This window comes from Roseovarius gahaiensis, assembly GCF_011601345.1.
Taxonomy (GTDB): domain Bacteria; phylum Pseudomonadota; class Alphaproteobacteria; order Rhodobacterales; family Rhodobacteraceae; genus Roseovarius; species Roseovarius gahaiensis.
In genome coordinates this window covers 55,836-113,506 of record NZ_JAAORB010000007.1, presented here as the reverse complement: position 1 = coordinate 113,506, position 57,671 = coordinate 55,836, and the positions used below count along the sequence as shown (strand labels likewise).

The window sequence follows — 57,671 nt, the reverse complement described above, 5'->3', positions numbered from 1 at the left end:
TCCATGGGTCGATCTTCAGACGCCGGGCATTTTTATACGGATCGTCTTTGCCGGTGCCAAACTCATAGTAGTTGTTATAGCTGGTGATCTCTTCCCATGAATTCGCCTCGCGCCCATCAAGCTCTTGCGCGGCGGCTTGCCCACCGAATCCGGCCAGACCAAGCCCGGCGGCGGCCCCGGTGATCCATTGGCGCCGGTTCAGATAGACGTGTTCTGGCGTCACGTCATGTTCGGTCAGTGTGTTTTTCCAACGATGGGCCATCGGGTCGCTCCTGTGGTTTTCACGGCTTTATATAGAGGCCTGCGCACCACAGTCACCCGGCTGCCGCTACACGCCCGATCACAAAGGCGCGTCTGCGTTGTAACTTGGCCGCATCTTGTTGAACGGGACCGAGCTTCCGTCGGCCTGCACAATGCGCACATGCCGCCGCCGCATCAGGCGCGGTTCGGCCACACCAACGGAATGGGCGATGGTTTCAACTTCGCTGATCACCGACTTGGCATAGTTGGCAACCTTCAGATACTTGTCCTCGACCACCAGACCGCCCTGCAAGCGCGGGTCATGCGTGGTGATCCCTGTCGGGCATGTGTTGCGATTGCATTTCAGCGCCTGAATACAGCCAAGCGAAAACATGAACCCCCGCGCCGACACCACGAAATCGGCGCCGGCGCAAAGCGCCCATGCCACATCCGATGGATTGACCAGCTTGCCACTGGCCACCACGCGAATGCGGTCTTTCAAACCGTACCGATCGCGCAGATCAACCACGCGTGGCAAAGCTTCGCGAATGGGCATGCCGACAAGGTCAATCAGCGGCATCGGCGCGGCCCCGGTCCCGCCCTCGCCGCCATCCACGCAAATGAAATCGGGGGCGCAGTCATCCTCGCGCTGATTGATACGTTCGAAAAACTCAGTCCATGCTTCTGAAGACCCGATCACGGTCTTGAACCCGACCGGCTTGCCGGTGACCTGACGGATATGCACACACATATCCAAAAGGTCGTCAAACCCATCAATCTCGCGGTGGCGATTGGGCGATACGCTGTCCTTGCCCTCGGGAATGCCCCGGATTTCGGCAATCTCGGCGTTGACCTTTTCGCCGGGCAAAATACCGCCCTTGCCGGGTTTGGCACCTTGGGCCAACTTCAACTCGAACATCTTTACATATGGGTTCGCCCCCACCTCGCGCAATTTGTCATCATCGAGATTACCCATGGCATCGCGCACGCCATATTTGGCCGTGCCAATCTGAAAAACGATGTCGCAGCCCCCTGTCTGATGAAAAGGGCAAAGCCCGCCCTCGCCCGTATTCAGCCAGATACCCGCCTTGGCCGCGCCCCGGCTTAACGCCTCGGCCGCAGGGCGGGAAATCGCGCCGTAGCTCATGCCGGAAATATTGAAGATCGACTTGGCCCGATACGGCACCGCGGCTGTCGGCCCGATCACCATTGGCGCAGTGGTAGCAAACTGATCATCCAGCGGCGGGAAACAGGCGTTCACGAAAATCGGGGTGCCCGGAATCGACAGGTTCCGCGTTGACCCAAAGGCCACGGTGTTCCCCTCACCTTTGCCCGCATGATAGACCCAATCGCGCTGTGCGCGGTTGAACGGCATTTCTTCACGGTCCATGGCAAAGAAGTATTGGCGAAAGAATTCTCCCAATTTACTGAACAGGCCACGGAATCGCCCGATCACCGGATAGTTCCTGCGGACCGCGTCGCCCGCCTGCGTCTTGTCCAGAACATAAAAGACCACCACTGCGGCCACAGCGGCCCCCAGCACCAGAACGAACACCAACGCCAAAATCTCAAGGGCGTTCATCGCGTAACTCATTTAACCGTCTCTTTCCGCATTGATTTGGGTCATATCACCCTGCACTCTTGGCTAATACACTGCGCCTTTAGAAAAACCGTCACAACCTGAAACCTGCCAACGGAAGGATGCCAACATGAAACTCTCGACCCTGACGGCTGTTATTGCTTTGACCGCCACCGCCGCAACCGCCCAAGAGATGGTGACCTACACCACCGATCAACCGTTCGAGGACGTGGCGTTTGGCCTTGAAACCGCGATCCTGAACGAGGGTCTGGTGATCGACCATGTCAGCCATGTGGGCGACATGCTGGAACGCACACGGGGCGATGTCGGCTCGGATGTGGTTTTATATGAACAGGCCGACACCTACAGCTTTTGTTCGGCCACCGTGTCCCGCGAAGTGATGGAGGCTGACCCAATGAACATTGCTTTTTGTCCCTATGACATCTTTGTCGCCGAAAGCGCCGACACCCCCGGAGAAGTGACCATCGGCTACCGGACATTCCCCGAAGGCGCGATGCAGAAGGTGCAAGTGCTGCTGGATGATATCGTTCGCGCCGCAATCGAAGCGGAATAAGTCACAAGCGGTTCACACTGCATAACAAGAATTTGAGTGGAAATCGCAAGGGCGCGTGGCTTAGGCCGCGCGCCTTTTTCGTCAAACAGCATCGGCGGAATCCCCCGGTGAACCAAGCCTGCACCTCAGGCGTAATCGTTTTGAATGTCGATTACGGCATTTGCAACGAAGTGAATTCAACAGGAGACATACTCATGTTCCGCAGAACTTATCTTGCCCTGACCGCAGCCGCATTGATGGCAGGCCCGGCCCTCGCCGATGGCCACGGCAAAAAAGACATTGTCGACACCGCAGTGGGCGCAGGCAATTTTGAAACACTGGTCGCAGCCGTTCAGGCGGCCGGCCTTGTCGACACGCTGAAAGGCGAAGGCCCATTCACCGTGTTCGCACCAACAGACGATGCTTTTGCCGCGCTGCCCGATGGCACCGTCGAAGATTTGCTGAAGCCCGAAAACAAAGATCAACTCACGGCGATTCTGACCTACCACGTGGTGCCCGGCAAAGTGATGTCGGGTGATTTGTCGAACAACATGATGGCCGCCACGGTCGAAGGCAGCGAAGTGACGATCATGACCGAAGGCGCGGTAACGGTTGATGGCGCAAACGTCGTGACCGCCGACATTGAAGCGTCGAACGGCGTGATTCACGTCATCGACGGGGTGATCATGCCCAAGTAATCGGGGTTAAAGCAAATCATCGGGGCGGCTCATGCCGCCCCCATTTAAGAATCGTCGACCTGCTTTATCCTAATCGTATAACGCAACCGTAATTGTAAACGCCCTCAAGACACGCCCTTTTTCTTGGCATCTTTGTGTCTTTGCTTCAGTTCACGAATATAGGGTAGCTTGTCCAACTTGGGCGTTGTGTTCGCAATGATCTTGGCAACCAGCTTTTTTCGCCGCCGCGCTAGCGGATGAAACCACGCTGTTTGCAATAGTATCTGCCGGTCATTGTAGGGATTGATGTAGAAATTCCTGGTAAACGCGTAGTATACGTTGTTCGGTCCTGTCGGCATAAAAAGCTCAATATGCGCCAAGTCTGGCAGACGGTCGCGCGCTCCTTCAGGCACCGTTTCCCTCCAAGCGGCATACCCCAGAAGCAATTTTTCCAAACGACTTGGCGCAACTACGTCTTCAAGTTGGTTCTCACGCACGTTCAGAAGCGCTGCCACACCATCCCTATCAGAAACCGGTTTACGGACTGTTTGAGGCGTCCATTTGTTGGCACGGCTCATCTCAGCGGCATTGCCACGCAAAACCAGTTCGCAGGACGGTGTCAAACAAGCTGCCCTCACTGCCAGATCGTCGATGCCATTAAAGCTCAGGCTAGTGCCAATGGCCATGCGTTCACGAATACTGCCTATTTCAGCATCATTCAAAAACTCTGAAAAAATCGGTTTCCGGCGGTCAATAACCTGCAACTCCAACCCCAACTCATCGGCGAGCATCTGCGCACCCTCTCTATCGAATTGCGTAACAGTATAGATGTCATGAACGAAAAAGCTGTCGATCCGGTCCAAGTGTGGTCTGGCCGCAGCCAACAGTATTCGCGAATCCGTACCTGCCGAGATCGGCAAAGCCACAGAATATGAATTGGATAGCCCACCCAGGATCTGCGTCAATCGTTGACTGATCATGTGAGCAGCGCCATTGCGATCAAAAGACTCAGCCTGAAAGGAGAAATCGGCTTTTGGCCAGTGCCGCACTAATTGAAAAGTCTCAAGGTCCAGATAATGGTTAGCCGAAACGCGTTTGCAATCAGCATCGCAAGTTTCACCGAATATGAACTGGCTCTTTCGCTGCATTACGTCTTCTGATCGCACCGCGGGTTCGGGCTTGAGTTCACGGTTTATCGCAAGGTGCACACATGACGCGACAGCTTGATCCCTCGCGGAATACACTGCGCTCAACCCTGCAGTTGGGTCGAAATACATCCGAACCGCTCCATCAAGCGCGATCAATGCGATGAAACGACCGGCCAAGCCCTCAAGATAGCTGGCGACCTCCGCAAGCGTATCACATGAAGGCAGGTGTACCGCGCCCTCAAGCACCATACCGTCCGCGTCAACAGCTACGCCCAAAACCACTCCGCAATACCTGCCATCGCCCAAATAAACCTCGTGCCTTAGCAGGTCGGGACAATGGTGCAAAAACCACTCCCCAATACGTGCCTCTTGCCATTCTGTGCAGGGCTTAGTTTCCGTTCCGGAAAGACGAAAATGAAATCGGAATGTATCTTTAAAGGACCAGCCTTTTACAACGCACGTACGCTCCGCCAAACTTGCTGAGAGGTCCATCTTGGTATCCTTAACCATTGTCACCGCATAAACAAATCCCTCATACATTCAGAGATTATTTTTTGTGTACCACCAGCACCTGATCTCGCCGCCGCTTCAGGAAATTAACAGGTTCGATAATGCATCCTGATATGTCCTCGGACAAAGCGTTGAATTCGGCCTCTAGCAACGGGTCGCAATGACTAAAACGTTTATGTGCCATCCAACTACGAAACAGCGCCGCGGTCTTGGTAAATTGCGGCTTCTCCAGTTCATCGGGCTGGCGCCGTAGATTCTCGATAATGTACAATCCCCCCGATTCCATGCGCGGAAACAGTTCGAGAAAGGCATTTTGTTGGTGCTGGCTGGCGTGGGTGGCATCGTCGATCACGATGGTAGGCGCGGGATGAATTTCATCCGCCGCATCAGAAATTTGATCACGGTCGTCAACATCACATTGATAGGCCGTAAACCTGTCGTTGTTAAGCCAAGACACATCCACCAAATCTAGACCATGCAGATGCGCCTTTGGGAAATACTCCTGCCACATCTTCACTGACGGTGCCGAACCGGAACGTTTTTCCACGTTTTCGTCGCCCTTGGAAGGCGCATCCAGCACGCCGAGTTCGACCATACTGATCTTGCGCTGCCGCAGCGGATGGAACAGCATGTGATAGATTTCCGAATATCGGTGCTTGGCCGACCCTCTGACCGATCCGTGGCGATCCGCAATATCCGTCAGATTCTCTCCGCCTTTGCCAATGGGCCTGCGCGGGGCGGTCTTAACGTTGGCAACCTGTTCGGCAATCTTCCGCTCTTCTTTCTCCTTGCGCGACAGGACCGGCACGGCATCACAATCAATGCTGTGCTTCTTCAAGGCTTGGTCCATCCAGCTGTCCGGCTCGGGCATACCGCCGATATCAGAAAGGAACTCTCGCACACGGCGACCATAAAAATGGACCGAGTATGTGTTTTTGGTAACAAGGTGGTTAACCTTATCAATTCCGTGCGCCCGCATTAGCAATCGCCGATCTCGAAATTTAACCGGATATAGCCCTTCAATGGGAAGGGCGTATTTGTCCTCACCGGTTTTGTGCAGGTAATGGGTCACGGCCTGCGGGCCCCATATGCCCCATTTCATTTCACTTACGTGAACAGGCTGACCCTCATCTTTCAGTTTTTGAAGACGGGTCTTCTCACGCTCCGCGTACCATTCGGGAATGCCGTATTCATCTTCGGTCATCTCCAACAATTGACCCAAAGCGTCGCTGTCTGATGGCAGGCCCAGAACGCCGCCGTTGATATGATTATCCGATTCCCATCCAAAGAAATGACCGGTCTCGGTTTCAAAGGGTTTGACGCAATAGGCATCCAGATCAGCCCAGATCATCCGGTCATTCTGTTGCAGAAGGTGATATCGGAACACGTCAGAGAACAGCGCGAAGCTACCGGTGCGTCCATGCTGAATGAAACGGTCAATTTTCAGAACGTTATCCCCATGCACCAGTTCAACACCCTTGGGAACGTTCTGCACATCTTTATAATGGTAAAGTTTCACATGATGGCCGACGTCCAAAAACGACTGAGCGCAGAGCACCTCGACATAGCTCAGCGGGCCTTCGACCCACAGCATCCCGATTTCATAATCCCGTTGCATCCCACTCACCTCGTGTCACTTTCAATTGTCATTCACGCAGCCCGCCCGGCCGATTATGCTGACATTGACTTTACGCAACCGGCAGCACAAGACGCTCACGCACGCAGTCAGTCCTGACCAGGCACATGTGGCCAAGTGATCACATCTATCATGTGCGCGCGAACAGTAGTTCATAAGACGTATGATTGTCCGGATCTTTCTTGAATGCATTCGTGCGCGGAATATCATTCAAGGCAGGGCAAGTCAGATCAACGATACGCCGATTGATCCGATTGCGGCGACGTATGGGTGCAGGCATAGAGAGTGCCGCAGCGATCATACCCCGATCTGAGAACGGATTGATGTAAAACTGCGGCACGGGCCCCCACAGTGTTCCGCCCATGGTGTTGGGCAGGAGTTGCTCGACAAACGCGAAATCGTATATTTTGAATTTCGCGTTCTCTGGCAATGTGTCCACCCACATCATGTAATCGGGGCCCCAAACGGCCTCGGCCGTGCTGTCAATCTCTGGCGCAACGCGCAGCTTCGAAAGCCCATGCTTAAGGTTAAAACCTGCAGCATCGCCGCGCGGATATTGATTTGCCCGCATCAGCTCCATGACGTTCCAACGTAAAAGGCACTGTCCGGCCGGTGCAAGTTGCACCGCCATCGCAACGCCATTTCCCGGCTCCAATGTTTGATACCCGGTCGCGTATCCAACGTCCCACCGCAACCGTCTGACCGCGTCGGGCTGAAACTGGTCTTGATGCACAGGGTCAGTGACATCAATCACCTGCACATCTTGGCCCAGAACGCTGGCGATCTGTTGACCAATCATGCAGTCAAACCCGCTCATCTTATTAATATGATGGGTAAACAGCACGGTTTGCGTCTGCCCCAGCACACCCGCCGCGCATGCCAACAAATTGCGCGAGTCGTTGCCGCCGGTGACAGGCAGCACACAGTCGAAATTGGTCAACAACGTCGTGGTCACCTGTTTCAGACGTTCGGCAATCCTTTCGCAGATGATGTCCAACTGTGCTTCGTCCGCCTCAAAAACCTCGTCCGCGCGCGGAAAATGCCGCACCGGGGCAAAGGTGCGCAGCGACAGATAATGATTGGGCAGCGCCCGTTTCACATATCGGTCGGCCGTTTGCTGCAGGGCGTAATTATGTTTGCCTTTCAGCGGCCCGCGATGCGGCATCCGGCGGTTGCGCACCAAGGGGCGATGCAAGCACAGCAAAAGCGTCGACGCCACGATCCGGCTTGTGGGATCGAACACACAGGACAAATCGCAAACGGGATCATGATAAATCCGCTCTTCGCGGCCATCGCTTAGGATTGCGGCATAGCGCCCGGCCACGCCTTCGATCATAGACTCGGCCACAGACCAGAACGTGGTATCGTCAGCTGCCACCGGCAAGCGCGCGCCAGACGGAAAGAGACTGCCATCTTGCGCCACGCCAATTCCCAAAAACCATCCGACCCGACGCCCATTGGTCGCGAGTATTTCGGCAACGCGCAATTCGGGACAGTGGTACAGGTGCCACCCCTTGAGACGCCGCGTCACCCATCCCTCAGGGCATAGCCCGCCATCTTCGCTCATGAAGTATTGCGCACGGAAGACCCGTTGAAACGAGCGATCGGTCCTTTTGCAAATCTCAAGCGCCTGCATTTACTAGCCCACCTTTGTCAGTTGCGCAGCATCGAGCAACTTTATATCCGGATTGACGCGAATCTCTTCGATGTCGCGCTCATACATGCGGGTCAGATGCGCCCGCTCTTGCGCGGTCCATGGATCGTAGCTGCCGTACTCCGGGCCACGCGGATACGTTTCTTGCAGGGCGACGCGTTGCTCCAATGCGTAATCGACCCCTTCCCGGTGGATCAATTGCAGCAATTCATGCACCGCGCGGCCACTGGCCGTGGGGCGTTTATTGCGGTCCTTGGGTTCTTTCATCTGATCCACGTCGATCGCGGGGCCACAAAGATTGGCCAGAATCTTACGGTCAATTTTCCGAAAGTCTTCGTATTTCCAAACGACCACACGCGCGCCGGGGAAAAAGGTGACAACGGATTTCAGGATGTTGTGCCAGCTTGGCATGTTCTCCATCACCTGTCGGCGCATCATCCGTTCGTCCACGAACCACTGCCCGGTGACCGAGCGAAGGTATTCCACATAGGCCAACGCAAAGAAATCAGCATAATTGCGCACGCCCAGATGCACCTCGTCCACACCATCGGGAAATTGCTGCGCAAACACCTCGATCAGCTTGCGACGCCAACGATACAAAACACCCCGTTTGACGCAGTGCCCGCAATGCCCGGCCATGTTTTCATCCGACAGGATCAGGCGTTTGGGCCGCATCTCTAGCAGCTTGGACAGAAACGCATGGCTCATCTCTTGCAGTTCTTCGTCGGAAATCTTGGGGTCCCAGTCCATGCCGACGCTGTTGTAGACATTGCACTGAACCGGCACGGTCAGTTTTTTGCGCGTGTCGCGATGATGCACGTAATGCACGCCTGCGCGTTCCAGCATTTTGGAATTGCGCGCCAACATGGATTGCACATGGCTGGTGGCCGTCTTGTGAAAGCCACCGTGCAACACGATGTAAGGTTTGCGCGTCATTCCGCGGCAAGCCCTTCAATCAATCGATCACGATCGACAGGCATCTCGCCGGGGCAGTTGATGGTTTGCAAAACCTTGTGCAGATCGGCCCATTCCTGATGGGACTTCAACGTGGCGATCTTGGTACGGTGCCATTCGCAGGCCTCGGCATGCAGGCGCGCCAGTTCGGGATCGCCAAGCAATTCGTCATACACTTTGCGCGTCCGGGCCACCGTTGGCACAAGCGAGTGATCTTCTTCCATATTCAGGTTCAGATCGGCCCAATAGGAAATGCCCTGATCGCAATCAATATGATTGGTGCGGCCACGGTCACGCTTGACCAGAAAACTATCGACCGAGCGCACCGCATAATGATGCAAGCGCGCATGATCGTGCCGAAAGCCGGGCCAAGCCGACCAGCCTGCTTCGAAATACTTGTCGGGCATCGGTTGTCCGCCGCCATCAGTCCAGACAAACCCATTTGGACGCCCGGCGAATTTCGGGCGGTGAACGCCAAACTTGGCAATCGCATCTGATGGCCGGAACAGGGTTTTCAGACCGGTTGCCTTGTATTTCGCACGAAAATCTTCTTGTGCGCCCCATCTGAATTGCTCGGTCACAAAACGATCTTCTTAAGCCACCTTGTCACCGCAGCCGAAAATCTTCCAGCACAGTGAAATCGCATCCGCCCCGCCGACGGCATCAAAAAGATCGTCCAGCGTGCCATCCCCGGCACGGACATTCAGAAACTCGTCACAGTCCGAACAAATGATCCAGTCCGTCTCGTCATAGATCTTTTCGCGTAGCGCCCGGCGCAAGGCCACGCGCTGCGGGCTGGCCCCTTTTTTGAACTGGTTATCTACATGCTGCGCCACGCCCAATTCCTGCAGGCGCATACCGATCTTGTCGGTGCCGTCATCGCAATGATTGGTGTAAATCAGGAAATCGGTAAAGCCGATAGCGCGATGATAGGCCACCCATTCCAGCATGAAGGGGCCTTCGTTTTTCATCGTGGTGACAATGGTGCGGCGATCATTCTTGCGCGAGCCTTGCGGTCGCACCACGGGGGCTGCAACCGTGGCGTCGGATTCAGTGTTTTTTGTCGGGGCTTCGGGCGCGTCTGCCCCTTCGCCCCATTCCTGCCCGGCGCTTGCGTCTTCGGCCTGCTCTTGCTGGACAAGGCGACGCCGTTTTCGAAACAAGGTTGTGACACGCTCGGCGCGGTCGGATTGTCCTTTGCCTTCGAAATACGCGGCCAAGGCCCCGCGGAACCATGGTAGGTCGCGCCGACCGCGATAAAGTTGGTAAAACTCCTGCTCGGTCAACTCACCAAAAATGGCCTGCTGCATCACCGGTTTCAACGCGTCGATCTTGCGTAGGAAAACCGCCGTTTTGTGGTTGGAATAGCGACAATTGAAAATATGGATGTTGTCCCCGCTGAACCGATCGACATGCGCCTGATCAAGGTCGTGATACGGATCGTAGAAAATATTGACCCGCGCAAACCCTTTGGTCAGCGCCGCCGCATCGGACAGGGGCAGCGTCCAATCCTGCCGACGCCCGTTTTCATAGCGCGATTCCCACGGAACCAACCCCTCGTCCAGCGTGCTTTGCGGATTGATCGCCACGGCATGCGCCCCCGGCACCAGCGATCCGAACGCAATCGAGGCAAAGCCCCCCATCGACACCCCGGCAAACACCACCCGATCATAGCCATCGAAAAAGCCGTCATCGGACAGTTTCTGCATGCGTTCAATCAGCACCGGATCACGATACCAATCGCTGACATGCGCCATGATTCCCAGATGGCTGATATTGGTATCTTGGGCAAATTTGAACGCCCAAGGCTCGCGCTCAACCGACGTGTCGCCGACATTGGACAAGTTGTCGAAGGTCACAAGCAAGCGGCGCACCGGCCGCTTGATGAACATCAGGCTGTGGCGCAGATGTTTTTCCATGAACCCTTCGCCTGCGCCACCGGGGCGCAGCTCATCCAGCCATCGGGGCAGGGTTTGTTCTTGTTGTTTTGCCGAAGACTGCTTTGCCATAACCCGACCACTTATTGTTCTTTGCTGCATGCGCCGGTGTTGCGGCGCGGCGTGTCTGTGAACGCCACCAATAAAAACTATACATGCCGGGCATGAAACGACGCAACCGCCTGCAATCAATTGCAACTATTGCGCGACAAACCTGTCACCTCTGTGCACGGCAGAAAAAAGCCCCGCGAAAACCGGAGCTTTCACGGGGCTTTGGTTTTGCAACCGATTTTCAGGGCTTAATGCACGACTGCATCTTGCGGCGGCTGCCTGTCAGATGTGCCGACCCGATCACCGATCAACAGGCCCTCGGGGCCGGCTGTAACTGGCACCGTATCGCCATCCTTGATCTCACCGCCCAGCAATCCCTCGGCCAGAGGATCTTGCAAGGCCTTCTGGATCACCCGCTTGAGCGGGCGGGCCCCATAGACCGGGTCATAGCCTTGATCGGCCAGCCATGTGCGTGCGTCTTGATCCAGTTCCAGCGCGATCTTGCGGCTGGCCAGCCGCTTGAGCAGACGGGCCATCTGAATATCGACAATCCCATCCATCTGATCGCGTGTCAGACGATCGAAAACCACGATCTCGTCCAGACGGTTCAGGAACTCGGGGCGGAAATGCGCCCGCACTGCATCCATCACATCGCGCTTGGCGTCACCGGCATCGGCCCCTTCGGGCATCTGGCTCAGTGCCTGAGACCCAAGGTTCGACGTCAGGATGATCAGCGTCTGCTTGAAGTCGACGGTGCGGCCCTGACCATCGGTCAGCACGCCATCGTCCAGCACCTGCAAGAGCACGTTGAACACTTCTGGGTGGGCTTTTTCGACCTCGTCAAACAACACCACCTGATAGGGGCGGCGACGCACGGCTTCAGTCAGAACACCGCCTTCGTCATACCCCACATAGCCCGGAGGTGCGCCGATCAGACGCGAGACTGAATGCTTTTCCATGAATTCCGACATGTCGATGCGCACCATCGCACTGTCATCGTCGAACAGGAACTCGGCCACCGCTTTGGTCAGTTCGGTTTTACCGACACCGGTCGGCCCAAGGAACAGGAACGACCCAAGCGGGCGATTCTCGTCATTCAGGCCCGCGCGCGCCCGGCGCACGGCATTGGCCACGGCCTTGACGGCCTGATCCTGCCCAATCACGCGGCGATGCAGGTTGTCCTCCATGCCAAGCAGCTTTTCACGCTCGCCTACCAGCATCTTCGCTGTCGGAATACCCGTCCAGCGTTCAACCACCTGCGCGATTTGCTCGGGGCGCACGGCCTCTTCGACCATCACACCGTCTTGTTCGACCTGCTCGGCCTCGGACAACTGCTTTTCAAGCTGCGGGATCACGCCATAAGACAGCTCACCGGCCTTGGCCAGATCACCCTCGCGCTTGGCGTGGTCCAACTCAATCCGCGCTTTATCAAGCTGCTCTTTCAGATCGCGGGCGCTGGCCAGCTTGTCCCGCTCGGCCTGCCATTGCGCGGTCATCTCGCTGGATTTCTCCTGCAACTCGGCCAGTTCTTTTTCCAGCTTTTCCAAACGGTCCTTGCTGGCGGCGTCGTCCTCTTTGCGCAGGGCTTCGGCCTCGATCTGCTTTTGCAGAATGTCGCGGTCCAGCGCGTCCAATTCCTCGGGCTTGCTGTCCACTTCCATGCGCAAACGGCTGGCCGCCTCGTCCATCAGGTCGATGGCCTTGTCGGGCAGGAACCGGTCGGTGATATAGCGATGGCTTAGCGTGGCCGCTGTCACCAAGGCACTGTCGGAAATCCGCACACCGTGGTGCAATTCGTATTTTTCCTTGATCCCCCGCAAGATCGAGATGGTATCTTCAATCGTCGGTTCTTCGACAACCAGCGGCTGGAAACGCCGCGCAAGGGCCGCGTCTTTTTCGACATGCTTGCGGTATTCGTCCAGCGTGGTCGCGCCGATGCAGTGCAATTCGCCCCGCGCCAGCGCGGGCTTGATCAGGTTGGCGGCATCCATGGCCCCATCAGCCTTGCCCGCACCCACAAGCGTATGCATCTCGTCGATGAACAGGATGATCTCACCGGCCGCCGATGTCACTTCGTTCAGAACCGCCTTCAGGCGCTCCTCAAACTCGCCACGATACTTCGCGCCAGCGATCAGCGCCCCCATGTCCAGCGCCAGAAGCCGCTTGTTCTGAAGGCTTTCGGGAACATCGCCATTCACGATCCGCAGGGCCAGACCTTCGGCAATCGCGGTTTTACCCACGCCCGGTTCACCGATCAGAACGGGGTTGTTCTTGGTTCGGCGGCTTAGCACTTGCATGGCGCGGCGAATTTCATCATCGCGTCCGATGATTGGGTCAATCTTGCCCTCTTCGGCAGACTTTGTCAGATCATGGGCGTATTTTTCCAACGCTTCATAGGTATCTTCGGCACTGGCGGTATCCGCCGTGCGGCCCTTGCGCAGATCGTTGATGGCCTCGTTCAGTTTTTGCGCAGTGATTGCGCCAACGTCCAACGCGTCCTTGGCGGGGGATTTGACAATCGCAAGCGCGGTCAAAATCCGTTCGACCGGAACGAAGCTGTCACCGGCTTTGTCCGCCAGCTTTTCAGCCTCGGACAGAACCTTGCCTGTCTGCTGATCCATATAGGTCTGCCCGGCATCGCCGGTGACCTGCGGAATTTTTCCAATGGCCAGATCAACCGCCTGCTGCACGCGCGCCGGATCACCGCCCGCGCGCTTTATCAGGTTGCTGGCAAGCCCCTCGGCGTCATCCATCAAGGCTTTCAAAATATGTTCGGGCGCCAATTTCTGGTGGCTTTCCCGCATCGCAATGGTCTGCGCCGCCTGAATGAACCCGCGCGACCGCTCCGTGAACTTGTTCAAGTCCATGGCTTTCTCCTTTTTCACAAGCGTTACCCCGGTTTGCGCACCCTGATTAGGCATACGGCTGTCGGGAACCTCGCTACCTTAAATGGGCAATGCCACCACAGGGTTCAAGACCACACATGCGAAACCCACAAGCAATGCGCCATTTGATCCACCTTTGCTTACCGGGGAATTTTTGCCGCCGTTCCCTCCTGCTCCGCGGCGCAAAGACTGCTAAACGCTATACGCGGTAAATAGTGGTGTTCCGTCATGTATATAACGCGTGTTGAATTCGATACATTGTCCCATGACGAGTCACAGGGCATCTCTTGTGGGGCGGTGAAATTGACAACGCAGGACGGCACCATCGTTTTGCACTGCAGCGCACAGCATCAGGCAGACGCATTACATCGGGATATCCTGCACCTTCTGCTGGACAACGCCATGACCCAACTGAAACGCATGCCCGAATATCGCACAGGGCAGCGCCAGATCGCGTTGGCCGCAGATGCATGGCATGATCAGGCGGGGCCAACGTCGAACACCGCTTGACGCAGCGCCGCGCCCCCGCGACAAGGCCAGCAGTTTGTCAAAACAGCCAAAGGCCCTGCCCCATGTCCGATGACCGCCTGATCGTTGCCCTTGATCTGCCCGATGCCCTTAGCGCATTGAAACTCGCCGAAAAACTCGGCGATGACGTGTCGTTTTACAAAATCGGGCTTGGAATGCTGACCGGCGGCGGGCTTGCCGTGGCCAATGAACTTAAGCAGGAACATGGCAAACGTATCTTTCTGGACATGAAACTGTTCGATATCGGTGCCACGATCGAGAACGCCGTGCGCGGTTTGGCGCAGTTTGATCTGGATTTCCTGACCGTCCACGGTGATCCGCATGTGGTGCACGCCGCCAAACAAGGCGCGGCGGGCAGCCAGACCAAGATTCTGGCCGTCACCATCCTGACCTCGCTGGATCGCGCTGATCTGGATGCCAGCCTGATCCGTCCCGGCGACATTCCCGATCTGGTGGCCGAGCGCGCCTCTCGCGCGTTCGAGGCCGGGGCCGATGGCGTCATCGCCTCACCGCAAGAGGCGGCGATGATCCGCGCCCTGCCCGAGGCGGCGGACCGTCTGATTGTCACCCCCGGCGTGCGGCCCACCGGCGCGGCGCTTGGCGATCAGAAACGCGTCGCGACCCCGGCGCAGGCCATTCACGACGGGGCCGATCACATCGTCGTGGGCCGCCCGATCTGGTCCGCGCCCGATCCGCGCGCCGCAGCCCGAGCCATTCTGGACGAATTAAACGGCTAAACCGGCCGTCACCCCTTGACCTTCCCGTGACTGGAACCCTTATCTGACCTTCAGAAAGGGGACCACCATGGCACAACACTCCCTCAAGATCGAAGTGCAGGGCCTGTCCTGCGCCGGCTGCGCAGGCCGGGCCGAACGCGCGTTGCAATCCGTGCCCGGCGTAAGCGATGTTTCAGTAAATTTCGCCAACGGCACCGCCCGGATGTTCACCGACGGCGCCGATCTGGCGCAGATCACCAATGCGCTTGAGGCCGCCAACTATCCGGCGCGCGAGGAGACCGTGACCCTCACCATCACCGGGATGACCTGCGCGTCTTGCGTGGGCCGGGTCGAACGGGCGCTTTCCGCGCAATCCGGCGTGCTTGACGCCGCCGTCAACCTGACGACAGAAACCGCAACCGTCCGCTACCTGCCCGGCGCGACCGATGCCGCGCAGCTGGCCCGCGCCGCGACCGAGGCGGGCTATCCCGCCCGCCCGTCTGAGAACACGGATCACGATGATCAATTCGCCCGCCGTCAGGCCGAAATCGACCATGCGCGCCGCATGACATTGATCGCCATGGCACTGGCCCTGCCGGTGTTTGTTCTTGAAATGGGTAGCCACACGATCCCCGGCTTTGCCGATCTGATCCAAAACAGCATCGGGAAACCCACATCTTGGGCGCTTCAGTTCGCGCTGACCACGCTTGCCCTGATCTGGCCGGGCCGCGGATTCTTTACCAAGGGCGTTCCCGCCCTGCTGCGCGGCGCACCCGATATGAACAGCCTTGTCGCGCTTGGCACCAGTGCCGCGTGGGGCTTTTCCACCATTGCGCTTTTCGCGCCCGCCCTTCTCCCGCAAGGCACCCGGGTTGTCTACTTTGAGGCTGCAGCGGTCATCATCGCGCTGATCCTTCTGGGCCGCTGGCTTGAGGTGCGCGCCAAGGGCCGCACCGGGGCGGCGATCCAGAAACTGATCGGCCTTCAAGCCCACACCGCCCGCGTCGAACGCAAGGGCGAGATCAGCGAAATTCCCATCGAAGAGGTTGGCGTAGGTGATATCGTACATGTCCGCCCCGGCGAAAAAATCGCTGTCGACGGCACCGTGACCAATGGCACCTCGTATATCGACGAAAGCATGATTTCGGGTGAACCTCTGCCGGTCGAGAAAATCACCGATGACACGGTGATCGGCGGCACGATCAACGGCGAAGGCGCGCTGACTTTCCGCGCCACCAAGGTGGGCCGCGACACCATGTTGGCCCAAATCATCGCCATGGTCGAAGACGCGCAGGGCGCGAAACTGCCGATTCAGTCGCTGGCCGATCGCGTGGTGCGTATCTTTGTGCCCGTCGTTCTGGCGGTGGCCGTTCTGACCGTGGCAACGTGGCTGGCCTTTGGCCCCGATCCGGCCCTGACCTTTGCGCTGGTGGCCGGGGTTTCGGTCCTGATCATCGCCTGCCCCTGCGCCATGGGTCTGGCCACGCCAACCTCGATCATGGTCGGCACGGGGCGCGCAGCCGAACAGGGCGTTCTGTTCCGCAAGGGCGATGCGCTGCAACACTTGGACGAGGTGCGCGTGATTGCCTTCGACAAAACCGGAACCCTGACCGAAGGCCGCCCAAGCCTGACGAGCCTGACACCTGCCAACGGCCATGACGAGGACACAACACTACGGCTTGTGGCAGCGGTCGAAGGACAGTCCGAACATCCCATCGCCCGTGCCATTGAAACGGCGGCCAAGGATCGCGGCCTGACCCTACCCAAGCCCGAAACCTTCAAGGCGATCAGCGGCTTTGGCCTGACGGCCCGCGTCGACGGCCATGACCTGATCGTCGGGGCCGAACGTTTGATGCAGCGCGAAGGCATCGACACCACGCCGCTGGCTGACACGCTGGACCAGATCGGTGGGCGGGGTGAAACGCCGGTCTTTGCCGCCATTGACGGACAACTGGCCGCGCTTCTGGCCGTGGCCGATCCGGTGAAATCCAGCAGCCGCTCGGTGATCGACGCGCTGCATGACCGCGGTCTGAAAACCGCGATGATCACCGGCGATACGCAGGCCACTGCCGATGCCATCGCCAAAGATATGGGCATTGACCACGTCACCGCCGGGGTGCAACCCGGTGGCAAGGTTGACGCCATCAAAGCCCTGCGGGACCAATTCGGCACCGTTGGATTTGTCGGCGACGGCATCAATGACGCACCCGCCTTGGCCGAGGCCGATATCGGGCTGGCCGTGGGCAGCGGCACCGATGTTGCCATCGACTCGGCCGATGTGGTGTTGATCTCGGGCGATCTGTCCGGTGTTGTGAACGCGCTGCACCTGTCACGCGCCACGCTGCGCAACATCCGGCAAAACCTGTTCTGGGCCTTCGCCTACAACACCGCGCTTATCCCGGTGGCCGCTGGCGTACTTTATCCGGCCACCGGCATGATGTTATCCCCGATGCTGGCGGCCGGGGCCATGGCGCTCAGCTCGGTCTTTGTGCTGTCCAACGCGTTGCGTTTGCGCAGGATTCGCCCGGCCATGGCAAAAGGGGCGGCATCATGAATATCTCGGATGTCGCCAAACGCACCGGCCTGCCCGCGAAAACCATCCGCTACTACGAAGAGATCAATTTGATCCGTCCGGCGCGCGATACGAATGGCTATCGCGTCTTTAAAGACACCGACGTGCACAAACTGGCTTTTCTGGGCCGTGCCCGTGCGCTTGGGTTTGCCATCGAAGATTGTCGCACTCTTTTGGCACTGTATGAGGATGAAACCCGTGCCAGCGCCGATGTGAAACGCGTGGCCCAAGATCACCTGACCCAGATCGAAGACAAACTGGCCCAGCTTGAATCCATGCGCGACACGCTCACCCATCTTGTGCAGGAATGCGCGGGCGATGCCCGGCCCGATTGCCCGATCTTGAAAGATCTCGCAAAAGACTGAACGAGGCCGGCATGCCAAAGCCGGACAAGTGGCCCGCAACGAATCGCGCCTGATCCTTCATGGTTTGTGCAGACGCAGGAAGTTCTGCCACGCACAAAAAAACCCGCCGGGCCAAGGGATGGCCGGGCGGGTTAAATCGCTGATTGTGATTAGTTTAATCAGTCGCGGGTCATGCAGCCTTCTTGCCGGGCTTTAGATCCGCGACTTGGGCGGATGGAATCAGCGCGCCGTGCAAGGCGCTGATCGACGCCGCCAGCGATTCGCGTGGCACAATGAACTGCACATCGACCGAGCGAGTGGTCTGCTGCGCGGCCTTCACTTTGACATCGGCTGCCGCCAACGCTTTCAGGCCCTCACCCAGAACGCTGACGCCGGTCAGGTCGCGCCCGATCACCGCTGCAATCGCCAGCGGTTGCAGGGTCAGTTCGGCACTTGGATAGGCTTTGTTCAAATCCGCCTCGACCTTGCGCAAGTCGCGCAGCGGGGCGTCCACGTAATGGGTGATCGTATTGGCGTTCGAGGTTTTCGACACGATTCGAATACCATGCCGCGTCAGCACGTCCAATATCTTGGCATCATAGCCTTTGACGCCGACCATGTCCTGCTCGAACACTTCCAGCGCATGCACGTTCAGGCCGGTCACGATCTCGGCACCCGGCGTCTCAGCGGGCTGATCGTCGATCAGCGTGCCGGGGTCGTGCGGCTCGAACGCGTTGGTCACGCGCAGCGGCACATCGGCCTGCCGCAGGGTCTTGGCCGCCTTGGGGTGGATCGCTTCCATCCCCATGTTCGACAACTGGTCGGCCACATCGTAGTTCGTGTGGCCCAGCTTGCGCACGTCACCGTCCACAAGGTTCGGGTCCGCCGACGACAGGTGAAATTCCTTGTGAATGATCGCCTCTCGCGCGCCGGTCAGCGCCGCGATCCGGCTGAACGTCACCTCGGAATAGCCGCGATCGTATTCGGCCATCAATCCTTCGGCGCATTGCGCATAGCCGGTGACGATCGGCAATTCCGTCGCAACGTCAACATCGCCCAGCGCATCATTGATGCGCTCATCCAGCGTCATCTCGCGCTCATCGCGCCAGCCGGACAAATCCACAAACCGGGCGTTGATGCCCTCGCGACGCAAGGCCAGCGTGGTGACATAGGCCGAGTGCGACTCACCCAGCCCCGACAGCATTTCACGGGTCAGCATCATGTGTTGGCTTAGCCGGAAGTGGCCGTAGGAACACAGGCGCTGCAGGTCGATCAGGCAATTGCGCACCCCTTCGACCCGTTCACGCACGAAATCATCCGCATCGCTTAGATCGGCGGGGTTGTGCAACACGGCCTTATGCGCATCGCGCATGCCTTGGGCCACCGTCGACAGCGCGTCCAGCCAGCCGTGATCGTCCTCGTCATTGGCAAACCGGGCATAGACGCCGGGCTCATCACTTTTCTTGTGCTCCAGCAGCAGGTTGGTGATGCCACCAAAGGCGGACACAACGAACACGCGATTATAAATCTTGTCCTCGTTATCGCGCTTGAACAGGTTCTCTACCAGTTCATCCAAACGCGACATCGACGTGCCACCGATCTTTTCGACAGTATGATTTTCAAAAGTCATTCATGTTCATTCCGGGGTTTTGTCACCCCGGAATGCCTCTATGGGGTTAAGAAACCTCTTCTGGCGCGGCATAAGAGCCGTCCTCGCGGTGCACTTCCCGGCCCGTCACAGGCGGGTTGAACACGCAAGCCATCACCAGCTCTTCTTCGGCGCGCAGCGTGTGGCGGTCATGCTCGTTCAGGGCATACATGGTGCCCGGCTTGATCTGGTGGGTTTCCCCGGTTTTCAGATCGGTGATGGAGCCTTTGCCCTGAATGCAGTACACGCTTTCAAAGTGGTTTTTGTATTCAAACGTATGTTCGCTGTTTGCTTCCAGAAACGTGATGTGGAACGAAAAGCCCATCCCGTCATCCGCCAACAGCATCCGAACGGATGTCCAGTTGGCGTCTGAAACAGAATTACCCTGTTTCACCACATTGTCGAACTCTCTGACGATCATTGCTGTTACTCCGCTGCAATCTTCGTGTTTTGCGTCGCGTTTCGGACCGCATCCAGCAGGATATTCAGGCCCTTGCGCAACGTCTCTTCGGGGATGGTCAGCGGTGCCAGCACCTTGACCACCTCGTCATGGGCGCCTGACGTCTCGATGATCAGGCCCTTCTCAAAGGCGCGCGCACAGATATCGCCCGCCAACGCGCCTGACCCTACATCGACACCCTGCATCATGCCACGCCCTTTCAGGCGGGCCTCGGGCAAGACATCGGCAACCGCCTGCAAACCAGCGGTCAGGATGGCCGACTTGTGCTGCACTTCGGTCTGGAAGGTATCATCGCTCCAGAACTTCTCCAGCGCGACGCGGCCTGTCACAAATGCATGGGTGTTACCGCGGAACGTGCCGTTATGTTCGGCAGGCTTCCAGATGTCGTGCTCGGGCTTGATCAACAGCGCCGCGAACGGCAGGCCGAAGCCCGACAGCGATTTTGCCTGCGTGATCATGTCCGGCTCGATACCCGCATCTTCAAAGGCGAAATAGGTGCCCGTGCGGCCACAGCCCGATTGGATATCATCGACGATCAGCAACGCGCCCAGCTTTTTCGCCAGACGGGCCACGCCCTGCATCCATTCGGTCGAGGCAGCGTTCAGGCCGCCCTCGCCCTGCACCGGTTCAAAGATGAACGCGGCGGGGGCATCGACACCCGACGACGGGTTGTCAAACATCAATTCCATCTGGTGCAGCGTATCGACATCAGCCCCAAACGCACCGTCAAACGGCATATGCGTGGCACCGCAGAGCGATCCGCAGCCCGCACCGGCGCGCTTGCCGGCGTTACCGGTCAGCGACAGTGCACCCATGGTCATGCCATGGAAGCCGTTGGTGAACGACACAACATTGCGGCGGCCAGTGACCTTGCGGGCCAGCTTCATCGCGGCCTCAACGGCGTTGGTGCCGGTCGGGCCGGTCATCATCACCTTGTGATCCATGCCCCGCGGCTTGAGGATCTTCTCCTCATACGCCTCAAGGAACCTGGCCTTTTCGGTGGTGTACATATCCAGACCGTGGGCAATACCATCGCCCGCGATGTGATCGACCAGTGCCTCTTTCATGTCCGGGTCATTATGCCCGTAGTTAAGCGAGGAGCACCCGGCCAGAAAGTCGATATAGGTCCGGCCTTCGGCGTCGGTCATTTCGGCGCCCTTGGCTTTGGTGAACACCGTGTCGAAGCTGCGGCAATAGCTGCGTGCCTCTGATTCACGGCGAGTGAAAATGCTTGTAGCGGCTGACGTGTCAGTCGACATGATAAATCCTTTGGTTCAGTGAGAGTGAAGGCCGGCGCAGCTCGCGATCAGGCGGCGCGCTTCAGCTCTTCGGCGAAACGAATGGTGACCATATGCTCGGTCGCATGGCGACCGTCGAAATGATCATCGCGGCGAAAGTAGGGCTGGCTGCTCAGCTTGCCGTCGATGCTGCTCGAAAACTTTCCGAACAGCGCCCATGACGCATCATTGTCCAGCGTGATGGTGGTCTGTAGGCGATTGACGCCCTCGCACTCCTCGCGCTCGATCAAATGCTGCAACATACGCGTGCCCAAGCCTTGGCCGCGCGCCTTTTCCGACACGGCCACCTGCCACACAAAAAGTGTCTCGGTGTCGTCGGGCAACAGATAGGCAGAAATCCAGCCAACGGGCTCTCCGTCCATCTCCGCAAGGACGCATGTATCGCTGAAATGATCGCATTGGATCAGATTGCAATACATCGAATTTTCATCAAGCGGATGGCACGATGCGATCAATTCCCAGATCGCAGATCCATCCTCACGCAATGGTTTGCGGAATGTGATTTTCGGCTTCTGATTTGATCCATCGATTTTATGCACGGCTTTTGGTCCCTTGTTGTTCGACACCCTAACTATACGATCCCCCTATGTCCTTTCAAGTATCTAAGTGTTTTTTTACGCTATATGCGTCATTTCGCGCATTTATAGGCATTTATCCTTAGCGTTACTTTGTATATGCTTGTTTTATGTTTAGTAATAGCAATCAAAATACTTCACGCATTGCGCGTGAACGCAAACCGGGTAACATAGCCCTCCCATTGACGGAGGACGGCGTGGACCGCACCGATATCAGCCTTATCGCCCTGCGTCGCATCCTGCGCGCAACCGAGATGCACGCGCGCGACCTTGCGCGCGAGGCCGGGCTGACAGCCGTGCAGCTACGCGTTCTTCAAATCGTGGCGGAAAAAGGCCACGCCACCCCCACCGAGCTATCGCAGCGCATGGGTGTGACACAGGCCACCATTTCCGCCCTGATCAAAAAATTGGAAGTTAAAGGCCAGCTGACCCGACGCCAATCACAGGCCGACCGCCGCCAAACCCGTCTGGAGATCACGCCAGAGGGGATGAGCAAGGTGCGCGCCGCGCCTACCGCCCTGCAGCAGCGTTATGTCAAACAGTTCGAATCGCTGGACGATTGGGAGCAGGCAATGGTTGTCGCCGTTCTGGAACGCGTGGCCCACATGCTGGACGCCGAGGAAATAGACGCATCCCCCGTGCTGGCCGTGGGCGAGATCGACCGCTCGCACTGATCAAGCCTGCCAGTGGCATCCCCGGCGCTTTACTGGCCAGCGCCAAGGCGCTTTCAGCCGAAACAAGCCAAAGAAAATCCAATTTGGCGATTTTTTCTTATCAACGGCACAAAAATGCCCATAACTTCTGTCATATGCACAGTTGATCCGGCATACTGTCCAACAATCTGGGCTAAAATTGCCTTAACAATGCCCCGTTAAAGAGGGTAAGGCCAGAGCAGCATCGGAGCCAATTGATGCTCGAATTCGACAATGTAAGCAAGTCCTTCTGGACCGGCACGCAGCGCAAGGTGATTCTTGACCGCGTGAGCTTTCGCATCGAATTGGGCAACTCCTTGGGAATTCTTGCGCCCAACGGCACCGGCAAGACAACGCTGATCAACATGATGGCTGGTCTTGAAAAACCGGACGAGGGCGAAATTCGCCGCGCCTGCCGCATCAGCTTTCCTTTGGGGTTCATGGGTGGTGTGGTCAGCAAAATCTCGGCGATGGAAAACGCGCGCTACATCGCGCGGCTTTATGGGTTGGACCCCGATTACATCGAGGCGTTCTGCCGTTGGATGTGCAACCTAGGCGAATATTTCGACCAGCCGCTTGGCACGTATTCCTCGGGCATGCGCGCACGGTTTACCTTTTCACTGATGTTGGCGCTTGATTTCGACATGTATCTGATCGACGAAGGCATGCCGAGTTCGACAGATGTGGAATTCAACCGCAAGGCGGGTGAAATTCTGCGCGAACGTCTGCGCAACACAACAGTTGTTATCGTTTCGCACCAGCCCGAAACACTTGAAAAATTCGCGCGTTCCGCTGCTGTTCTTATGAGTGGCAGATTGTATATGTTCGATACCTTGGAAGAGGCAAAACAGCTTTATGACTACGAAACCCAAGGCTAGGAAGTTCCGAATCCGTCGCAGCGCCCCGCAAACGCCGCAGCCACCCCGCCCTGAAGAACAGGCGCGGGAACAAGCCGCAGACAGCGCCGCGCAACCGCAACAGTCCAGCACCACAACTGGTCAGGTCAGCTCTGGCCGCGAAACGGCGGCGGCCACCTCAATCGAAGAGATCCGCAAAGAAGGCCTGACCGGTCGCCAACTGCGCATGTCGCGCCGTATGGCCCAGAAACACGGGCTTGCGCCCACTTCGGATTTCGATGCCGTGCGCCTGCTGCGCGCCAAGGGCATAGACCCGTTCAAGCGCAACAGTATCCTTGAACTAGTCGCGGGCGACGGCGGGCAAGGCGGTGGTGATGGCTCGGACGGCACGCCACCTGCCGCTGACGCACAGCCCCCGGCGAATGATCGCGTTCAACTGCCACATACCGTGCCAACCGGCCAAAACCTGCCCTCGGCCCAGCTAAGCCCAGCTGATCGCCGCGCCTTCGAAATCACACAAATTCAAAGCGACATCGCCAAGCGCCGCCGCCGCAAGCTGCTGCTTTTACTGACACGATTGACCGCATTCGTGTTCCTGCCGACCCTGATCGCGGGGTATTACTACTACGCCGTGGCCACCCCGATGTATACGACCAAGTCCGAGTTTCTGATCCTTACCGCCGATAGCGGCGGCGGGGGCGGCGGCGGGCTTGGCGGGCTGCTGCCCACCCAGTTCGCCACTGGACAGGATTCGATCGCCACACAATCCTACCTACAATCCAAAGACGCTATGCTGCGCCTTGATAAGGACGTGGGCTTCCGCGAGCATTTCAGCCAACAGTGGATCGACCCGATTCAGCGGCTTTCCGAAGACGCCAGCAACGAGGACGCCTATAAGCTTTACAAGAAATACGTCGTTCTGGGGTATGACCCGACCGAAGGCGTGATCCGCATGGAACTGTCCACCGCAGACCCCGAACTTTCCGCCGTGTTTTCGGAAAAGCTGATCGAATACGCCGAAGAAAACGTCGACGAACTCAGCGCCGAAAAACGCAGCGATGCGGTGAAAACGGCGGTTGAAAGCCTTGAGCAAGCCAAAGCGGACAGGCGCGCCGCACAACAGCGCATGGTCGAACTGCAAGAAAGCTCAATCCTCGACCCCGAGGGCGAGGTTGCCAATATCCGCGCTTTGCTCAGCAATGTTGAATTGCAGCTACAGGAAAAACAACTGGCCCTGAACACGCAGATGAACAATTCGCGACCCAATCAGGCCCGCGTCGAAGCTCTGCGCAGCGAGATAGAGGTGCTTGAACGCGAGCTGAACAAGCAAAAAGCTCGTCTGACCCAAGCCACCGATGGCACGTCATCACTGGCCGCGCAATCCGCCGCAATCCAGATGGCGCAGGCCGATCTGGCCACCGCCGATATGGTGCTGCAAGCCGCGCTTGAAACCAAGCGGCAGTCAGAAATCGAAGCGAACAAACAGGTGCGCTACCTGACGGTCAGCGTCAAACCCGTGGCGTCACAAGATTCTTCCTATCCACGGTCATTCGAGAATACGATCCTTGCGTTCCTTATCTTTGCCGGTATCTACCTGATGATATCGCTTACCGTGTCCATCCTTCGCGAACAGGTCTCGTCATAACCATGAAACAGGTCGACATTTCGGGGCTGCGCGTCGGCAACGATCAGCCCCTCACACTTATCGCCGGTCCTTGCCAACTGGAGTCCGCCGATCACGCCCAGATGATCGCGGGCACCATGGCCGAAGCCTGCCGCGCCGTCGGCGCGCAGTTCATATTCAAGGGCAGTTTCGACAAGGCCAATCGCACATCGGTGTCCGGCAAGCGCGGTCTTGGGGTCGACGAAGGGCTAAAGGTTCTGCAATCGGTCAAGGATACGCTGGATGTTCCGGTTCTCACCGACATCCATCTGCCCGAGCAATGCGCCCCCGTGGCCCAAGTGGCCGATGTGCTGCAAATCCCGGCCTTCCTGTGCCGCCAGACTGACCTTTTGTTAGCCGCTGGCGAAACCGGTGCCGTGATCAACGTCAAAAAAGGCCAGTTTCTGGCCCCATGGGACATGCCCAATGTCGTGGCCAAGATCGAATCCACCGGCAACACCCGTATCCTGTTGACCGAACGCGGCACATCCTTTGGCTACAATACCCTTGTTGCCGATATGCGGGCCTTGCCGCAGATGGCCGCCACTGGCTATCCGGTGGTTATGGACGCCACCCATTCCGTACAACAGCCCGGTGGCCAAGGCGGCAGTTCCGGCGGGCAACGTGAATTTGCTCCGGTGATGGCGCGCGCGGCTGTGGCGCTTGGCGTGGCGGCGGTGTTCATCGAAACGCATGAAGATCCTGACAATGCCCCGTCTGACGGGCCAAACATGATCCCGCTGCCCCAGATGGCCGCGCTGATCGAAACCCTTATGGCCTTCGACACACTGGCCAAGGCCAACCCGATCGCCCTGTAATTCCCCGCATCAACGAGTATCCCTATGACCAAACCCTTGCCCACATGCACGCCCAACACATGGGAATTTCTACGTGACGCGATGATCGCGCCAACGGGCTTTCGCGAATATGACGCACGGTGGAAATATCCTGATGAAATCAATCTACCGGGCATGACGGCGCTTGGGCTTGGGCTTGGCACGCAGATGCAAAAGCGCGGGATCAAACCGGAAATCGCGGTTGGCAACGATTACCGCGATTACTCGCTGGCCATCAAACACGCCCTGATCCTTGGGCTGATGCAGGCTGGCATTCGCGTGCGCGATATTGGCCCGGCGCTGTCGCCCATGGCCTATTTCGCACAGTTCCACCTTGATGCGCCCGCCGTGGCGATGGTTACCGCCAGCCACAACCCGAACGGCTGGACCGGCGTGAAAATGGGGTTCGAGCGTCCGCTGACCCACGGCCCCGATGAAATGGCCGAATTGCGCGATATTGTCCTGAACGGTCAGGGCCAGACGCGCGACGGCGGGTCTTATGAATTTGTCGATGGCGTGCGCGAGGCGTATCTTGATGACCTCGTGGGCGATTTCAAAATGTCGCGCAAGCTGCGGGTGGTCTGCGCCACGGGCAACGGCACGGCCTCGGCTTTTGCGCCCGAAGTGTTCAAACGGATCGGTGTCGAAGTGGTGCCCAGCCATAACACACTTGATTACACCTTCCCCAACTACAACCCCAACCCCGAAGCCATGGAAATGCTGCATGACATGGCCGATAGTGTGCGCGCCACCGGGGCCGATTTCGCCCTTGGGTTTGACGGCGATGGCGACCGCTGCGGCGTGGTCGATGACGAAGGCCAAGAAATCTTTGCCGACAAGGTCGGCGTCATCATGGCGCGCGACCTGTCGCGCCTTTACCCGAATTCCACCTTTGTGGCCGATGTGAAATCCACCGGCCTGTTTGCCTCGGACCCGGAACTGCAGAAAAACGGTGCCAAGGCCGATTACTGGAAAACCGGGCACAGCCATATGAAACGCCGGGTCAAGGAAATTGGCGCCTTGGCCGGCTTTGAAAAATCCGGGCATTACTTTTTGGCCGAACCTGTGGGCCGGGGCTATGACTGCGGGATGCGGGTGGCCGTCGAGATTTGCAAGCTGATGGATCGCAACCCCGACAGCTCCATGTCCGACCTGCGCCGTGCCCTGCCGCACACCTTCTCGACCCCCACAATGTCGCCCTATTGCGCGGATACCGAGAAATACGAGGTGCTTGATCGCATCGTCGAGAAACTGGTCGCCAAGGCCGACGCCGGAGATCAGATTGCAGGCCGCGCCATCAAAGAGGTTGTTACGGTCAACGGCGCGCGTGTGATTCTTGACAACGGGTCTTGGGGGCTTGTCCGCGCCTCGTCGAACACCCCTAACCTCGTGGTGGTCTGCGAAAGTAGTGACAGCGAGGACGAATTGCGCGCGATCTTTGCTGATATTGATGGGGTGATCCGCACCGAGCCCTCAGTCGGTGACTACGACCAGACATTCTAGGCCGGCTCACCACACAGGAAGTCGCAGCCTTTGGCTGGCCAGTAAGAACTGTTTGCGCCCATCTTTGGGCGCAACACACACCCGATCAGGCAACCAGCCCGCGCCCCTTCAACAGCGCCTCAACACCCGGCAGACGCCCACGGAATGCGATGTAAAGCTCTTCGGGGTCGGCCGAACCGCCGCGCGATAGAATGTGTGTTTCCAATGCCTTGGCCTGTTCTTCATCGAACGCACCCGCACCGTCCTCAAAAGCCGCAAACGCATCGGCATCCATGACTTCTGACCACATGTAACTGTAGTAGCCACTGGAATACCCATCCCCGGAAAATACATGCGCGAACTGCGGGGTGGCATGGCGCATCGTGATCGCCTGCGGCATGCCCATGTTTTCCAATGTCTCGCGCTGCTTGTCCATCGGATCGCTCGGCGCGTCCCCTTCATGAAACGCCAAATCCACCATGGCCGAGGCGACATATTCCACCGTTTGAAACCCTTGATCGAAATTCGCGGCTTTCAGCATTTTGTCCAGCAATTCCGGGGGCATCGCCTCTCCGGTTTGATGATGGCGGGCGTATTTTTCCAAAACCTCCGGCACCTCCAGCCAATGCTCATACAACTGACTGGGCAGTTCGACAAAGTCGCGCGCCACGGACGTGCCGGAAATACTTTCATAAGTCACGTCTGACAGCAGGTGATGCAGGGCGTGCCCGAATTCGTGAAACAAGGTCCGCGCATCGTCATACGACAACAACGCCGGATCACCCTTGGCAAAGTTGCAGACGTTGACAACCACCGGCCCCTGCACATGTGGCCGCTTGGCCTGCCCGCGCATCGCGCTGCACCACGCGCCCGACCGCTTGGATGCTCGGGCGAAATAATCCCCGATAAACACCGCCACATGCCGCCCATTTCGGGTGACCTCCCACGCGCGGCAATCGGGGTGATATAGCGCGATATCCAGCGGCTTGAACTCCAACCCGAAGAGCCGGTGCGCCACGCCAAACGCCGCGTCGATCATCGCGTCTAGCGACAAGTATGGCTTCAGCGCAGCCTCATCCAGATCATGCTCGGCCTGCCGCCGCTTTTCCGCGTAATACCGCCAATCCCAAGGCTGCAATGCCCCATTTATCCCATCGGCTTGCATCATTTGGGTCAGTGTTTCGGCGTCCGCCTCGGCCTGCGCTTTGGCTGGCGTCCAGACCTGCCACAGCAGATCTTTCACGCGCTCGGGCGTTTTCGCCATCTCGGTTTCCAGCTTATAGGCGGCAAAACTGTCATAGCCCAAAAGTTGCGCGCGCTCTTGCCGAAGCTGCAGTATCTCAGCAGCAATCGCGCGATTGTCCGTTTCACCGCCCATTGCGCCACGCGCCGCCCATGCCCGAAACGCCTGCTCTCGCAAGTCCCGGCGTGATGAGAATTGCAAGAACGGCACAAGCAAGGACCGCGAAAGGGTGATCACCGGGCGGTCAACGCCCTTTTCCCGCCCCGCTTCACGCGCGGCAGAAATCAGAAACTCAGGCAGGTTTTCAAGCGCTTGATCGTCCAGTTCCATGAACCATCCGGCCTCATCTGCCAGCAGGTTTTGGGTGAACTTTGTGCCAAGCTCTGATAGCCGCGCCATGATCTGGCGCATCCGCTGATCAGCCTCACCGTCCAGCGCCGCCCCGGCCCGTACAAACCGACGGCGTGTCAGCATCAGCAGCCGGGCCTGCTCGTCGGTCAGGTCCAGATCGTCTTGAACTTGCCACAGGGTTTTGATCCGCTGAAACAGCTTTTTGTTCCCGGTCACTTCCGATGAATACGCCGCCAGTTTCGGCCCAAAGCTGCGTTGCAATTCCTGCCGTTTGGGGGTGCTGTCGGCCCCGGCCACGGAAAAGAAAACCGACAACACCTTGTCCAACGCCTCACCACTGGCTTCAAGCGCCTCGATCGTATTGGCAAAGCTGGGCTTTTCGGGGTTTTCGGCAATCTTTGTGATGTCTGCCCGCGCCTCCTGCAACGCGACGTCAAAAGCTGGTTCAAAATGGGCATCTTCGATCCGATCAAACGGAGCAAGATTGAACGGCGTGTTCCACTCGGCCAATAACGGATTGCTCATGCCTCGGCGTCCTTTTCATGTGTTTGGCCGCAAACAGGGCAATTTTCACGGCGTTTCAGGGAAATCTTCCGGGTCTCACCCCATAGCGCATCATAAATCAGCATTTCCCCCAACAGCGGCTGGCCCGCATGGGCAATCAGCTTGACCGCCTCTGCCGCCATCATCGCCCCGACCACACCGGGCAGCGGGCCAAGCACACCAGCTTCGGCACAGGATGGCGCAAGCCCCGGGGCCGGGCGGTCAGGGAAAATGCATTGGTAACATGGCGTGCCCTTTGACGGGTCAAACACGCTCAATTGCCCCTCCCACTGCGACAGCGCGCCGGAAATCAATGGCTTGCCTTGGCCCACTGCGGTCGCATTCGCCAAGTAGCGCGTATCGAAATTATCCGTGCCGTCCAGAATGATATCGTAATCGGCAAACAGATCGCCAGCGATCTCCTTGGTCAGACGGCGCTGATAGGGGCGCACTTCGACCGATGGGTTTTGCGCCTGCATCGCGGTCATGGCCGATTGCACTTTGGGCAGGCCGGTGTCGCGGTCCCGGTGAATGACCTGCCGTTGCAGGTTCGAATTGTCGACCATGTCGTCGTCGATCACCCCGATCGTACCAACCCCCGCTGCCGCCAGATACAGCAGCGCCGGCGATCCCAAACCGCCGGCGCCAATCACCAGAACGCGGGCTTCTTTCAGAGCCTTTTGGCCCGGCCCGCCAAGCTCGCGCAGCACGATGTGGCGGGCATAGCGATCCAGTTCGGTTTCAGAAAAAAGCTTTTTTTGTTCCGGCTCTTGCTGCGCGTCCGCCTTGCTGCGCAATGCCTTCAGCGCCAAACGATAAATCACCGCCAGCACCGCGAAGCCACCCAGGATCAGCCACAAGGCCGGGCTTTCACCTGTCGCCAGTCGCAACGGATGTGCAGCGGGCAAAGCCAGATGCAGCCCGACCACAGCCACCCACAACAGCCCGATCATGCTCCACCGCAGCCGCTTGGGCGCCCCCATCAGGGCACCAATGCCCCACAGGGTCGCCGCCATGACAAATACCAACAGCATCAGCCATGCCCCGTTGAGCCAAAGCCACCACCGCCCCGGGCTGTCTCATCCAAGCCCTCGACCAGATCAAAGGTGGCCCGGATCACAGGTGCCACGATCATCTGCGCGATACGCATCCCGTGATCTATGTGAAACGGCTGATCCCCCGCGTTCATCACGATCACCCCCAAAGGCCCACGGTAATCACTGTCAATCGTGCCGGGGCTGTTGGGCAAGGTCAGCCCATGCTTCAGTGCCAGGCCAGACCGCGGTCGTAACTGCACCTCATACCACTCTGGAATGGCAAGCCGCAAACCCGTCGGCACAAGCGACCGTGCGCCCGGCTGCAACGTGATGCCCGTATCGCGCTGCATCGCGGGAAAATTTGCCCGCAGATCGGCGCCCGCCGCCCCGTCCGACGCATAAGCAGGCAGGCCGAGTGTCCGGTCGGCGCCCTCTTCCCAAGTGAATGTGATCAGGACCATGCCCACGCCTTCATTGTTCCAAAAATACTCAAATTCTCAGGCCAGCGCCTGCGCGATCCGTTCGGCCAGCCGGGCGGCCACATCGGCTTTTGCCATACGCGGCCATTCCTCTGCACCGTCGTTCGTAATCAATGTAACGTGATTTTCCAGCCCGCCCATGATTGCGGTTGCGTGGCTGACATCATTGGCCACGATCCAGTCACAGCCTTTGCGCGCGTGTTTCGCCGTGGCATTGGCAATCACATCGTCGGTCTCGGCTGCAAACCCAATCACAAGGCCGGGCCGTCCGGTGTCCATCTGGCTGATCGTGGCTAGGATGTCCGGGTTTTCCGCAAATTCCAGCACCGGCAGCCCGCCCTTGGTTTTCTTGAGTTTCGAGGTGTTGGCGCTGGCCACCCGCCAATCGGCCACAGCGGCAGCGAACACGGCGGCGTCAGCGGGCAGTGCGGTTTGCACGGCCTGCATCATCTGGCCTGCGGTTTCGACCGGCACAACGGTCACCCCCTCGGGCGGGGGCACGTCGGCAGGGCCGGTCACAAACATAACCTCGGCCCCCAGCGATGCAAGGGCATGCGCGATTGCCGTGCCTTGCGCCCCCGATGAGCGGTTGGCGATGTAGCGGACAGGGTCAATCGGCTCATGCGTCGGGCCCGAGGTGACGATCACGCGTTTACCCTTTAACGGACCGTCCGACAGTGCGCGATCAATCGCCGCGACGATTTCCAGCGGCTCGGCCATGCGCCCCGGCCCATATTCGCCACAGGCCATATCCCCATCATCCGGGCCGACAAAGCCGATCCCATCCGCTTTTAGGGTCTCAATGTTGCGCTGCGTCGCCGGGTGTTGCCACATCCTGACATTCATGGCGGGCGCGATCAGAACCGGCGTGTCGGTGGCAAGCAGCAAAGTTGAGGCCAGATCATCGGCCATGCCGCCGGCCATCTTGGCCATGAGATTGGCCGTGGCCGGTGCCACAACGATCAGATCGGCACTGCGGCTCAATTCGATATGGCCCATCTCGGCCTCGTCGGTCAGGTCGAACAAGTCCCTGAAAACCTTGTGACCGGCCAAAGCGGACACTGACAAAGGGGTCACAAACTCTTCCCCCGCGCGCGTCAGAACCGGGATCACATGCGCACCACGTTCGCGCAATCGACGGATCAGGTCCAATGATTTGAAGGCCGCGATGCCGCCGCTGATAACCAAAAGAATGCGTTTTGATGCCAACATGGCGCTTTTCCTATCCGACCCGTCGGGACACTAGGCTTTGCCCCTCGGGCTGGCAAGGGCCGCTCAACCGTTGCCGGTGAAGGCGGCGCAGGGATCCTCGCGCGCGACCGCCGGGGCCGACCGCATTTCATCAAAACCACCCTCCAAGGATACCCCGTCTTCGGTTTGTCCGATCACGTGCACCTCCAGATCCGACGCAACGCGCTGCAAGTAAGACGGAACGCCCCAATCCTTGCGCGCATGGCCATTGCCGGTGATCAGGGCAACCGGGCCGCCCGTGTCCTGCATTGCCTGCACAACGCCGTGGGCCAATTCTGCGTCACGCAAGCGTTGGATGGCCACCATGCCCGGCAGCATTTCGGCGGGCAAGGCATCGCAATGCGCGGCCAATTGCATCGCCTCGCGTGTGTTTTGTTGGGCCTCGGGCAAAGCGTCGGTCAGGCCGTAAGTATCGGGATCGCCGGAAAATCCCGTGGCGATCCCATTTTCAAACGCGGCCCGCGCAACATCCCGTGGCACCTGTCCGCCATAAACCCGCGCCTTCGGGGCTGCCGCAAAGATGGGATAATACATTGAGAAATCCGGCCACCCAGAGCTTTCCCACTCCAAAGCATCTTTCAGGCGCGCTTCGTCCTCGCGATTTTCGGGCGTGATTGCCTTGGCTTGGTCTGGTGTCAGCATCTCAAACACCAAAGCCTTGGGCGCAACCTGAGCTACAATTTCCGCTTGTGTCGCGTAATGTGTGGGATTGTCATGAATTTCGCCAACGATGACCACGTCTTGCGCCATTGCGCCAAGCGCGGTCATCGACAGAAGTGCGGCGGACAATATCGTTTTCATGCCAACAGGTTTTGCACCTCGGCACCCTGACGTTCAAGATGCTTGCGCATCTTTTGGAACGCCGCCGCCTCCAGCTGTCGGACCCGCTCTTTCGACAGGCTCAATTCTTGCCCCAAGCTTTCCAACGTTCGCGGTTCATCGCGCAGCTTGCGCTCTTTTATGATAAAGCGTTCCCGATCATTAAGCCGCCCCATGGCCTGACCCAACCAATCACGCAGCGCCGACAGGTCATGATCTTGCTCAACCAGTTCATCACCGCGCATGCCGTCATCTTCGATGGTCTCAATCCATTCGCGGCCTTCGTCTTCGGAAGATTGCGTTGCGTTCAATGAAAAGTCTGACCCCGAAAGGCGACCTTCCATCATCTCCACATCCCGCAGGGGCACGCCCACCTCATGGGCAATCATTTCGCGCAGTTGATAGCCGTCCAGTTCTTCGCCCTTGGACATTGCCTCGCGCTCGATCCGGGCCTGCACGCGGCGCATGTTGAAAAACAGGGATTTCTGGCTGCTGGTTGATCCGGTCCGCACCATCGACCAATTGCGCATCACGTAATCTTGGATCGAGGCTTTGATCCACCACACGGCGTAAGTTGAGAACCGCACCCCACGATCGGGGTCGAATTTGTCGGCGGCTTTCATCAGGCCCAAGCCAGCCTCTTGGATCAGGTCATTCATCGGCGCGCCATACCGGCGGAATTTTGACGCCATCGAAATGGCCAACCGCATATACGCTGTGATCAGCCTGTGCAGTGCCTCTTCATCACGTTCATCACGCCAAGCATAGGCCAGTTTCAATTCGGTCTCGGCGTCCAAAAGCTCGGCTTTCATGGCCGAGCGTGACATGTTGCTTGTCTGCGGTGCGTCCAGTGGCATATTGACCCCCTCACCTGACGGTCTGTGTCGTGTTTCCTTAACGGTCTTTCAAAAGGTGTTACGCGGCCTAGCTACAACTGGATCACAACGAGGCCGAAAAATATGCTTCCACAACTCACCATGGTGCTTGGCGGTGCCGCCTCGGGAAAATCGGCTTTTGCCGAGTCATTGGTCGTGCAAACCGGGCGTAGCCGGGTTTATCTGGCCACGGCGCAAGCCTTTGATGACGAAATGCAGGCCAAAGTGGACCGCCACCGTGACATGCGCGGATCAGGGTGGCTGACTGTCGAGGCGCCGCTTGATCCGGGGGCTGCCCTGCGCGACACCGACGCCAGCCAGATTGTTCTGCTGGATTGCGCAACGATGTGGCTCAGCAACCAAATGCTGGCCGAGTCGGACTTGGCGCACGCCCAAAACGCCTTGATGGCGGCCCTGTCTGATTGCCCGGCCCCGGTTGTGATTGTCAGCAACGAAGTCGGCCTGTCCGTCGTGCCCGAAAACGCACTGGCCCGCCGCTTCCGCGAGGCGCAGGGCCGCCTGAACCAAGCCTTGGCGGCGCAGGCCGGGTTGGTTGTCAACGTCATTGCGGGGTTGCCGCAGGTTTTGAAGGGGCAATTGCCATGAGCCGCGTCTTTTGGGTGCGCCACGGACCAACACACGCCAAATCCATGGTTGGATGGTCAGACTTGCCCGCCGATCTCAGTGATCACGCGCAGGTGGCCCGGCTAGAGGCGCATTTGCCTGACGACGCGCTGGTGATCTCATCCGACCTGACACGCGCGACCGCCACAGCCGATGCGATCACCAAGGGGCGTGATCGGCTGCCGCACGACCCGGACCTGCGCGAAATCCATTTCGGAGAGTGGGAACTTCGGGCCTTTGACTCTGTGCCCGATCCCGATCATTTGCGCGCATTCTGGGATACCCCCGGCGACATCACGGCCCCCGGCGGGGAAAGCTGGAACCAGATTTCACTGCGCGTTGAACGGGCCGTTGCCCGGCTGCTGACCGCCCACCCGGGGCGCGACATCATTGCCGTGGCCCATTTCGGCGCGATCCTGACCCAAGTGCAAAAGGCCCTCAGGGTCACACCATACGAGGCCTTCGGGCATAAAATCGACAACTTGTCCGTGACCGAACTGCATTTGCGCGATGACATGTGGCAGGCACAGGCAATCAATCACCTGCCCTGAAACCACGATCTTGCATTTCAGCCTGCGCCGGGGATGCGTTAACCCTTCATCAACCACGACCGCGCTATCCATAGGTTAACCATAGTTAACCGGAGCCCGCTCAGTCATGGTCGCACGCGCCTATACCGTCGCCTTCGAAGGCATCGCGGCCCGTCAGGTTGAGGTGCAATGCGCCGTCACCCCCGGCATTCCGGCGTTTTCGCTCGTTGGCTTGCCGGACAAGGCAGTATCCGAGGCCCGCGACCGGGTGCGCACGGCGCTCAGTTCCATGGCCATCGCCCTGCCCTCCAAACGGATCACCATCAACCTGAGCCCCGCCGACCTGCCAAAAGAAGGCAGTCATTTTGACCTACCAATTGCCATGGCCCTGCTGGCCGCGCTTGAAATCATCCCCGCCGACGCGGTCGAAGGCACATGTTCATTGGGTGAATTGTCACTGGATGGCTCGCTTATTCCGGTGATCGGCGCGCTGCCCGCAGCCATGGCCGCCGCCGAAGAGGGCCGAACGCTGCTGTGCCCCAAAGCTTCGGGCGCCGAGGCCGCATGGGTGGGCGCAACCCAAGTGATCGGGGCTGCCAGCCTTGCCGATGTGGTCCGGCATTATACCGGCCAATCCCCATTAACTCCCGCTGAACCCGGCGAAGTCATGTCTGACACCACCGGGCGCGACCTGTTGGATGTCAAAGGCCAAGAACGCGCCAAACGTGCCTTGGAAATCGCCGCCGCCGGGCGGCACCACCTTATGATGGTCGGCACCCCCGGTTCGGGCAAATCCATGCTGGCCGCCCGCCTGCCCGGTATTCTGCCGCCGCTCACGGCCCCCGAAGCCTTGGAAACATCGATGATCCATTCCTTGGCCGGTTTGCTGGACGAAGGCGGCATCAATCGCACCCGCCCGTTCCGAGAACCCCACCACACGGCCAGCATGGCGGCGATTGTGGGCGGCGGGCGGCGGGCCTCTCCGGGGGAAATCAGCCTTGCGCATAACGGCGTCTTGTTCATGGATGAATTCCCCGAATTCCCCCGCACCGTTCTGGAAACGCTGCGCCAGCCTATCGAAACCGGCGAAGTCATGGTGGCCCGCGCCAATGCCCATGTGAAATATCCCTGCCGGTTCATGCTGGTTGCCGCGGCAAACCCTTGCAAATGTGGCTACCTGTCAGACCCCGGTCGCGCCTGCGGACGTGCGCCGCTTTGTGGCGAAGATTACATGGGCCGCATCTCGGGGCCGTTGATGGATCGGTTCGATCTGCGGGTTGAGGTGCCGCCGGTGGCCTTTGCCGATCTTGATTTGCCAGCCTCGGGCGACGGTTCGGCCACGGTGGCAGACCGGGTTGCTACCGCACGCGCCGTACAATCGGCGCGCTTTGAGGGACATGGAAACGCAAAGCTGAATTCTGATGCCGAGGGCGAGACATTGGAAAACATCGCCGCACCCGATTCCGAAGGCCGCGATTTGATCAACAAAGTGGCCGAACGGTTCGGGTTGTCAGCGCGGGGCTATCACAGGGTTTTGCGCGTGGCCCGCACGATTGCCGACCTTGAAGGCGCACCGGATGTCAGGCGCCCCCATGTGGCCGAAGCTGTCAGCTTTCGCCTGACGTCTTTGAAAGACGGGTGATCCAATTTGCAAGGTCGCTCAGCGTTTCTCCGGCCTCGGGCAACAGCGTGGGGCCGAAAATCGGCCAGACATGCGGCAGATCATGTTCGATCACCTCGGTGACATCCACGCCATCCGCGCGCAGCCGATCAGACATGCGCCGCGTGTCATCAAGCAAAATCTCGCGATCTCCGACCGTCAGCCACACCGGCCCGCCACCTTGGAACCGCGCAAACAAGGGTGAGGCGCGCGGATCACGGGGGCTGGCGCCTTGCAAATACATATCCGCCAACTCGCCCGCGCGGGCGGCGGGCAGCATCGCCTCAACCTCGCGATTGGCCACCACGCTATCTCCGGCAAAGGTCATGTCGGTCAGGGGGGAGAAACAGAAAACAGCAAGCGGGCGGCGCATCCGGTGTTTGAGTGTTTCGGCCAGCAAGGCCAAGGCCAGCCCGCCACCGGCACTGTCACCTCCAATAATGACAGGACGTTGCGCGCTGAGTTCAAGATAGACGGCAAGCGCATCCTCAAGCGCGGCGGGAAACGGATGTTCGGGCGCAAGCCTGTAATCGGGCAAACACGCGGGCAGACCGGCCAGCCCCGATAGCCGCGCCAACATCGCCCGGTGCGTGCGCGACGAGCCAAACACATAGCCGCCGCCGTGCAGATACAGGATAACCGGGCCACGATCCTCGACATCGGGCCCAAAGGCCCAGGTTGATGGCACCCCGTCAATCTGGCCGGACACGAAGCGGCTGCCCTTAGGCGCCCGAAACCATCGCCGCGCTTTGCGTTCAAAAACCCGGCGCAAATCCATGGGGTCTTGCGCCCGAGCCAAGTAGCGCTTTTCGAACACCCTTAGAAAGGTGTTGAGAAGTCGCCGCCGCAAGCTCAAGAGCGTTTGGCCTCGATCGCATCCCAGATCATCGCCGCGACGTTGATATCGTCGAACCGCTCAAGCTCTTGGATGCCGGTGGGCGATGTCACGTTGATTTCGGTCAGGTAATTGCCAATCACGTCGATCCCCACGAAAACTTGGCCCTTATCCCGCAAAAGCGGGCCAATGGCGGCGCAAATTTCACGATCCCTGTCGCTCAGCGCGATCTTTTCGGGCCGTCCGCCGACATGCATGTTTGACCGGGTTTCGCCCTGCGCCGGAACACGGTTGATCGCACCCACGGGTTCACCATCCACAAGGATGACGCGCTTGTCGCCGTTCTTGATCTCAGGCAGATATTTCTGAACAATCAGCGGTTCGCGGCTGAACCCGGCGAACAATTCATGCAGCGAGCTTAGGTTGCGGTCAGACTCGGACAGGTGAAACACACCTGCGCCGCCATTGCCATAAAGCGGCTTGAGGATCACATCGCCATGCCGATCCTTGAATGCGCGGATCGTAGCCAGATCACGGGCAATCGTGGTTGGCGGCATCAATTCAGGAAAATCGAGGATCAACAGCTTTTCAGGAAAGTTCCGCACCCAGAACGGATCGTTGACGACCAAAGTCTTGGGCATCACCCTTTGCAGCAAATGCGTGGTGGTGATGTAGAACATGTCAAACGGCGGGTCTTGCCGCAGCCAGACCACATCGAAATCGGCCAGATCAACATCCACCTCTTCGCCCAGACTGAAGTGATCACCGACCACGCGCTGCACCTGCAACGGCCAGCCCCGCGCCATAACCCGTCCTTCGACATAGGCCAGACGGTCAGGCGTGTAGTAAAACAGCTCATGGCCCCGGGCCTGCGCCTCTTCGGCCAAACGAAACGTGCTGTCAGCCGCGATATCAATCGGCGCGATCGGGTCCATCTGAAAAGCGATTTTCATTGCCATCCCCTGCAATCCTGTTCCACACCCTACATGGAACAAGGACGCCGCAAGCGCAAATCAGAAATGGCCAAAGGCGTTTTCATGAATCTGCGCTTGTCCGGTGGCGTCCACAATCGCCAGATCGAACCGCACCTGCGCCAATTGTCCGTCAGGGACCGTTGCAAGATATTCCGCGGCCGCGCCATGAATGCGCTGTATTTGCGGCATTCTCAGCCGTGACAGGGCCGTATCGAAATCGCGGGCTTTCTTGACTTCGCAAAAAACCACCTCGGGCCCGTCTTGCAAGATCATATCAATTTCACCGCTTTGACCGCGCCAACGGCTTTCAAGCACATGAACGCCACGCGCTTGGTATAGCCGTTCAACAATATGTTCCGCCGCCGCCCCCGACAGAAACGCCCGCCGGCCACGATCCTGCCGCGCGGTTTGACAGATCCCTTGCAAGGTTCCCGAAGGTTTGGCCATTCCGCTCACTGATCACCCTCCGGACTGTGGGACGCATCAAGTTCCAACGCGCGCTGATAAACCTGCCGCCGTTTCAATCGCAGGTCGGCTGACACCTTGTCTGCCGCATCGCGCACCGACAGCCCTTGTAGCGCGTCTTGCAAAGCCGAGTCTAAATCCACCTCGTCAACGTTTGGTAAACCCGCGCGGTCAATCACGACAACGATTTCCCCTTTCAGCGTCCGCTCGGCACAGATCAGCGCCAACTCGTCCAGCGTTCCGCGCAAGACCTCTTCAAACTTCTTGGTAATTTCGCGGCAAACTGCGGCGCGGCGATCCCCGCCAAGAACCAGCGCCGCATCGCGCAGCATCGCGGCAATGCGTTTGGGCGATTCGTAAAAAATCAGCGTGCCGGGCACCTGCGCCACCTCTTGCAGTGCGGTTTTTCGCCGTCCTGACGCATTCGGCAAAAACCCGGCGAAAAAGAAATGATCGGTGGGCAACCCAGCCAAAGTAAGCGCCGTGATCGCCGCCGACGGGCCCGGTGCCGAGATCAGCTTGTGCCCCTCGGCCACGGCTGCGCGGGCCAGATCGTATCCCGGATCAGCCACCATCGGAGTGCCCGCCTCTGAGGCGTAAACTACGGATTTTCCGGCCTGCAACGCCTGCATAATACGGGGCCGGACGCGATCACCATTGTGATCGTGATAGGCCACCAAGGGCCGGTCGACCAAGCTGATGCCATGAATATCAAGCAGTTTCCGCAGGCTGCGTGTGTCTTCTGCGGCGATCACATCGGCGGATGCCAGAATATCAAGCGTCCGCAAAGTAATGTCTCGGGCCGTGCCGATTGGCGTCGCAATCAGGTACAATCCCGGATCAAGGTTTTGCTGTTTGGGATTCACCACTAGACCCGCCTCATATGACGTTTATTATCGCAACCGTGACCGCAACAGGCCAAGACCTGTCCGCAATCAGGGAGTATTGTTCGTATGTTCGCCGTTTTGACCTCTGCCCGCAAGGTGCCCGGCCTGATCGCCGTCGTTTTCTCGGTTCTCTGGCTGGCAGCCTGCCAGCCCGTTTCAATGTCCGGAACAGGCGGCGGCGGAAGCGGCCAATCGGCCAGCGGCGGCGGGCCTGTGCCTGTTGCGCTGTTGGTGCCGCATGGGTCATCCGTGCCGCAAGAGCAAAAACTTGCGCGCGATCTGGAAAATGCAGCGAGGCTGGCAACCGCTGACCTGAGTGGCACCAAAATCGACCTGCGGGTTTACGGCACCGCCGGCAATCCCGCACAGGCCCAAACCGCCGCAATGAATGCGGTGGCCGACGGCGCAAAGATCATCATCGGCCCGCTCCATGCTGAATCGGCTAACGCGGTGGCGGTGGCCGTGGCGAATGATGGCGTGAACGTCATGGCCTTTTCCAACAACTCAACGATTGCAGGCGGCAATCTGTTTATCCTTGGGCAAACGTTCAGTGACACAGCAGACCGGCTGGCCGAATACGCGGTGCGCCAAGGCAAAAGCCGCGTCCTGACGGTTTACTCGGACAACCTTTCGGGGCGTTTGGGCAAACAGGCCATAGAACAGGCTTTGATGCAAAACGGGGCGACAGCGGCGGGCAGTGTCGGCTACCAGTTTTCCCAAGACGGGGTCGTGAAAGTCATTCCGCAAATCAAATCCACAGCCGAACAAAACGGGGCCGATGCGATTTTCCTGACGGCCAACACGGCCGGCGCGCTGCCGCTGTTTTCACAGATGCTGCCCGAAGCGGGGCTGCGCCCGGACACCATCCAATACATGGGCCTAAGCCGTTGGGATACACCGCCGCAAACATTGGAGCTGCCGGGCGTGCAGGGCGGTTGGTTCACGATGCCCAACCCACAACGCAGCGCCCAGTTTCGCGGCCGGTTTGAAGCGGCCTATGGCTCCCAGCCGCACGCATTGGCCGGGCTTGCCTATGACGGTATCGCGGCGGTCGGCGCCTTGACGAAATCGGGGCGTTCTGACGCGCTTAGCCGAGCTGCGCTGACACAAAGCGCCGGGTTTCAAGGGGTGAACGGGGTGTTCCGGTTCGGCCCGGACAATACAACCGATCGCGGTTTGGCCGTCGCCACGGTGCGCAACAATCAGGTTGTCGTGATCGACCCAGCACCGCAAGGCTTTGGCGGCGCAGGCTTTTGATTGCGCTGTGCCCCACGCCCTGATGTGAGTGATATGAAAGACCTGATCGCGCAACCGCAGAACTTGATCTGTCCGCCAGACGCCATCCTTGACAACGCCGCGGTCACATCGCTGATCGATAGTGCTGTTCAAGAGGCCGAGGGCGACACCACCGTTCTGCAAAAATCCGTTGTCGCGATCCTGTCAGACCGGCTGAAATCGGGGCGCGATGCGATTGCCGATGGATTGACGGCCCGGCCCTTTGCCTCGCGACCGACGGTGCGCGCCTATAGCTGGCTGACCGATTGCATCATTTTAACCGCTCTTGATGTGGTCACGCGCCATATTCACCCGCTGTCCAATCCCACGGACTCGGAACGTATCACTGTTTTCGCTGTTGGCGGATATGGCCGGGGCGAGATGGCCCCGCAATCCGATGTCGATCTATTGTTTTTGACGCCCTACAAAATCACCCCTTGGGCCGAAAGCGTGATCGAATCGATGCTCTATATCCTGTGGGATCTGCGGCTGAAGGTTGGGCATGCCAGCCGCACAATTCGCGACTGTTTACGCTTGGGCGAAGACGATTTCACGATCCGCACCGCCCTTTTGGAAAACCGGTTTCTAGCCGGTGACAGGCAACTGGCCGATCATTTCAAAAAACGTCTTTGGCATGAGTTGTTCGAAGGCTCAGAGCGCGAGTTCATCGAAGCCAAACTAGAGGAACGCGACGCCCGCCACGAAAAACAAGGCGGGCAGCGGTTTATGGTTGAGCCCAATGTCAAAGAAGGCAAAGGCGGGCTGCGCGACCTGCAATCGCTATTCTGGATCGCCAAATACCTGCACCGCGTCGACAGCGTTTCCGAGTTGGTCGCCACAGGCCTGTTCACCGCAGAAGAGTTTGAAACTTTCGCCACGGCTGAAAGCTTTCTTTGGGCGGTACGCTGCCACATCCATCTGCTCACCAGACGCGCCACCGACCAGATTACCTTTGATCTGCAAGTCGAAGTGGCCGAGCGGATGGGATACAAGGACACCGCCGGGCGGCGTGCGGTTGAAGTGTTTATGCAGGATTACTTCCGCCATGCCACGCAAGTGGGCGATCTGACCCGGATATTCCTGACCAAGCTTGAAGCCGCGCATGTCAAACCTGAACCGCTGCTGCAACGGATATTCCGGCGCAAACGCAAACTGAAAGAGGGCTATACCGAAATCCACGGGCGGCTTGCGATTGCCGATGAAACGGTTTTTTTGTCCGACCCGCTGAACCTTTTGCGTGTGTTCGAAGAGGGGCTGCGCACCGGCTTACTGATCCACCCTGATGCCATGCGGCTGGTCACCGCCAATCTGGATCTGATAGACGACAGCATGCGCGCCGATCCAAGGGCGCGTAAACTGTTCCTTGATCTGCTGTTGAAACACGGCAATCCCGAACGCGCGCTGCGCCGGATGAACGAGCTGGGCGTTCTGGCGGCCTTCATCCCCGAGTTCGAGCCGATCGTCGCCCTGATGCAGTTCAACATGTATCACAGCTACACAGTGGACGAGCATACAATCCAGTGCATCTCGAACCTTGCGCAGATCGAACGCGGAGAGCGGACCGAGGATTTGCCGCTGTCATCGTCCATCCTTGAGGCGGGTGTAAACCGACGGGTGCTTTACGTGGCCCTGCTGTTGCACGACATCGGCAAGGGCCGAAGCGAAGATCATTCGATCGTCGGCGCCCGTATCGCACGCAAGGTCGCGCCACGGCTTGGCCTGAAACCCAAAGAGGTGGACACGATCGAATGGCTGGTGCGCTATCATCTGCTGATGTCGGACATGGCGCAGAAACGCGACATCGCTGACCCGCGCACCGTGCGTGATTTCGCCAAAGCCGTGCAAACCAAAGAGCGGCTTGATCTGCTGTGCGTGTTGACGGTCTGCGATATACGCGGCGTCGGTCCCGGCACGTGGAACAATTGGAAAGCGTCGTTGTTGCGCGCGCTCTATCGCCAAACACAGCGCGCAATGGAAGGCGGGCTGGAAGATCTCAACCGCGAGCAGCGCGGCTCGGACGCGAAACGCAACCTGCGCGACGCGTTGGAGGGTTGGCCCACCAAAGACCTCAAACGTGAAACCGCGCGCCACTATCCGCCCTATTGGCAGGGTCTGCATGTCACGGCGCATGTAGTGTTTGCCCGCCTGCTGCGTGATCTGGACGCGAACGAAGTCGCGATTGATCTGGCCATCGACGAAGATCGTGACGCCACCCGCGCCTGTTTCGCGCTGGCCGATCACCCCGGCATCTTTTCGCGTCTTGCCGGGGCCTTGGCGCTTGTCGGGGCCAACGTGGTGGACGCCCGGACCTATACATCGAAGGACGGGTTCGCCACCGCGGTGTTCTGGATACAGGATGCAGACGGTCACCCCTACGAGGCCGAGCGCCTGCCGCGCCTGCGCGAGATGATCCACAAAACCCTGAAGGGCGAGGTTGTGGCCACCGAAGCGATCAAATCACGCGACAAGATCAAGAAACGCGAGCGTGCGTTCAAGGTGCCCACGCATATCACCTTTGATAACGAGGGCTCGGAAATCTACACGATCATCGAGGTCGACACCCGCGACCGCCCCGGCCTGTTGTATGATCTGACCCGAACACTGGCTGACAACAATGTCTATATCAACTCGGCCGTGATCGCGACCTATGGCGAACAGGTGGTCGATACCTTCTACGTCAAGGATATGTTCGGCCTGAAATTCCACTCGGCCAGCAAGCAAAAAGCGCTTGAAAAGAAACTGCGCAGCGCCATCACCGAAGGCGTGGAGCGCGCAACCGCTTGACAAACCCGCAATAATTCAAACAGATCAGCCGCGGGGCGCAATCTTGGCGCCCCGTTTTATTGACAGGCACGCACCATCCATGACCGATATCCTGATTTTGCTGGCCGCGGCCTTTGGCGCGGGTGTTCTGAACACCATCGCAGGTGGCGGAACATTCCTGACCTTTCCGGCCTTGGTCTTTGCCGGCGTTCCGCCGGTAGCCGCAAACGCCACAAGCGCCGTGGCGGTGTTTCCCGGTTATCTGTCGGGTGCATTTGGGTTCCGCGCAGAACTGGCCAGCCTCGAACGGCCCCGGCTTTTGCGGCTTGGCCTGATTTCCTTGGCAGGTGGTGTGACCGGCGCGGGGCTGCTGCTGATTTCATCGAACAAGGCGTTTTCGATTGTCGTGCCCTTCCTGCTGCTGGCGGCCACGATCATCTTTCTGTTCGGTGATCGCATCCGCACATGGGCTGCCAACCATGCCCGCAGCGTCACCCCCGAAGGTGCATTTGGCCTGTTCGCGGTCAGCCTGTATGGCGGCTATTTCAATGGCGGTCTTGGTATCGTCCTGCTGGCGCTGTTTGCCATGTGGGGTATGACAGCGCTGCATCAAATGAACGGGCTGAAAAACGGGCTGAGCTTTACCATCTCGGCCATCTCGGTTGCGGTGTTCGCATTGGCCGGGCTGGTGGCATGGCCGCAGGCTTTGATGATGATGGTTGCGGCCTCCATTGGCGGTTATGTCGGCGCACCACTGGCCCGTGCATTGCCAAAATCAACCGTCCGGGGGCTGATCGCCTTGATCGGCTTTGGAATGAGTGCCGTGTTCTTCTGGCGCATGATCGCCTGACGGCTTCCGCCCTTTCCCTGCACAGCACGATCCGCTAAGCCTTGGCGCAACCGTCCAAAGCAAAGGCCTGCCCATGAGACCCGTCCGCCTGTTATCCGGTGTGCTGACCGTTGGCGTATGGACACTGCTTAGCCGGATATTGGGATTTGTGCGCGATGTGCTGATTGCCAGTTATCTTGGCCCGGGCGCGTTGATGGATGCGTTCGTTGCGGCCTTCCGCCTGCCGAACATGTTTCGTCGCTTCTTTGCCGAAGGGGCGTTCAACGCGGCCTTCGTGCCGATGTTTTCCAAGAAATACGAAGGCGAGGAAGATCATCAGCATTTCGCGTCTTTGGCGCTGTCGGGCCTGTCTTTGGTCTTGTTGGCGCTGACCGGGTTGGCCCTGCTGTTCATGCCCGCGCTTGTCTGGGCCACCGCCGAAGGGTTTGTAGGCGACGAACGCTTTGACCTGACCGTGGAATTCGGACGCGTTGTGTTTCCCTATATCCTGTTCATCTCGCTGGCGGCGTTATTTTCGGGCGTTTTGAACGCGGTAGGCCGCTTTGCCGCCGCCGCTGCCGCGCCGGTGCTGCTGAATGTGGCGCTGGTGGTCGCCATGATCTTTGCCGCGCAAACCGGCGGGGCCGTGGCGCAGGCGCTTGTGTGGACCATTCCATTTGCCGGGGTCGCGCAATTGGCCTTGGTCTGGATTGCCGCCCGCAAGGCCGGATTGCATATACGGCCTGTGCGCCCCCGTTGGACACCGGACATGTCCCGGCTTGTGCGCATTGCCATTCCCGCTGCCTTGGCAGGCGGCGTGATGCAGGTGAACTTGCTGGTCGGCCAACAGGTGGCGTCGAACTATGACAAGGCGGTCAGCTGGCTTTATTCCGCCGACCGGCTCTATCAATTGCCGCTTGGCGTGGTGGGCATCGCGGTGGGGATCGTCTTGCTGCCCGATCTGTCACGCCGGCTCAAGCTGGACGATCACACCGGCGCGCGCGAGGCCTATTCGCGTGCCGCCGAAATTTCGCTTGCCCTGACAGTGCCATGCGCTGTGGCGTTGATCGCGGTGCCCATCCCCTTAATCTCGGTTCTGTTTGAACGCGGCGCATTTGGGGCCGATGATACCGCCGCCACGGCCCTAGCGGTGGCGATTTACGGCTTGGGCTTGCCCGCCTTCGTGCTGCAAAAAATTCTGCAACCGCTGTTTTTCGCCCGCGAAGATACCAAAAGCCCCTTTCGCTATGCCGTGGTCGCCATGATCGTAAACGCGGTGCTGGCGGTTGGGCTGGCCTTTGTCATCGGCTGGATCGCCGCGGCGATTGCGACGACCGTTGCCGGGTGGGCTATGGTCTGGCTATTGATGCGCGGCGCGCGCGGGTTTGGCGATGTGGCCCGTCTTGATAACCGGTTTCGCCGCCGGGTTTGGCGGATCGGGCTGGCCTCGGTCTTGATGGGCGTGATCGTCTGGGGAATGCATGTGCTGCTGACCCCGTTTTTCGGAGTGGCGGGCCTGCGGTGGCTGGCTTTGCTGGGTATGATCCTTGCCGGGATCATCAGCTATTTTGGCATAGGTCACATGATCGGCGCGTTTCGCCTGTCGGAATTTCGCAGCGCCATGCGCCGGTGATGGCTTAGCGATGCCGTATCTTGGCGCGGATCTTGGCCCACCCGCCGGGGGCCAAAAAGAACGACAGGACAAAACCAAACCCAAACCCCGCCACATCGGCCAGCCACGTGCTGTTTGACCCAAACAACAGGCCAAACACCAGTTGCAGCACCATCAATATCCCAATCAGTGAAAACGCCCGGGCCTGATTTGCGCCCATCTGGCCAAGACGTAGCCACAGCAAATAGGTAAACCCACCAATCAATCCGTACACACCGGGAAACGCGCCAATCAGCCAAGGCCGTTCCGGTGCGATCAGGCCAAACACCAGTGCGCCGCCAACAGCCGACGTGACAAACAACAAAAGCGTGGCCCATTGCGAAAACACTTCGCCCACGAACTTGCCCAGCGCCAAAAGCATGATACCGGCAAACAAGGCATGGGTGAACGAGCCGTGAATGAAAATGAACGTCACAAACCTTTGCAAGTGCTCGGACGGCCAAACCCCGTTTTGCAGCATCCAGCCAAAGATTTCGGCATTGAACCCGTAATCCTGAATTGCCCCCTGCCGCCAGCCTACACCCTCGGGGCCGCCCAACAGGCCACGGGTGCCAAGCGAAAACAATGCCTCAAGCAGGACAATCGCCAAAAACAAGGCGACCACAACGGGCGGCATAGGGTTGACGGGGCTGTCGGTCTGGGGGCTGCTCATGCCTGCTCTCCTTGACGGGGCTTTGACCCATGGCTAAGCGAGGCAAGCACAGAAATCCACCACGGAGATGAGCCATGACCGAGGCGGCCTTTACCCCCCGCGTCTTTTCCGGCATCCAGCCCTCGGGCAACCTGACGCTTGGCAATTATCTTGGCGCGCTCAAACGCTTTGCCAACAGCCAGAATGACGGGATCGAGTCGATCTTTTGCATGGTCGACCTGCATGCCATCACCGTCTGGCAAGACCCTGCCGCGCTGCGCCATGCCACACGCGAATTGGCCGCCGGGTTCATCGCGTCGGGGATCGACCCGCAGAAATCCATCCTGTTCAACCAATCCCAAGTGCCCGAGCACACGCAGATGGCGTGGGTCTTTAACTGCGTCGCGCGCATGGGCTGGATGAAACGGATGACCCAATTCAAGGACAAAGCCGGCAAGAACGCCGAACAGGCCAGCCTTGGGTTGTTTGGCTACCCGGCCCTGATGGCGGCCGATATTCTTGCCTATCACGCCACCCATGTGCCGGTGGGCGAAGACCAGAAACAGCATCTGGAATTGACGCGCGACATCGCGCTGAAGTTCAACAATGACTACGGCGTTGAGTTCTTCCCGATCACCGAACCCGTGATCGAAGGCGCCGCCACCCGGGTGATGAGCCTGCGGGACGGCTCCAAGAAGATGTCAAAATCCGACCCATCGGACATGAGCCGCATCAACCTGACTGACGACGCCGACACCATCGCCAAGAAAATCCGCAAGGCCAAGACCGATCCCGAGCCGTTGCCCGACACCGCCGATGGGCTGGAAGACCGCCCCGAGGCCCGCAATCTGGTGAACATCTTTGCCGCCCTCAACGATCAAAGCGTCGATCAGGTGATGCAAGAGATGGGCGGCAAACCATTTTCCGAATTCAAGCCGCTGCTGGCCGATCTGGCGGTGGAAAAGCTGGCCCCGATTTCCGTTGAAATGGCCCGGCTGATGCAAGACGTGGCTGAAATCGACCGTATCCTGACCGATGGATCACAACGGGCGCGGGCCATCGCGCATCCGATCCTGCGCCAGACCTACGATATCATAGGCATGGTGCCGCCGGTCAGCGCCTGACACCGAAAATAGCCGGGGCAGCGCATTCGCGGCCCCGGTGGCCCCGCAACCCCACCTTCAGTCACGCCGCGCCGCGTCACTTTGTGGTTTTGCATCTTCTGCCTTCTGATGTGCCCTCATTGCCTTGGGGCGAGATGCGCAATCTATTTCATAACTTACAAATCATAAAAATTGGGCGGGGTCGTAGTCCCTGCCTCACAGCCTTGCGAAACGCACCTTTCGCGCCATAGTCTGTGCAAAAAGGGAAACCACCATGCGCAAACTGCAAACCCAAGGGCTGCATCACATCACCCTGATAGGGGCCGACCGGCAAACGTCCATCGACTTTTGGGAAGGGGTTTTGGGCATGCCGTTCATTTTTGAACAGCCCAATTTGGACGACCCCGACGAAGGCCACCTGTATTTCGATCCCGGCGACGGGCGGTTGATCACCATATTCACCAACGAAACCCGCAAGCCCAAACGCAGTCGTACGCCAACCGAAGCCGGCAATGTGCATCACATCGCGTTCAACGTTAGCCGGGCGACCTTTTCGCAGGTGCCCGAGCGCTTGGATCAGCGGGGCATCGGCCATTCCGGCCCCAAGGATCGCGGCTTTATGGATTCGATCTATTTCCGTGATCCCTTGGGCCTGCTGATCGAACTGGCCTGCTATCGATTCGAGCCGCCGCAGGGCTGCACCCATGCCGATGTCATGGTCGAGGCCCATCGCCTGCGCGTCGAACGCGGCGATTACAACATTCAAGACATCCATTTGGCCGATGCGATTGAACGCTTGGTGGCGCGCAGCCAATCCAGCCTGTCGACAGATCGCAGTCCGCGTAATCCGTACTGACCTCAGGCCTGCATAAACGCACCAACGTTGCCCGAATTTGCCGAATGGTGCGTATGCGCTGCCGCCCTTAAGACCTGAGCAGCTGAAGACGAAGGAGCGTTGCGATGTCACACCCCGTTCACCCTCAGACAACAGTCGGCCATGTCCATCTCAAGGTTGCGGACCTTGATCGCGCAATTCACTTTTATTCAGATGTGTTGGGCTTCGAGTTACAACAACGATGGGGCGACAGCGCTGCTTTTTTAGGCGCGGGTGGCTACCACCATCATATCGGCCTGAACACATGGGATAGCTTGGGCGGCAGCCCCGCCCCCAAAGGACATACCGGGCTTTACCATTCCGCCTTTTTGTATCCTGACCGGACACAACTGGCTGATGCACTGCGCAGGGTGCTGGCCGCTGGCATCCCGATCGAAGGGGCCGCCGACCATGGCGTAAGCGAGGCGATTTACCTGTCCGATCCAGACGGCAACGGCGTTGAGCTTTACCGTGATCGCGCGCCGCAAGACTGGCCGCGTGACGCCGATGGGCAGCTTGCCATGACCAACGCGCCGCTTGATCTTGATGCCCTCTTGTCAGACGCGCCCTGATCTCTTCTTCTGTTCAAAAATATCCCGGGGAGCGCGAGGGGCTGGCCCCTCGCTTCTGTCGCGGACATAGGCACAGACGGTCTGGACCCTTGCGGACAACCCGCCTAACTTGCCCACAAAGATAGGAGGCCAAAGATGGCAGTCGGGACACAGATCAGAACCTATTTCACTGGCGCTTGGCATGACGGTGATCTGCCGGTGATGCGGGCGGCCGATCACGGGTCGTGGCTTGGCACAACGGTGTTCGACGGGGCGCGCTATGCCCATGGCCTGACGCCTGATCTGGACAAGCACTGCGCGCGCGTCAATGCCTCGGCCAAGGCGCTGATGATCAAGCCCACCGTCACGCCAGAGGATATGGTTGAAATCATCCGCGAGGGGCTGAAACCCTACAGCCCGGACACCGCCGTTTATATCCGCCCGATGTATTGGTCGATCAGCGGCGGGCCGTTGGGCGTGATGCCGGACTACGAGGGCGGAACAGGCTTTGCCGTCTGTCTTGAAGCGTCGCCGATGGCGCCGGCAGGCAGTTCCACCACCCTGACGCGCACACAGTTTCGCCGGCCGGTGCTGGAAGATGCCGTCGTCAATGCCAAGGCGGGCTGCCTTTACCCCAACAATGCCCGCATGATCGCCGAAGCGCAGGCCAAGGGGTTTGGCAATGCGCTGGTGGCCGATGCGCTTGGCAACGTCGCCGAAAGCGCCACCGCGAACGTCTTTGCCGTCAAGGACGGCGAGGTGTTCACGCCGGTGCCAAACGGCACCTTCCTGTCGGGCATCACCCGCGCGCGCCACATCGCGAACCTGCGCGCCGATGGTGTAACGGTGCATGAAACGGTGATGAGCTTTCAGGATTTCCACGACGCCGACGAGGTGTTCCTGTCAGGCAACATGATGAAGGTCACGCCCGTCACCGCCTTTGACGACACCCAGTATCAGGTTGGTCCGATCACCAAGCGGGTGATGGAGCTTTATTGGGATTGGGCCGCATCCACGGGCTGAACGGGCCAGCGTAAACGCGAGTCTTCGATGGATGCGCAGATCGCCCGGCATAACGCAGCGTTTCGGGTGACAAATGCACAGTGTCCGGCCATGCTGCCGCGCAAAACCGGAGGCCGCCATGACCAACTACAGCCACCTTCTGTCGCCCCTAGATCTGGGCCATGTGACCTTGAAAAACCGGGTCTTGATGGGCTCGATGCATACCGGGCTGGAAGAAACCAAGGATTGGAACCGCGTGGCCGAGTTCTATGCCACACGGGCGCGCGGCGGTGTGGGGCTGATGGTGACGGGCGGCATGGCCCCGAATCCTGAAGGCGGCGTTTTCCCCGGTGCGGCAGGGCTTTATACCGATCAGGACATCGCCAATCACCACCACGTAACAGACCGCGTGCATGATGCGGGCGGGAAAATTGCAATGCAGATTCTGCATGCGGGGCGCTATGCCTACAGCCCCGATTGCGTGGGGCCATCACCGATCAAATCCCCGATTTCGCCCTTTCCGCCCAAGGAACTGGACGAAGACGGCATCGAAAAGCAGATCAAGGATATCGTCACTGCCGCCACCCGCGCCCGCTTGGCCGGGTATGACGGGGTCGAAATCATGGGGTCCGAGGGGTATTTCCTGAACCAGTTTCTTGTCACCCATACCAACAAACGCACCGACCATTGGGGCGGCAGCTATGAGAATCGCATGCGCCTGCCGGTCGAGGTGGTGCGCCGGGTGCGCGAGGCGGTCGGCGACGATTTCATCGTGATCTACCGCCTGTCGATGATTGATCTGGTGCCCGACGGCTCGACCTTTGACGAGGTGGTGCAACTGGCGCAAGCCGTTGAGAAGGCCGGGGCCAGCCTGATCAACACCGGCATTGGCTGGCACGAGGCGCGCATTCCCACCATCGCCACGTCTGTGCCACGCGCGGCCTTTTCTTGGGTGACAAAAAAGCTGATGGGCAAGGTCGGCATCCCTGTCATCACCTCGAACCGAATCAACACGCCGGATGTGGCCGAAACCCTGTTGGCTGACGGCTGCGCCGACATGGTGTCGATGGCCCGGCCCTTTCTGGCCGATCCGGATTTCGTGAAAAAAGCGGCTGACGGTCGGGCCGACACGATTGCGCCCTGCATCGCCTGCAATCAGGCCTGTCTGGATCATACATTCAGCGGCAAAATCTCAACCTGTCTGGTCAATCCGCGAGCGTGTTATGAAACCGAACTACCCGTCACACCAACCGAGCGGCCCAAATCCATTGGCGTCGTCGGCGCAGGCCCGGCCGGGCTGGCGGCGGCCATGACCGCCGCCGAGCGGGGCCACACCGTGACTCTGTTTGATCGGGCCAACCAGATTGGCGGGCAATTGAACATGGCGCGCGACATTCCGGGCAAGGAAGAATTCCACGGCCTTGTCGACTGGTTTGACACCATGGTGCAAGAGCTGGCCGTGACCCTCAAGTTGGGGGCCACCGCCACCGCCGATGATTTGGCCGGGTTCGACGAGGTGATCATCGCCACCGGTGTCGTGCCGCGCGATCCGGGTATTCCGGGCCAAGACGGGCCGAACGTTCTGTCGTATATCGATGTTCTGCGCGGCAAGGCCCCTGTGGGCCAGCGTGTGGCCATCGTGGGGGCGGGCGGTATCGGCTTTGATGTAGCCGAATTTCTGGTGCAAGACGGCGACAGCCCAACCGAAGACTTGGCCGAATGGCAAGTGGAATGGGGCGTTGGCGATCCGTCCGAAACCCGTGGCGGCCTTGCCCCGAATGGCCCGCAACCCGATGCGCCCGCGCGTCAGGTGACCTTGCTGCAACGCAAGGCCGAACGTCCCGGCAAACGGCTTGGCAAAACGACAGGCTGGATTCATCGCGCGGCCCTTCGAATGAAAGGCGTTCAAATGCTCAGCGGTGTGAATTACGAACGCATAGATGCGGATGGCCTGCATATCAGCCATGGCGAAACACGTGAAAACCCCACCCTGATCGAAGCGGATACCGTGGTGCTGTGCGCCGGGCAGCTCTCGGACCGCAGCCTTGCCGATACGCTTGAGGCCAAGGGGGTTCCCGTACATGTGATTGGCGGTGCCGATGTTGCCGCCGAGTTGGACGCAAAGCGCGCGATTGACCAAGGCACGCGTCTGGCGGCTATCTTGTAAATCGGACGCAGCGGCCTTCGGCAACTTGGGAAACGGTTGTTTCGCCGTTTCCATGTTTCGAACGATCGGTCACAAAACCAAGATATTGTCTGGCGGTTGCCGCAGTTGTGCCTGAATTCGGGTCGATAACGATACTCGACAAACGGATAGAGGTATCGAGTATGGATCGCCTGACTGAAATGGAGGCCTTTGCCACGGTTGTGGACCAAGGCGGGTTTACCGACGCGGCGCGCAAAATGGGGATTTCGAAATCAGCCATGTCCAAGCATGTGTCATCGCTTGAGGCACGTTTGGGCGCACGTCTGCTCAACCGGACGACCCGCCGGGTCAGCCCCACCGAGATCGGCCTTGCCTACTATGACAGGGCGCTACGTGTGCTGAATGATGCGGGCGAAGCCGATGCCTTGGTCAGTTCCATGCAATCGGCCCCGTCGGGCCTGCTGCGCATCTCGGTGGCCACGGATTTCGGAGTAAATCACCTAAGCCCGGTGTTGGGTGGTTTTCTGGACGAATTCCCGGATATCTCGGTCAACATGGTGCTGAACAACCGTTACGTTGAATTGATTTCAGAAGGGTTCGACATGGCGATCCGCATTGGCGAGTTGGAAGACAGCACCCTGCGCGCCCGCAAGCTGACCGAAACCACCAAGCGCATGATCGCCAGCCCCGAGTATCTGAAACGCAACGGACGTCCGGCCAAAATTGACGACCTGAACGAACACAAGCTTTTGCACTATTCCAGCCAATCAGGCGGTGCCGTTTGGAAACTGACCGCCCCGTCCGGTGAAAAGCGGCAAATTCGCACCGCCGGCGGGCTTTCTGTGAACGATGGACAATCCTTGTTGAACGCCACGATTTCAGGGCTTGGCATCGCTTATTTGCCCAGCTTCCTTTACGCCCAAGCCATGGCCGATGGTCTGGTTGAAGATGTGATTCCCGATTTGCCAACCGAAACCCAAGGTATTTATGCCGTCTATCCGCCGGGCCGGTTCACGCAGCCAAAGGTGCGGGCCTTCATTGATTTTCTTGTGCATGCCTTTGCCGAAAAGGGGCCGAACAACTGGTAAGGCTTACTTTAAACCAGTGACTGGCCAACTGCCCCGGCTGCATCAGTGCGACCGGGGCTTTTGCAATTTTCCGCATTGTGCACAGGTTTTGTGCATATGATCCGGTTGTAAGACATCGGTCCTGTGCCAGATAGTGGGTAGGCAGTTCGAAACGAAAGGAACAGGCTATGGCGATACCGAAATTATTGGTGATTTCAGGGTCTTTGCGGAAAGGCTCTTATAACCGGATGTTGCTGAAAGAAGCACAAACCGCATTTGGCCAAGCCGAGATAATCGAAGCGGATTTGAATTTCCCCCTGTATGACGGCGATCTAGAGGAGGCAGAAGGCGTTCCAGATGACGTTAAGACACTGACAGATCAAATAAAAAATGCTGACGCAGTGGTGATTTCATCCCCCGAATACAACAAGGGCATCACTGGCGTTCTTAAAAATGCGCTGGATTGGATCAGCCGGGTTGAGGGGATGCCATTCAAGGGCAAGCCAACCGTCGTCATGTCAGCCAATATGGGCCGCACAGGCGGGGAAACTGGTCAGTTCATGACAATAAGCTGCCTGATCCCGCTGCAAGCCCATATCGTGAATGGCCCGATGCTTTGTATTGCCACCGCGCAAAACGAGTTTGATGACAATGGCGCGCTGACCAACGACCACTACAAGAAAGTGCTGTCCGGCAAGATGGACGCCTTGCGCACGGCGATTGCCTAACTCTCTGACTTATTGGATATTTCCAAAAGATTTCCGTCAGGATCACGCAGGTAGATGGACACGATAGGCCCGGTCGCACCGGTCCGGGCAACCGGGCCTTCTTCGACTGCGATAGAATGGTCGCGCAAATGCGCAATCCAATCCGACAGCGGAATGTCCGATAAAAAACAAAGGTCAGCACTTCCCGGCGCGGGCTGTGCTGCCTTTGGTTCAAACTCGGCCCCGGCCTGATGCAGATTGATTTTCTGCGATCCGAATGTCAGCGCCCAACGGGCGGACCCATCGGCAGGCGTGAATTGCTGCGCCGTCATGCCCATGACATCACGATAGAAAATCACTGTCGCGTCGATGCTGCCAACGGTCAAAACTATATGATCCAGTGCGAAAACCAATGGCTGCATTTTGCAATTGTTCCTGTTCTGTCAGAGGCTTATGATCCAAATCATGAGTGACCCAATCCAAACCATCACCGATGTCATCGACCCGATGCGCGCCCGCGCGATGCAAGCCAGCCTTGGGCAGGATGTGACCCTGATCAAAGGCGATGCGCTGCCGCCGTTTTACCATCAACTGTATTTCTGGGATCCGCAAGGCCCGGAAAACCTTGGCCGGGATGGGCATCCCAAGGTTGGGGGCGTGATACCTGACATGGGGTTGCCCCGGCGCATGTGGGCTGGCGGAGGCATGGAGTTTCACCATCCTCTGGTTGCGGGAGTATCCGCTAAGCGTTTGACGTTTATTGAAAATTCCACGCAAAAAGAGGGCCGAAGCGGGCCTTTGGGTTTTGTCACGCTACGCCATGACATCTGGCAAGAAGACACGTTGTGCCTGACCGACACGCAAGACCTTGTGTATCGCGAAGACCCAGCCCCCGACGCCCCGAAACCCACGCCACCACAGGCCGCAACGGACGAGGATGTTTGCGAAACGCGCAGCTTTGATACCACCTTGCTGTTTCGCTACTCGGCTTTGACCTTCAACGGCCACCGCATCCACTATGACATTGAGTATGCAAAGCACGTCGAAGGCTATGCCGGGTTGGTCGTGCATGGGCCGTTGTTGGCGCAGCACTTGATTTTGCTGGCAGAACGGCAATTGGGTGGCCTGACCAATTTTCAGTTCCGCGCCACCGCCCCCTTGATGCATTTTGAAACCGCCGAGTTTTGCTGGAAAGCCGACGGCACCGCGTGGGTGCGCGGCCCGGACGGGCGGCAGTGTATGACCGCCAAAGCAAGCTGAGGTTCGCACAAGCCCTGCGCCCGCCAAACGGCCCGCGCCCTGAACAGCTTAATAAGACGCTTCGGGCCGGAACGCCGCGGGAATATGGTCCGCCCCGTCAAGCACCAGATCGGCCATGACCTGCGCCACCTTGGGGGCCATACCAAAGCCGATCTTGAACCCGCCATTGGCAATGAATTCCCCGGCATGCAGCGGATGCGCCCCCAGCATCGGCGCGCGCGAGCGGGTGCGCGGCCGCACCCCGGCCCATCTGTCGATCACCGGCGCATCGCGCAGCGCAGGCACAGCGGCACGGGCCCGCGCGATGACATCGTCAAGCTGCGCGTCGGTGCTGGTGGGATCGTCATAGTCGCGTTCCGAGGTCGAGCCGATGGCCGTGGTGCCATCGCGATGCGGGACGATGTGAATGGCATCAGCAAAAAGCTGCGGCAGGTTGGGCGCGGCATGGGCCAGAACCGCGCCCTGCCCTTTGACCCCGTTGCCCACGATACGGCTGTGATGGGTTGTCAGTTCGTCCAGACCAGCAAGGCCGGTGGCATGAACAACTTGACCGATCTGCGCGCCGTCGGCCAGCACCTTGCCCCCCTTGGCGCGGATTGCGGCGACAAGCGCGGCGCAGGCTTGGCGCGGGTGCATCCGGGCGGTCAGCGTATCCCGGATCAGCCAGCCAGTGGGCGTGACAGGCGCCCATTCCAACCCATCGGCGCGGATCACCTGCCAATCAGCCTGCCCCTGCCACAGCGTATACGCCGAAGCCGACCGCACGCGCGCCAGTTCCAGCGCGTGATCGTCCGGCACAGGTTGCAAGCGGCCAAGGCGCGCATAGCCGGCCGACAGGCCCGAAACCTCTTGCACTTCGGCCCAGAACCCTTCGGCCATGATCAGGCTGTCGAATTGAAACGCCTTCTTGTCGTTCCAGTTTTCCGGCACATGCGGGGCCAATGCCCCCACAACCCCGCCTGAGGCCCCGGCGCCCGGCCCATGCGGGTCGATCACCTGCACCTTTGCGCCGCGTTGCAGACAGGCCCATGCGATAGACAAGCCGAATATCCCTGCGCCCAGAACGGTTACGTCGGCCATTGTCATTCCCCTGTCTGCCCGGCATTGTCGGCGGCGTTATGGCACAGGACGCGACCGGTGCCCATGGGATGCGCGCGGCGACACAAGGCCGCCCCAGCGCATGATCTGATACCATCAGGGGACATATGACAAGGACCGCGAAACTTGAATGGCGTGACGGGGACGTGCCGGTGTCAACCCGGTTCGACGATCCCTATTACAGCCTTGAAAACGGGCTGAATGAAACCCGTCATGTATTTTTGGCAGGCAATGATCTGCCCGCGCGTTTTTGCGACGGGTTTCAAGTGGCCGAACTGGGGTTTGGCACGGGGCTGAACCTGCTGGCCTGCGTGCAGGCGTGGCGGCAGGCCGGCGTGTCCGGCGTGCTGCGGTTTACCAGTTTCGAAGCCTTTCCGATGGATGCGGCGGACATGATCCGCGCGCAGGCCCGTTTTTCAGACCTGTCCGGGATCGCCGAGCAGTTGGCCCCGCATTGGCAGGCGGGCGCAACCGAAATATCGCTGCCCGATCTAGAGTTTCGCTTGATCGTTGGCGATGCGCGCCAGACAGTGCAAGACTGGGCGGGACAGGCCGATGCATGGTTTCTGGATGGCTTTTCCCCGGCCAAAAACCCCGAGCTTTGGGAAGACGCGTTACTGGCCGT

General features: G+C 59.0%; 53 protein-coding genes (2 of these 53 cut by a window edge). 27 read left to right on the top strand and 26 right to left on the bottom strand.

The window, feature by feature from the left end; all coding sequences use genetic code 11:
* Together HAT86_RS06335 and HAT86_RS06330 are read right to left on the bottom strand one after the other, a co-directional pair.
* Positions 1-262: the 5' portion of a molybdopterin-binding protein gene (locus HAT86_RS06335; protein WP_167194570.1), read on the bottom strand. It extends 29 nt beyond the left edge of the window; the window shows 262 of its 291 coding nt (coding positions 1-262); its start codon is at positions 260-262; its stop codon lies off the left edge, out of view.
* Between the two features lie 78 nt (positions 263-340).
* Entirely contained in the window at positions 341-1,834 is a 1,494-nt protein-coding gene (locus tag HAT86_RS06330; protein ID WP_167194568.1) for an FMN-binding glutamate synthase family protein, read from the bottom strand.
* A 115-nt stretch (positions 1,835-1,949) separates the two neighbouring features.
* On the opposite strand from HAT86_RS06330, the gene HAT86_RS06325 reads away from it, so the two are divergent.
* Together HAT86_RS06325 and HAT86_RS06320 are read left to right on the top strand one after the other, a co-directional pair.
* On the top strand, positions 1,950-2,393 hold the full coding sequence (locus HAT86_RS06325; RefSeq protein ID WP_167194566.1) for a DUF302 domain-containing protein: 444 nt from the start codon (positions 1,950-1,952) through the stop codon (positions 2,391-2,393).
* A 194-nt stretch (positions 2,394-2,587) separates the two neighbouring features.
* Positions 2,588-3,070 carry a fasciclin domain-containing protein gene (locus tag HAT86_RS06320; protein WP_167194563.1) on the top strand — a complete coding sequence of 161 codons (483 nt, stop codon included), beginning with the start codon at positions 2,588-2,590 and terminating at the stop codon, positions 3,068-3,070.
* A gap of 104 nt (positions 3,071-3,174) precedes the next feature.
* Here the strand turns inward: HAT86_RS06320 and HAT86_RS06315 are convergent, their stop codons facing one another.
* The 7 genes from HAT86_RS06315 to clpB form a co-directional block, all read right to left on the bottom strand.
* Entirely contained in the window at positions 3,175-4,737 is a 1,563-nt protein-coding gene (locus HAT86_RS06315; RefSeq protein WP_167194560.1) for a hypothetical protein, read from the bottom strand.
* A 7-nt stretch (positions 4,738-4,744) separates the two neighbouring features.
* On the bottom strand, positions 4,745-6,325 hold the full coding sequence (locus HAT86_RS16835) for a hypothetical protein (RefSeq protein ID WP_231125833.1): 1,581 nt from the start codon (positions 6,323-6,325) through the stop codon (positions 4,745-4,747).
* 148 nt (positions 6,326-6,473) lie between these two features.
* Positions 6,474-7,910 carry a hypothetical protein gene (locus HAT86_RS06300; protein WP_167194557.1) on the bottom strand — a complete coding sequence of 479 codons (1,437 nt, stop codon included), beginning with the start codon at positions 7,908-7,910 and terminating at the stop codon, positions 6,474-6,476.
* 72 nt (positions 7,911-7,982) lie between these two features.
* Positions 7,983-8,933: a hypothetical protein gene (locus HAT86_RS06295; protein ID WP_167194554.1), complete on the bottom strand. Its 951-nt coding sequence runs from the start codon at positions 8,931-8,933 to the stop codon at positions 7,983-7,985.
* Complete coding sequence (locus tag HAT86_RS16830) at positions 8,930-9,532, bottom strand: hypothetical protein (RefSeq protein WP_231125832.1); 603 nt, start codon at positions 9,530-9,532, stop codon at positions 8,930-8,932. The genes HAT86_RS06295 and HAT86_RS16830 overlap by 4 nt, the downstream gene beginning before the upstream one ends.
* Positions 9,533-9,544: 12 nt before the next feature.
* Positions 9,545-10,960, bottom strand: a complete 1,416-nt coding sequence (locus HAT86_RS06290; protein ID WP_231125831.1) for a glycosyltransferase family 2 protein — start codon at positions 10,958-10,960, stop codon at positions 9,545-9,547.
* Positions 10,961-11,187: 227 nt separating this feature from the next.
* Positions 11,188-13,806, bottom strand: a complete 2,619-nt coding sequence (clpB, locus tag HAT86_RS06285; RefSeq protein WP_167194551.1) for an ATP-dependent chaperone ClpB — start codon at positions 13,804-13,806, stop codon at positions 11,188-11,190.
* 246 nt (positions 13,807-14,052) lie between these two features.
* Between clpB and HAT86_RS06280 the strand changes: the two genes are divergently transcribed.
* The 4 genes from HAT86_RS06280 to cueR all read left to right on the top strand — a co-directional run bounded on the left by HAT86_RS06280 (position 14,053) and on the right by cueR (position 18,005).
* Entirely contained in the window at positions 14,053-14,334 is a 282-nt protein-coding gene (locus HAT86_RS06280; RefSeq protein ID WP_167194549.1) for a hypothetical protein, read from the top strand.
* 62 nt (positions 14,335-14,396) lie between these two features.
* Positions 14,397-15,089, top strand: a complete 693-nt coding sequence (gene pyrF, locus HAT86_RS06275; protein ID WP_167194547.1) for an orotidine-5'-phosphate decarboxylase — start codon at positions 14,397-14,399, stop codon at positions 15,087-15,089.
* Between the two features lie 67 nt (positions 15,090-15,156).
* On the top strand, positions 15,157-17,622 hold the full coding sequence (locus tag HAT86_RS06270; protein ID WP_167194545.1) for a heavy metal translocating P-type ATPase: 2,466 nt from the start codon (positions 15,157-15,159) through the stop codon (positions 17,620-17,622).
* Positions 17,619-18,005 (top strand): Cu(I)-responsive transcriptional regulator, encoded by a 387-nt coding sequence (gene cueR / locus HAT86_RS06265; RefSeq protein WP_167194543.1) that lies wholly within the window; start codon positions 17,619-17,621, stop codon positions 18,003-18,005. Before HAT86_RS06270 ends, cueR begins: the two co-directional genes overlap by 4 nt.
* 169 nt (positions 18,006-18,174) lie before the next feature.
* Here the strand turns inward: cueR and HAT86_RS06260 are convergent, their stop codons facing one another.
* The 4 genes from HAT86_RS06260 to ectA are packed head-to-tail and all read right to left on the bottom strand — an operon-like array spanning position 18,175 to position 21,929.
* Positions 18,175-19,614: an aspartate kinase gene (locus HAT86_RS06260; protein WP_167194541.1), complete on the bottom strand. Its 1,440-nt coding sequence runs from the start codon at positions 19,612-19,614 to the stop codon at positions 18,175-18,177.
* A 46-nt stretch (positions 19,615-19,660) separates the two neighbouring features.
* Positions 19,661-20,053: an ectoine synthase gene (locus HAT86_RS06255; RefSeq protein ID WP_167194539.1), complete on the bottom strand. Its 393-nt coding sequence runs from the start codon at positions 20,051-20,053 to the stop codon at positions 19,661-19,663.
* Between the two features lie 5 nt (positions 20,054-20,058).
* Positions 20,059-21,351, bottom strand: a complete 1,293-nt coding sequence (ectB, locus tag HAT86_RS06250) for a diaminobutyrate--2-oxoglutarate transaminase (protein WP_167194537.1) — start codon at positions 21,349-21,351, stop codon at positions 20,059-20,061.
* 47 nt (positions 21,352-21,398) lie between these two features.
* Positions 21,399-21,929, bottom strand: a complete 531-nt coding sequence (gene ectA, locus HAT86_RS06245; protein ID WP_167194535.1) for a diaminobutyrate acetyltransferase — start codon at positions 21,927-21,929, stop codon at positions 21,399-21,401.
* A 233-nt stretch (positions 21,930-22,162) separates the two neighbouring features.
* Here ectA and HAT86_RS06240 point away from each other — a divergent pair, with 233 nt between their 5' ends.
* The 5 genes from HAT86_RS06240 to HAT86_RS06220 all read left to right on the top strand — a co-directional run bounded on the left by HAT86_RS06240 (position 22,163) and on the right by HAT86_RS06220 (position 27,516).
* Complete coding sequence (locus tag HAT86_RS06240; RefSeq protein ID WP_331272508.1) at positions 22,163-22,639, top strand: MarR family winged helix-turn-helix transcriptional regulator; 477 nt, start codon at positions 22,163-22,165, stop codon at positions 22,637-22,639.
* 236 nt (positions 22,640-22,875) lie between these two features.
* Positions 22,876-23,535, top strand: coding sequence for an ABC transporter ATP-binding protein (locus tag HAT86_RS06235; RefSeq protein ID WP_167194525.1), 660 nt, complete (start codon positions 22,876-22,878; stop codon positions 23,533-23,535).
* Positions 23,513-25,159 (top strand): capsule biosynthesis protein, encoded by a 1,647-nt coding sequence (locus HAT86_RS06230; RefSeq protein ID WP_167194523.1) that lies wholly within the window; start codon positions 23,513-23,515, stop codon positions 25,157-25,159. The genes HAT86_RS06235 and HAT86_RS06230 overlap by 23 nt, the downstream gene beginning before the upstream one ends.
* Before the next feature lie 2 nt (positions 25,160-25,161).
* Positions 25,162-25,995, top strand: a complete 834-nt coding sequence (gene kdsA / locus HAT86_RS06225) for a 3-deoxy-8-phosphooctulonate synthase (RefSeq protein WP_167194521.1) — start codon at positions 25,162-25,164, stop codon at positions 25,993-25,995.
* A 24-nt stretch (positions 25,996-26,019) separates the two neighbouring features.
* Positions 26,020-27,516, top strand: a complete 1,497-nt coding sequence (locus HAT86_RS06220; protein ID WP_167194519.1) for a phosphomannomutase/phosphoglucomutase — start codon at positions 26,020-26,022, stop codon at positions 27,514-27,516.
* An 85-nt stretch (positions 27,517-27,601) separates the two neighbouring features.
* Here the strand turns inward: HAT86_RS06220 and HAT86_RS06215 are convergent, their stop codons facing one another.
* From HAT86_RS06215 to HAT86_RS06190, 6 genes are all read right to left on the bottom strand, one after another.
* Positions 27,602-29,614, bottom strand: coding sequence for a M3 family metallopeptidase (locus HAT86_RS06215; protein WP_167194517.1), 2,013 nt, complete (start codon positions 29,612-29,614; stop codon positions 27,602-27,604).
* Positions 29,611-30,666 (bottom strand): HesA/MoeB/ThiF family protein, encoded by a 1,056-nt coding sequence (locus HAT86_RS06210; RefSeq protein WP_167194514.1) that lies wholly within the window; start codon positions 30,664-30,666, stop codon positions 29,611-29,613. The genes HAT86_RS06215 and HAT86_RS06210 overlap by 4 nt, the downstream gene beginning before the upstream one ends.
* The gene (gene dut, locus HAT86_RS06205; protein ID WP_167194512.1) at positions 30,666-31,130 is read right to left on the bottom strand and encodes a dUTP diphosphatase; all 465 of its coding nucleotides are present in this window, start codon (positions 31,128-31,130) and stop codon (positions 30,666-30,668) included. Before dut ends, HAT86_RS06210 begins: the two co-directional genes overlap by 1 nt.
* Positions 31,131-31,166: 36 nt before the next feature.
* Positions 31,167-32,360 carry a bifunctional phosphopantothenoylcysteine decarboxylase/phosphopantothenate--cysteine ligase CoaBC gene (gene coaBC, locus HAT86_RS06200; RefSeq protein WP_167194510.1) on the bottom strand — a complete coding sequence of 398 codons (1,194 nt, stop codon included), beginning with the start codon at positions 32,358-32,360 and terminating at the stop codon, positions 31,167-31,169.
* Between the two features lie 63 nt (positions 32,361-32,423).
* A complete protein-coding gene (locus HAT86_RS06195; RefSeq protein WP_167194508.1) occupies positions 32,424-33,200 on the bottom strand; it encodes a ChaN family lipoprotein in 777 nt (258 codons plus the stop codon).
* A complete protein-coding gene (locus tag HAT86_RS06190; protein ID WP_167194506.1) occupies positions 33,197-34,075 on the bottom strand; it encodes an RNA polymerase factor sigma-32 in 879 nt (292 codons plus the stop codon). Before HAT86_RS06190 ends, HAT86_RS06195 begins: the two co-directional genes overlap by 4 nt.
* A 102-nt stretch (positions 34,076-34,177) precedes the next feature.
* Between HAT86_RS06190 and cobU the strand changes: the two genes are divergently transcribed.
* From cobU to HAT86_RS06175, 3 genes are all read left to right on the top strand, one after another.
* On the top strand, positions 34,178-34,699 hold the full coding sequence (gene cobU / locus HAT86_RS06185; RefSeq protein WP_167194504.1) for a bifunctional adenosylcobinamide kinase/adenosylcobinamide-phosphate guanylyltransferase: 522 nt from the start codon (positions 34,178-34,180) through the stop codon (positions 34,697-34,699).
* The gene (locus HAT86_RS06180) at positions 34,696-35,268 is read left to right on the top strand and encodes a histidine phosphatase family protein (RefSeq protein ID WP_167194502.1); all 573 of its coding nucleotides are present in this window, start codon (positions 34,696-34,698) and stop codon (positions 35,266-35,268) included. The genes cobU and HAT86_RS06180 overlap by 4 nt, the downstream gene beginning before the upstream one ends.
* A gap of 106 nt (positions 35,269-35,374) precedes the next feature.
* A complete protein-coding gene (locus HAT86_RS06175) occupies positions 35,375-36,889 on the top strand; it encodes a YifB family Mg chelatase-like AAA ATPase (RefSeq protein WP_167194500.1) in 1,515 nt (504 codons plus the stop codon).
* Here the strand turns inward: HAT86_RS06175 and HAT86_RS06170 are convergent.
* From HAT86_RS06170 to rsmI, 4 genes are all read right to left on the bottom strand, one after another.
* On the bottom strand, positions 36,855-37,685 hold the full coding sequence (locus HAT86_RS06170) for an alpha/beta hydrolase (RefSeq protein ID WP_331272507.1): 831 nt from the start codon (positions 37,683-37,685) through the stop codon (positions 36,855-36,857). The genes HAT86_RS06175 and HAT86_RS06170 overlap by 35 nt on opposite strands.
* A gap of 74 nt (positions 37,686-37,759) precedes the next feature.
* On the bottom strand, positions 37,760-38,695 hold the full coding sequence (gene gshB, locus HAT86_RS06165) for a glutathione synthase (RefSeq protein ID WP_167194496.1): 936 nt from the start codon (positions 38,693-38,695) through the stop codon (positions 37,760-37,762).
* A 60-nt stretch (positions 38,696-38,755) separates the two neighbouring features.
* Entirely contained in the window at positions 38,756-39,163 is a 408-nt protein-coding gene (locus HAT86_RS06160) for a YraN family protein (RefSeq protein ID WP_167194494.1), read from the bottom strand.
* A 5-nt stretch (positions 39,164-39,168) separates the two neighbouring features.
* Positions 39,169-40,050, bottom strand: coding sequence for a 16S rRNA (cytidine(1402)-2'-O)-methyltransferase (rsmI, locus tag HAT86_RS06155; RefSeq protein WP_167194492.1), 882 nt, complete (start codon positions 40,048-40,050; stop codon positions 39,169-39,171).
* Positions 40,051-40,134: 84 nt separating this feature from the next.
* On the opposite strand from rsmI, the gene HAT86_RS06150 reads away from it, so the two are divergent.
* The 4 genes from HAT86_RS06150 to murJ all read left to right on the top strand — a co-directional run bounded on the left by HAT86_RS06150 (position 40,135) and on the right by murJ (position 46,568).
* Complete coding sequence (locus tag HAT86_RS06150; protein ID WP_167194490.1) at positions 40,135-41,325, top strand: penicillin-binding protein activator; 1,191 nt, start codon at positions 40,135-40,137, stop codon at positions 41,323-41,325.
* 33 nt (positions 41,326-41,358) lie between these two features.
* Positions 41,359-44,127 carry a [protein-PII] uridylyltransferase gene (locus HAT86_RS06145; protein WP_167194488.1) on the top strand — a complete coding sequence of 923 codons (2,769 nt, stop codon included), beginning with the start codon at positions 41,359-41,361 and terminating at the stop codon, positions 44,125-44,127.
* 79 nt (positions 44,128-44,206) lie between these two features.
* The gene (locus tag HAT86_RS06140; protein WP_167194486.1) at positions 44,207-44,956 is read left to right on the top strand and encodes a sulfite exporter TauE/SafE family protein; all 750 of its coding nucleotides are present in this window, start codon (positions 44,207-44,209) and stop codon (positions 44,954-44,956) included.
* Between the two features lie 73 nt (positions 44,957-45,029).
* A complete protein-coding gene (gene murJ, locus HAT86_RS06135) occupies positions 45,030-46,568 on the top strand; it encodes a murein biosynthesis integral membrane protein MurJ (protein ID WP_167194484.1) in 1,539 nt (512 codons plus the stop codon).
* A 4-nt stretch (positions 46,569-46,572) separates the two neighbouring features.
* Here the strand turns inward: murJ and HAT86_RS06130 are convergent, their stop codons facing one another.
* A complete protein-coding gene (locus HAT86_RS06130; protein ID WP_167194482.1) occupies positions 46,573-47,259 on the bottom strand; it encodes a rhomboid family intramembrane serine protease in 687 nt (228 codons plus the stop codon).
* Between the two features lie 74 nt (positions 47,260-47,333).
* On the opposite strand from HAT86_RS06130, the gene trpS reads away from it, so the two are divergent.
* The 7 genes from trpS (at position 47,334) to HAT86_RS06095 (ending at position 54,709) form a co-directional block, all read left to right on the top strand.
* Entirely contained in the window at positions 47,334-48,362 is a 1,029-nt protein-coding gene (gene trpS / locus HAT86_RS06125) for a tryptophan--tRNA ligase (RefSeq protein WP_167194480.1), read from the top strand.
* Positions 48,363-48,615: 253 nt separating this feature from the next.
* The gene (locus tag HAT86_RS06120) at positions 48,616-49,197 is read left to right on the top strand and encodes a VOC family protein (protein WP_167194478.1); all 582 of its coding nucleotides are present in this window, start codon (positions 48,616-48,618) and stop codon (positions 49,195-49,197) included.
* 104 nt (positions 49,198-49,301) lie between these two features.
* Entirely contained in the window at positions 49,302-49,787 is a 486-nt protein-coding gene (locus tag HAT86_RS06115) for a VOC family protein (RefSeq protein ID WP_167194476.1), read from the top strand.
* A 135-nt stretch (positions 49,788-49,922) separates the two neighbouring features.
* The gene (locus tag HAT86_RS06110; RefSeq protein ID WP_167194474.1) at positions 49,923-50,789 is read left to right on the top strand and encodes a branched-chain amino acid aminotransferase; all 867 of its coding nucleotides are present in this window, start codon (positions 49,923-49,925) and stop codon (positions 50,787-50,789) included.
* A 118-nt stretch (positions 50,790-50,907) separates the two neighbouring features.
* Positions 50,908-52,935, top strand: a complete 2,028-nt coding sequence (locus HAT86_RS06105; RefSeq protein WP_167194472.1) for an NADPH-dependent 2,4-dienoyl-CoA reductase — start codon at positions 50,908-50,910, stop codon at positions 52,933-52,935.
* A 161-nt stretch (positions 52,936-53,096) separates the two neighbouring features.
* Complete coding sequence (locus tag HAT86_RS06100; RefSeq protein WP_167194470.1) at positions 53,097-54,002, top strand: LysR family transcriptional regulator; 906 nt, start codon at positions 53,097-53,099, stop codon at positions 54,000-54,002.
* A gap of 167 nt (positions 54,003-54,169) precedes the next feature.
* A complete protein-coding gene (locus HAT86_RS06095) occupies positions 54,170-54,709 on the top strand; it encodes an NADPH-dependent FMN reductase (protein ID WP_167194468.1) in 540 nt (179 codons plus the stop codon).
* Here the strand turns inward: HAT86_RS06095 and HAT86_RS06090 are convergent.
* Entirely contained in the window at positions 54,706-55,110 is a 405-nt protein-coding gene (locus HAT86_RS06090; protein ID WP_167194466.1) for a VOC family protein, read from the bottom strand. The two genes, HAT86_RS06095 and HAT86_RS06090, sit on opposite strands and share 4 nt — an antisense overlap.
* Before the next feature lie 43 nt (positions 55,111-55,153).
* Between HAT86_RS06090 and HAT86_RS06085 the strand changes: the two genes are divergently transcribed.
* On the top strand, positions 55,154-55,948 hold the full coding sequence (locus tag HAT86_RS06085; RefSeq protein ID WP_167194464.1) for an acyl dehydratase: 795 nt from the start codon (positions 55,154-55,156) through the stop codon (positions 55,946-55,948).
* 48 nt (positions 55,949-55,996) lie between these two features.
* Here HAT86_RS06085 and HAT86_RS06080 read toward each other — a convergent pair whose 3' ends face one another.
* Positions 55,997-57,028 (bottom strand): NAD(P)/FAD-dependent oxidoreductase, encoded by a 1,032-nt coding sequence (locus HAT86_RS06080; RefSeq protein WP_167194462.1) that lies wholly within the window; start codon positions 57,026-57,028, stop codon positions 55,997-55,999.
* Positions 57,029-57,153: 125 nt separating this feature from the next.
* On the opposite strand from HAT86_RS06080, the gene mnmD reads away from it, so the two are divergent.
* Positions 57,154-57,671: the 5' portion of a tRNA (5-methylaminomethyl-2-thiouridine)(34)-methyltransferase MnmD gene (gene mnmD / locus HAT86_RS06075; protein ID WP_167194460.1), read on the top strand. 157 nt of this gene lie beyond the right edge of the window; 518 of the gene's 675 nt are visible here — the first part of the coding sequence; the start codon lies at positions 57,154-57,156; the stop codon falls past the right edge of the window.

Excerpts from the sequence above, each read along its gene's own strand:
- HAT86_RS06295 (WP_167194554.1), bottom strand. The coding sequence starts at position 8,933 with ATGACGCGCAAACCTTACATCGTGTTGCACGGTGGCTTTCACAAGACG.
- HAT86_RS06320 (WP_167194563.1), top strand. The coding sequence starts at position 2,588 with ATGTTCCGCAGAACTTATCTTGCCCTGACCGCAGCCGCATTGATGGCA.
- HAT86_RS06080 (WP_167194462.1), bottom strand. The coding sequence starts at position 57,028 with ATGGCCGACGTAACCGTTCTGGGCGCAGGGATATTCGGCTTGTCTATC.
- HAT86_RS06140 (WP_167194486.1), top strand. The coding sequence starts at position 44,207 with ATGACCGATATCCTGATTTTGCTGGCCGCGGCCTTTGGCGCGGGTGTT.
- HAT86_RS06330 (WP_167194568.1), bottom strand. The coding sequence starts at position 1,834 with ATGAGTTACGCGATGAACGCCCTTGAGATTTTGGCGTTGGTGTTCGTT.
- HAT86_RS06105 (WP_167194472.1), top strand. The coding sequence starts at position 50,908 with ATGACCAACTACAGCCACCTTCTGTCGCCCCTAGATCTGGGCCATGTG.
- pyrF (WP_167194547.1), top strand. The coding sequence starts at position 14,397 with ATGTCCGATGACCGCCTGATCGTTGCCCTTGATCTGCCCGATGCCCTT.
- kdsA (WP_167194521.1), top strand. The coding sequence starts at position 25,162 with ATGAAACAGGTCGACATTTCGGGGCTGCGCGTCGGCAACGATCAGCCC.
- HAT86_RS06255 (WP_167194539.1), bottom strand. The coding sequence starts at position 20,053 with ATGATCGTCAGAGAGTTCGACAATGTGGTGAAACAGGGTAATTCTGTT.
- HAT86_RS06160 (WP_167194494.1), bottom strand. The coding sequence starts at position 39,163 with ATGGCCAAACCTTCGGGAACCTTGCAAGGGATCTGTCAAACCGCGCGG.
- HAT86_RS06235 (WP_167194525.1), top strand. The coding sequence starts at position 22,876 with ATGCTCGAATTCGACAATGTAAGCAAGTCCTTCTGGACCGGCACGCAG.
- HAT86_RS06230 (WP_167194523.1), top strand. The coding sequence starts at position 23,513 with ATGACTACGAAACCCAAGGCTAGGAAGTTCCGAATCCGTCGCAGCGCC.
- HAT86_RS06120 (WP_167194478.1), top strand. The coding sequence starts at position 48,616 with ATGCGCAAACTGCAAACCCAAGGGCTGCATCACATCACCCTGATAGGG.
- HAT86_RS06110 (WP_167194474.1), top strand. The coding sequence starts at position 49,923 with ATGGCAGTCGGGACACAGATCAGAACCTATTTCACTGGCGCTTGGCAT.
- HAT86_RS06315 (WP_167194560.1), bottom strand. The coding sequence starts at position 4,737 with ATGTATGAGGGATTTGTTTATGCGGTGACAATGGTTAAGGATACCAAG.
- gshB (WP_167194496.1), bottom strand. The coding sequence starts at position 38,695 with ATGAAAATCGCTTTTCAGATGGACCCGATCGCGCCGATTGATATCGCG.
- HAT86_RS06195 (WP_167194508.1), bottom strand. The coding sequence starts at position 33,200 with ATGAAAACGATATTGTCCGCCGCACTTCTGTCGATGACCGCGCTTGGC.
- HAT86_RS06210 (WP_167194514.1), bottom strand. The coding sequence starts at position 30,666 with ATGCTGTTGGTATTTGTCATGGCGGCGACCCTGTGGGGCATTGGTGCC.
- HAT86_RS06280 (WP_167194549.1), top strand. The coding sequence starts at position 14,053 with ATGTATATAACGCGTGTTGAATTCGATACATTGTCCCATGACGAGTCA.
- HAT86_RS06130 (WP_167194482.1), bottom strand. The coding sequence starts at position 47,259 with ATGAGCAGCCCCCAGACCGACAGCCCCGTCAACCCTATGCCGCCCGTT.
- HAT86_RS06145 (WP_167194488.1), top strand. The coding sequence starts at position 41,359 with ATGAAAGACCTGATCGCGCAACCGCAGAACTTGATCTGTCCGCCAGAC.
- HAT86_RS06170 (WP_331272507.1), bottom strand. The coding sequence starts at position 37,685 with ATGGATTTGCGCCGGGTTTTTGAACGCAAAGCGCGGCGATGGTTTCGG.
- cueR (WP_167194543.1), top strand. The coding sequence starts at position 17,619 with ATGAATATCTCGGATGTCGCCAAACGCACCGGCCTGCCCGCGAAAACC.
- HAT86_RS06095 (WP_167194468.1), top strand. The coding sequence starts at position 54,170 with ATGGCGATACCGAAATTATTGGTGATTTCAGGGTCTTTGCGGAAAGGC.
- ectB (WP_167194537.1), bottom strand. The coding sequence starts at position 21,351 with ATGTCGACTGACACGTCAGCCGCTACAAGCATTTTCACTCGCCGTGAA.
- HAT86_RS16835 (WP_231125833.1), bottom strand. The coding sequence starts at position 6,325 with ATGCAACGGGATTATGAAATCGGGATGCTGTGGGTCGAAGGCCCGCTG.
- HAT86_RS06290 (WP_231125831.1), bottom strand. The coding sequence starts at position 10,960 with ATGGCAAAGCAGTCTTCGGCAAAACAACAAGAACAAACCCTGCCCCGA.
- HAT86_RS06300 (WP_167194557.1), bottom strand. The coding sequence starts at position 7,910 with ATGAGCGAAGATGGCGGGCTATGCCCTGAGGGATGGGTGACGCGGCGT.
- HAT86_RS06270 (WP_167194545.1), top strand. The coding sequence starts at position 15,157 with ATGGCACAACACTCCCTCAAGATCGAAGTGCAGGGCCTGTCCTGCGCC.
- HAT86_RS06150 (WP_167194490.1), top strand. The coding sequence starts at position 40,135 with ATGTTCGCCGTTTTGACCTCTGCCCGCAAGGTGCCCGGCCTGATCGCC.
- HAT86_RS06190 (WP_167194506.1), bottom strand. The coding sequence starts at position 34,075 with ATGCCACTGGACGCACCGCAGACAAGCAACATGTCACGCTCGGCCATG.
- murJ (WP_167194484.1), top strand. The coding sequence starts at position 45,030 with ATGAGACCCGTCCGCCTGTTATCCGGTGTGCTGACCGTTGGCGTATGG.
- HAT86_RS06175 (WP_167194500.1), top strand. The coding sequence starts at position 35,375 with ATGGTCGCACGCGCCTATACCGTCGCCTTCGAAGGCATCGCGGCCCGT.
- HAT86_RS06100 (WP_167194470.1), top strand. The coding sequence starts at position 53,097 with ATGGATCGCCTGACTGAAATGGAGGCCTTTGCCACGGTTGTGGACCAA.
- cobU (WP_167194504.1), top strand. The coding sequence starts at position 34,178 with ATGCTTCCACAACTCACCATGGTGCTTGGCGGTGCCGCCTCGGGAAAA.
- HAT86_RS06325 (WP_167194566.1), top strand. The coding sequence starts at position 1,950 with ATGAAACTCTCGACCCTGACGGCTGTTATTGCTTTGACCGCCACCGCC.
- HAT86_RS06090 (WP_167194466.1), bottom strand. The coding sequence starts at position 55,110 with ATGCAGCCATTGGTTTTCGCACTGGATCATATAGTTTTGACCGTTGGC.
- trpS (WP_167194480.1), top strand. The coding sequence starts at position 47,334 with ATGACCGAGGCGGCCTTTACCCCCCGCGTCTTTTCCGGCATCCAGCCC.
- coaBC (WP_167194510.1), bottom strand. The coding sequence starts at position 32,360 with ATGTTGGCATCAAAACGCATTCTTTTGGTTATCAGCGGCGGCATCGCG.
- HAT86_RS06215 (WP_167194517.1), bottom strand. The coding sequence starts at position 29,614 with ATGAGCAATCCGTTATTGGCCGAGTGGAACACGCCGTTCAATCTTGCT.
- dut (WP_167194512.1), bottom strand. The coding sequence starts at position 31,130 with ATGGTCCTGATCACATTCACTTGGGAAGAGGGCGCCGACCGGACACTC.
- HAT86_RS06180 (WP_167194502.1), top strand. The coding sequence starts at position 34,696 with ATGAGCCGCGTCTTTTGGGTGCGCCACGGACCAACACACGCCAAATCC.
- clpB (WP_167194551.1), bottom strand. The coding sequence starts at position 13,806 with ATGGACTTGAACAAGTTCACGGAGCGGTCGCGCGGGTTCATTCAGGCG.
- HAT86_RS06085 (WP_167194464.1), top strand. The coding sequence starts at position 55,154 with ATGAGTGACCCAATCCAAACCATCACCGATGTCATCGACCCGATGCGC.
- HAT86_RS06260 (WP_167194541.1), bottom strand. The coding sequence starts at position 19,614 with ATGACTTTTGAAAATCATACTGTCGAAAAGATCGGTGGCACGTCGATG.
- HAT86_RS06220 (WP_167194519.1), top strand. The coding sequence starts at position 26,020 with ATGACCAAACCCTTGCCCACATGCACGCCCAACACATGGGAATTTCTA.
- HAT86_RS06115 (WP_167194476.1), top strand. The coding sequence starts at position 49,302 with ATGTCACACCCCGTTCACCCTCAGACAACAGTCGGCCATGTCCATCTC.